This is a genomic window from Streptomyces sp. NPDC043861 (genome assembly GCF_056435905.1).
Genome location: NZ_JBWKDP010000002.1, coordinates 444,931 through 496,054 on the forward strand (window position 1 = coordinate 444,931; position 51,124 = coordinate 496,054).

Genomic DNA, 51,124 nt, shown 5'->3' on the forward strand with positions numbered 1-51,124 from the left:
TGAAGTGCGACGCTCGCGTCGTTCGGCCCCTCCGGCCGCAGCCCGGGCCCTGACGCCGGCCACAGCACCCTCCAGTCCAGCCGTCCAAGACGGCGCCGCTCCCCCGCCACCGCAGGGACCAGCGGCACCCCGGCCTCCGCCACCGTGCGACGCACGAACGCCGCCTGATCACGCGGCTCTTCGAGCGTCGTCGTCTGCACCGCCCCGACCGCCCTGCCGCGCAGCACACCGGACAGCCCGGCCACATGGTCGGCATGAAAGTGCGTCAGCAGCAGAAGCGGGATCCGGGTCACGCCCAGTTCTCGCAGACACCGGTCGGCGAGCACGGGGTCCGGTCCGGCGTCCACCACCACCGCCGTGCCGTCACCGGCCGCGAGCACCGTGGCATCGCCCTGGCCCACGTCGCACATCGCGAACGCCCAGCCGGGTGGTGGCCATCCGGTGAGGACCCAGGTCAGTGGCACGGGGCGCACCACCGCCACCAGGAACAACAGGGCGCAGACGGCAGCGGAACATGGATGTCGGGTCAGTGCACGGACGGCCAGGACCGCGAGGGCTCCGACCACGGCGAGCAGCAGCCCGCCGCGCCAGCCGTCGGGCCAGTCCGTCTGAGCACCCGGCAGCGCCGCTCCGGTCCGAGCGACACCGGCGATCCATTCGGCCGGCCAGCCCGCGCAGCGGGCCAGCAATTCGGCGACGGGCATCGCCACGGGAGCCGTGGCGAGCGCCGCGAAGCCCAGGACCGTGGCCGGTGCGACGGCGAGTTCGGCGAAGAGGTTGCAGGGGATCGCCACCAGGCTGACACGCGCAGCGAAGACCGCCACCACCGGGGCACACAGCATCTGCGCGGCTCCCGCAGCGGCCAGTGCCTCGGCAACTCGCCCCGGAACACCGCGCCGCCGCAGTGCTTCACTCCATCGCGGAGCGACGGTCAGCAGGGCCACCGTGGCCAGCACCGAGAGCAGAAAGCCATAGGTGCGCGACAGCCACGGGTCGTACAGCACCAGCAGCAGCACCGCACCGGCCAGCGCGGGAATCAGCGATCTGCGACGGCCGGTGCCGATGGCGAGCAGGGTGATCAGCCCGCAGGCCGCCGCCCTCATCACGCTGGGATCCGGCCGGCACACCAGGACGAAGGCGATCGTGAGGGCCCCGCCGAGCAGCGCCGTCGTTCGCAGTGTGATCCCCAACCGGGGTGCCAGTCCCCCGCGCTCCGCCTGCAGTGCTCTGGCTGGGGTCCCGATGAGCAGGAACAACACCAAGGTGAGGTTGCTGCCCGAGACGGCGAGCAAATGCGTGAGGTCGGTTGCCTGGAAGGCGTCATGGAGCTCGGTCCCGATCCTGGAGGTGTCACCGACGACCAGGCCCGGGAGCAGGGCGCGGGCATCGGATCCGAGACCGTCGGTCGCCCGGCGCAGTCCGGCACGCAGTTCTCCGGCGCTCCTCTGCATCGCGCTCGGCGGCCCAGTGATGCGGGGCGGCCCGGCGCCGTGCGCTCTCAGGACCGCGGCGAACCGACCGTCCCCCTCCGCCGGCGGCTCGGCTCCGGCGTGGAGCCGCAGCCGCGTCGAGGGCAGCAGCTGTAACCACTCGCCGGCCGAATCGCCTGTTCTGGCGATCACCAGGACCGGTGTGCGCGTGGCCACGGCCAACCCGTCGTCCCCGAGCACCCGGACGACCTCCGCGGTCAGCGTCACGGCCGTTCCCGTCGTGTAATGGCCACGGATGCGCGGCCTGAGCATGCGCGGATCGCCCGTGACCACGATCTCCGCAGTCATCCGGCCGTACTGCCGTGCCGCTTCCGGCACCGGTCCCCGGTACAGGTCCGCGCCGCGCAGCCCGCCTGCCCCCGCCCCCGCGGCGGCGCAGACCAGCATGGCGGCGGCGGCCGCCCGGCTTCCCGGGGGCCGTGAACGCCCTTGAGCGGCGGCCACGAGCAGGGGTGCGAGCACAAGGGCGGCCAGGGCGAGGCTCCCCACGGCCACTGCTGTCGGCCAGGGCGGCCTCGCGGTGAGAGCGAAGGCGGCCGCACCCCACGCGGCCAGTGCCGGGAGCGCCAGACGGAGGTCGAGCGGGCCCTCCCGCAGATGGTCGTGCATGCCGTGTGCGTGGCCGGCCGGGAGCTGAAATGGGCGCCCGGTCATGGCCGGACCAGGTCCTGGAGCTCCGCAAAGCGGCGGTCCCCGATCCCTCTGACCTCGCGGAGCTCGTCCACCGAACGGAAACCGCCGTGCTCTGTGCGGTAGTCGACGATGTGCTGGGCGAGGACAGGGCCGACGCCGGGGAGGGTGTCGAGCTGCTCCGCGTTTGCGGAGTTGAGGCTCAGTGGTCCGGCAGCCGGACCCGCCACGACTCCGCCCGGTGGCATCACCGCGGCCCCACCCGGCGGCGCGATGCCCACGACCACCTGCTCGCCGTCCATGAGCACCCTCGCCCTGTTGAGCCCGGTGAGGTCCGTCCCTGCCTTGACTCCGCCTGCCGCGCGCAGGGCATCGGCAACCCGTGACCCCACGGGCAACCGGAGCACGCCCGGCCGCATCACCTTGCCGCTCACATCGACCACGATGCGCGCGGCCGGGCCGGTTGCGGGCGAATGCCCCGGCGATGGCGCCGGCTCGGGGCCCGGCCCTTGTCCGGCGGGCGCGGCCGACGACGGGCGGCCCTCGCCGACCAGTTCCGGCGCACGCACAGGTTCCGGCCGGCCGGCCCAGAAGTGCTGGAGGGCGAAGCCCACCCCCACCACGAGGACGACGGCCAGCGCGGCCAGTGTCCTCGGCGCCAGCCCGCACCGGAGCTGGATCCACAGCGGCAGCCGCTCTCTCAGCAGAAGTCGCCCACGCACCCACACGGAGAGCCCGGATGAGGACGGCCCGCCGTCGACCGGCGCAACCGGCCCGCGTGCGCCGGCCACTGCCCCGTGCCGGACGACGTCCATGTGATCGGCCATGGCCGCGTCCTCCGCCATGGCACCGCGCCGTGGCACGGCGGTCATGTCCCCTCCCGCACCCGCAGGCAGGAACAACGCGTCCGCGCGCCGCCGCGGAGTCACTTCGGTCGTCGTCGCATCGACCGGCGAGGGTGGCGATGGCCTTGCCGTCGCGAGGGAAGGGGCGGTCACCCGGCGCCCTGCCCGCAATCGCCGTCTGCCTTCGCGGACCCGGCCGTCCGAGGCCGGGTTCCGGCCCGGGCCACTCGTCGCGGAGCGTGATCGGTACGTCATGTCACACGACGGTAGGCAGCTCCGGGCCTGCCCGCTGAGCAGCATCAATTCCGGTGGATGACCGACCCGTTGTGAATAACTCCGTCACCCGCAGGGGTGACTCACCACGGTGAGACCACAGCCCCGAGCAGCCCGGGCCCGGTGTGCGCGCCGATCACCGCGCCGACCTCGCTGACATGCAGTTCGGCAAGGCCGGGCACCCGCTCCCGCAGCCGCTCCGCCAGCGCCGACGCCCTGTCCTGTGCGGCGAGATGATGCACCGCGATGTCGACGCGTCCGGTGCCCGCCCGCTCGGTGACGATCTCCTCGAGCCGGGCGATCGCCCTCGATGCCGTGCGGACCTTCTCCAGCATTTCGATCCGGCCGCCGTCGAGTTGCAGCAGCGGCTTCACTGCGAGTGCGGACCCGAGCAGGGCCTGTGCCGCACCAATACGTCCACCGCGGCGCAGATAGTCGAGCGTGTCGACATAGAAGAACGCGGACGTCCCCGCGGCCCTCTTCTCCGCCGCGGCCACCGCCTCGTCCAGCGAGCCGCCCGCGTCGGCGGCCTTCGCCGCGGCGAGGGCACAGAAGCCCAGGGCCATGGCGACCATGCCGGTGTCCACGACGCGGACCGGGACGGGTGCTTCACGTGCCGCGAGCACGGCGGCGTCGTAGGTCCCGGAGAACTCGGAGGACAGATGGAGTGAAACGATTCCGGTCGCGCCGGTCTCCGCCGTCGCCCGGTAGGCAGCGGCAAAGGTTTCGGGGCTCGGCCGGGAGGTCGTGACCGATCGCCTTTTCTGCAGGGCAACGGCGAGCGAGCGGGCCGAGATCTCCGTGCCTTCTTCCAGCGCCTGGTCGCCGAGCACGACGGTCAGCGGCACCGCGGTGATGCCGTGCCGCTCCATCGTCTGCGGCGGCAAGTAGGCCGTTGAATCGGTGACGATCGCGACATGGCGGGACATGAGCGGGAGGTTACCCGCAGGGGACGCCGCACGGCAGCCCGACCCCGCCCTGCCGGTCGGTTCCGCTCAGCGCAGACCTGACCCTCCGGACGATCCGGAGCGTCCGCCGAGCCCGGCTCGAGCGGGGTACGCGCCCCGCATGTGCTCTCCGACCGCCACGAGAAACTGATTCCGGTTCCACCGTCCGGCGCCCGCGCGGCCGATCGTTCCACTGCATGTGGGAGCCGTGTTTCGCCTCGCCCCGCATCGGGTGCAGCCTCGTCGGCCTGCTGATCCGCTGTCGGCAGGCCCACCGCCTGCCCGGCCCACCGTTTCGGTGCGGTTGTCGCTCGTCCGGGCGGTCGGCCATCCGGTTCTTCGGGACTCTGATTCGCCGCCCGTCCGGTTGGTCGTCTCCAGTTCGTCGTCTCCGGGCGTCTAGTTCGTCGTCTCCGGGCGCGCCGTCTTCTGCCAGGAGTAGGTGGACGGCTCCCGCGGGTCGCGCGCCGTGATCGCCTGCGGCTGCTGCGCACCGGCCTCGGGGTCCGGCGCCCGCGCCGTGTCCGCCGTGCCGGCAGCGGATCCGTTTGCCGTCCCCGCTTCAGCAGCCCGGGCCCCGGAGAGCGGCCCGGAAGCCGCATCCGCCGCCCAGTCCGGCTCCGTCCGTGACCAGTCCCGCAGGGCCCCCGCCTCCACGTCGATCTGTGCGCTCAGCGCCGTCAAGTCGTCCTCCGCGAACGACCGGGCCCGGTCCCTGGCCGCCCATCGCAGCGACTCCGCCGAGTGCTTGATCCGCTCCACGCGCTCGCGCAGCTCCGGCAGCCTCTCCATGACCCGGCTCCTGTCAGGCTCCCGCTCGAGCCGCTTCAGCTCGTCGTCGAGGTCGCGCCCGTGCACGCTCAGCCGCTGGAACAGCCCGATCGATTCCTTCAGCGACGCGTCCTCGGCCACGCCCGCGTGGAGCGCTTCCTGCGTGGCCTTCATCGACGTACGCAGCTGCAGTCGCAACTGTGCCAGGTCCCCCGGCACCCCACCCTGCCCGAGACTCCTGGCCCGCAGCGTGGTGTCCTCGACGGTGCGCCTGGCCTGGGTGATCGTGCGGTCCACGCCGCGCTTGGCCGCACCGATCACCTTGACGCTCGCGTATGCCCCGAGCGCCACAAAGGCGACGAAGAGCAGCACCAGGATGAGGATTACGTCCATGGGGGGCGCCCTCCGGGGTCGCGGGCCTCGGCCCGAGCAATGTGGTCCTCCCACCGTAAACGCAACGGGCAGGCCGAGGGTTCCAGCGGAACCCCCAACCTGCCCGTAGGGGAAGAACCAGGGCTGCCCCCGAGAGGCCCTCTCGGGCCCCGGCGGCCCCGCCAGGTCCGGGTCCGAGGGCCGAACCCCGGGTCGGCCCCGGTGCCCGGCCCTCATCCGGTCGGCCGTCAGGCGGTGACGACGTTCACCAGCTTCGGCGCCCGCACGATCACCTTCCGAATCCCCGCACCGCCCAGCGCCGCGACGACTGCCGCGTCGCCCAGGGCCAGCGACTCCAGCTCCGCGTCGGTGATGGACGGCGAGACCTCCAGGCGGGCCTTGACCTTGCCCTTGATCTGCACGACACAGGTGACCGTCTCGTCCACCACGTAGGCCGGGTCGGCCACCGGGAAGTCCTGGTGCACCACGGAGTCCGTGTGCCCCAGCCGGCGCCACAGTTCCTCCGCGATGTGCGGCGCCAGGGGCGCGACCAGCAGGACCAGCCGCTCCGCGACCGACCGCGCCACCGGGCCGCCCGCCTTCGTCAGGTGGTTGTTCAGCTCGGTGATCTTGGCGATGGCGGTGTTGAAGCGCATCGCGGCCATGTCCTGTCCGACGCCGTCGATGGCTTTGTGCAGTGCACGCAGCGTCGCCTCGTCCGGCTCGCCGTCCACGACCGTGACCTCGCCGGTCGCCTCGTCGACGACGTTGCGCCACAGACGCTGCAGCAGGCGGTACTGACCGACGACCGCGCGCGTGTCCCACGGCCGGGAGACGTCCAGCGGACCCATGGCCATCTCGTACAGACGCAGCGTGTCGGCACCGTACTCGGCGGCGATCTCGTCAGGAGTGACTGCGTTCTTCAGGGACTTGCCCATCTTGCCCAGCTCGCGCTTGACCGGCTCGCCGGCGAAGAAGAAGCTGCCGTCCCGCTCCTCGACCTCGGTGGCCGGGACGGGGAAGCCCCGGCTGTCCCGGTACACGTACGCCTGGATCATGCCCTGGTTGTACAGCTTGTGGAACGGCTCGACGGACGAGACGTGTCCCAGGTCGAACAGCACCTTGGACCAGAAGCGGGCGTACAGCAGGTGCAGCACGGCGTGCTCGGCACCGCCCACGTACAGGTCGACGCCGCCGTGCGGCTGCCCCTCGCGCGGGCCCATCCAGTACTGCTCGATGTTGGGGTCGACCAGCTTGTCCGGGTTGTGCGGGTCCAGGTAGCGCAGTTCGTACCAGCAGGAACCTGCCCAGTTCGGCATGGTGTTGGTCTCGCGCCGGTAGCGCTTGACGCCGTCGCCGCGGCCCAGGTCCAGCTCGACGTTCACCCACTCCTCGTTCCGCGACAGCGGGGTCTCGGGCTGGGTGTCGGCGTCGTCCGGGTCGAAGGTGCGCGGCGAGTAGTCGTCGACCTCGGGCAGCTCCAGGGGCAGCATCGAGTCGGGCAGCGCGTGAGCGACGCCGTCCTCGTCGTAGACGATCGGGAACGGCTCGCCCCAGTAGCGCTGCCGGCTGAACAGCCAGTCGCGCAGACGGAAGTTGATGGTCCCTTCACCGATGCCGCGGCCGGTCAGCCACTCGATGATCCTCGACTTGGCCTCGGCGACGCCCAGACCGTCCAGCGAGATCTCGTCGTTGGACGAGTTGATCGCCGGGCCCTGTCCGGTGAAGGCCTCGCCCTCCCAGCCCTCGGGCGGCTGGACGGTCCGGACGATGGGCAGGCCGAAGGCCTCGGCGAACTCCCAGTCGCGCTCGTCCTGGCCGGGGACGGCCATGATGGCGCCGGTGCCGTACCCCATCAGCACATAGTCGGCGACGAAGACCGGGACCCGGGCGCCGGTGACGGGGTTGACCGCGTACGAGCCGGTGAAGACGCCGGTCTTGTCCTTGTGCTCGGTCTGCCGTTCGACGTCGCTCTTGGTCTGCGCCTGCTTGCGGTACGCGGCGACCGCGTCGGCGGGGGTCGCGGCGCCGCCCGTCCAGGCTTCCCTGACGTCCTGCGGAATGTCCTGGGGCCACTCGGCGGGCAGGATCGAGTCGATCAGGCCGTGCTCGGGTGCCAGGACCATGTAGGTCGCGCCGAACAGCGTGTCGGGGCGGGTGGTGAACACCGTGACCGGCTCACCTTCGTGGCCGTCGACCGTGAAGTTGACACGCGCGCCCTCGCTGCGGCCGATCCAGTTGCGCTGCTGCAGTTTGATCGCCTCGGGCCAGTCCAGCGCGTCCAGGTCGTCCAGCAGCCGGTCGGCGTAGGCGGTGATGCGCATGTTCCACTGGCGCAGATTGGCCTTGAAGACCGGGAAGTTGCCGCGCTCGGAACGGCCGTCGGCAGTGACTTCCTCGTTGGCCAGCACGGTGCCCAGCCCGGGGCACCAGTTGACGGGGGCGTCGGAGGCGTACGCCAGGCGGTACTCACCCAGCACTTCGGCGCGCTCGACGGCGCTCAGCTCGCTCCAGGGGCGCCCGGACGCAGTGGCGCGCTCCCCACTCTCGAACTGCGCCACCAGGTCCGCGATCGGACGGGCCTTCTTCGCCTCGTCGTCGTACCAGGAGTTGAAGATCCGCAGGAAGATCCACTGGGTCCACTTGTAGTAGTCCGGGTCGATCGTCGCGAACGACCGCCGCTTGTCGTGGCCCAGACCCAGCCTGCGCAGCTGGACCTTCATGTTCTCGATGTTGGCCTCGGTGGAGACCCGCGGGTGCGTGCCGGTCTGGACGGCGTACTGCTCCGCGGGCAGGCCGAAGGCGTCGAAGCCCAGGGTGTGCAGGACGTTGTGGCCGGTCATGCGCTGATGGCGGGCGTAGACATCCGTCGCGATGTAGCCCAGCGGATGTCCGACGTGCAGGCCCGCACCGGAGGGGTACGGGAACATGTCCATGATGAACTTCTTGGGGCGGGCGACGGTGGCCGCGTCGCCGGCCAGGTCGCCGCTCGGACCGGGCGCCTCGTAGGTGCCGTCGGCGTCCCAGAAGTCCTGCCAGCGTGCCTCGATGTCGGCGGCCATGGCAGCCGTGTAGCGGTGCGGTGCGGCCACCTCTGCGGCAGCAGAATTCGTCTCGCTCATGATCCCTAAAGCTCCATCGATCGTCTCTGCCGGCGTTCCCCCGGAACGGGCTTTGCCCACAAACAAAAGGACCCCTCGCACAGGAGGGGACGCCGCGCCGATTCCGACCGGACGATTCACCGGTCGGGACTGATCAGCGCGGCCCGCTAAGCAGAAGGCGTACGGCACGCATGGCGTCAGGGTACCGCAGGGCCGCTCCGGGCCGCATCGAGCGTCCATGCGACAGGCGTGATCACGATTCGGCCACTTGTTTACGCGCCGTGCAGGCAACACACCCCGGAAAGTTACTCGGCGTATCGGGCCTATCCGGGGCAACCCCAGGGTCAGTTGCCGGTCAGGCTGACCACTAAAGGCAGAAAACTCGTACTGCTTGGTATGGCTCGACCTAGCATGCGAACACGGGACCGCTTTCCCGCACCATTCGGAGTCGCCCCCATGAACCCTCGTCGCAAGATCCGTTCGTCCCCCGGTCCGAATCCGGGCCTGAGCCGTCGCCAAGTGCAAGGCGGGCTGAGCATCGCCGCTCTCGTGTTCCTCCCCCTGCTCGCCGTCGGCGGCAGTGACGACTTCCGAGCAGCGCTCGATTTCACCAGCGGTGTCCTCTCGCTGCTCTCGCTCACGGCCTCGGTCGCCTGGGGCCTGATAGCCACCGACCGGCTGCTGTTGTCGATCCGGCACCGCCTGCTCGCCCAGGGCATCCACCGGGCCACTGCGACCGCTTCGCTCGGCTTCCTGCTCCTGCACGCCACGGTCAAGGTCTCGCTGGGCCACGTCGAACTGATCGGCGCACTCATCCCGTTCAGCCTCGGTCTCACCGGTACCTCCGCGCTCATCGGCCTCGGTTCGCTCGCCGGGTTGCTGATGGTGGTGGCCGCATCGACCGGTGCCGCTCGAAGCGCGCTCGCGGGCAACGTCCGGATCGCCGGGCGCTGGCGGGCGATGCACATGCTGGCCTACCCCGCGTGGTGCTTCGCACTCATGCACGGGCTCTACACGGGTCGACCCGCCGCCACATGGGTGACCACGATGTACTGCCTCGCTCTGGCCGGTGTCGCAGCGGCCGTCTCGCTCCGGCTGCTGCCGCGCCAGACGCAGCGCAGGCTCGCCGAGAACCTCATGGCCCTGATCGGGTCCGGCGGTGGCGGCCAGGCGGCCGAGACTCCCGAGCAGTCCAGGCGTGACATGTCGGTGACCCCGCTGCCGGGGACCTCCGGCAGTTCCTCGGCGACCGCCGAGTTCGAGCGCGAGTTCCCGCGCCGCCGTGCAGGGAGCGGCCCGGACGAACCCCTGGGCAGGCCGCTCGGAGCCCCCCTGGGGCAGCCGCTCGCCCCGCCGCGCGGAGAGCCCAGGCGCATACCCGCTCCCGCCCCGCCGCTGTACGAAGCGACTCCGTCCGCATCCTCCGAGCCGCTCACGGCAGCGGGGCCCTTCCCCGGAGCCGAGACGCTGTCCGGCGGGACGCTCCCGGGCGATGGTCCCGGGACGGGCATCTCGGCCGCCTACCGCGCCGTCTCCCTGGCCGGCGACACCCCGCGCACGGCGGACACCGCGACATCCGGATCCCTCGGCGACATCCCCGTCGCCCAGCGCATTCCCATGACCGAGGAGATCCCGGTGGTCGACGAATCCGGCCCCCGCTCCGATCTGTGGCCGGCGCCCTCCCCGCCGCCGCCCGCACAGGCGTTTCCGCCGCCGCCCGCAACGTCGCGGTACGAGACGGGCGCCGCTTCCCCGTACGAGACCGGCGCCACGCCCATGTACGAGACGGGCGTCGCTTCCCCGTACGAGACCGGCGCCACACCCGTGTACGAGACCGGCGCCACCTCCCTTTACGAAACGGGATCCGCATCTGTCTACGAGACCGGTGCCATGCCGGCGTACACAGCCTCGTACGACCCCTCGTCCGCGTACGACCCGGCCTCGGCTTCCGCCTACGGCGGCACCGGCGGCTATGAGGCCCCGACCAACCGCTCGTCCCTGGACGACACGCAACTCTCCCCCGGCCCCCTCTATCCACCCCAGGCCGGGGAACCCTGGAACGCACCCGCAGGAGAACGACCGTGAACGCCCCTCTCCCCGATGTCCCCGAAGTCCGCGTCGTCGGCCTCCCCCAGCTGACCCAGGGCTTCGACCTGGTCGAGCGCCTCGATCTCTCGATGCATCTGAAGGTGCACGGGCCGCTCGAGCCCATGACCGGGGAGCGGCTGGCCCAGCTCGCCGAGAACATATCCCTGCGGGGCCGAGGCGGTGCGGGCTTCCCGTTCCACCAGAAGCTGCGAGCCGTGGCCAAGGCGGCGATTCGGCGCGGGGTGCGGCCCGTCGTCGTGATCAACGCCAGCGAGGACGAGCCGGCGTGCCGCAAGGACACCGTGATGGTCAACCGGGCGCCCCACCTCATCCTTGACGGCGCGCTGCTCGCCGCGGAGGCGCTCGGCGCACGCACCCTGGTCGTCGCGGTGACCCGCAACTCCACCGAGGTCTCGATGCGCGCCGCCCTCGCCGAGCGGGGGCTGTCCGACCGGCGCGGTCAGCAGATGCGGGCGCGGGTGCAGCGCAACCCCGAGCGCATGGTCTCCGGTGAGGCGTCGGCGATCATCCGGGCGATCAACGGTGGTCCCGCACTGCCTCCCGGCCGGCGTGAGCGCGCTGCCGAGTCCGGCGTGGCGGGAGCGCCGACACTGCTGTCCAACGCGGAGACGTTCGCGCAGCTGGCGGTCGCGGCCCGGATCGGAGCCCGCCGCTACTGCAACTCGGGCCTGGAGAAGGAGCCGGGCACGGTGATGCTGACGGTCTCCGGCGCGGTCGCGCGCCCCATGGTGCTCGAGGTGCCGACGGGTGTGCCGATGCGGTACGTGCTCCAGCTGGCGGGCGCTCCGCCGGTCCCCCAGGGAGTGCTGACCGGCGGCTACCACGGCAACTGGATCGACGCCGCCGCCACGCACGACGCCGTGATCTCGCGGGAGTCGCTGGCGAATGTGGGCGGATCGCTCGGCGCGGGAGCGATCCTCCCGATCGGTCCGGAGACCTGCCCCCTCGGTGAGGCCCAGCGGGTGGCCAACTGGCTCGCGGCCGAGACGGCCGGCCAGTGCGGTCCCTGCAAGCTGGGGCTGCCCGCCGCGGCCGGCGGACTGTCTGACGTGATCAACGGCGGCGGACCGGCCGCCCTGGAGGCCCTCCGGGAGGTCACACAGGCGGTCAAGGGGCGGGGTGCGTGCAAGCACCCGGACGGCTCCGCGAAATTCTTCGCATCGACCCTGTCGGCGTTCACCGACGACCTGGCGGCGCACGTCCTGCACGGCGGCTGCGGCCGCGAGACGACCGGTGTGCTGCCGCTGCCCCTCGCCGGCTACGAGGACACGCAGGAGTCGATCCCGAGCGGCGAGAAGCTCGCCATCGACTGGACGCTCTGCCAGGGCCACGGCATCTGCGCGGAGATCGTGCCCGAGCTGATCCGCATGGGCGCCGACGGCTTCCCGTCGGTGGCGGAGGCGGCGGTGCCGCAGCACCTGCGTGGGCGGGCCGAGCGAACCGTGCGCCGTTGCCCGGCGCTCGCGATCCGTCTCGAGCAGGCGCCCGCCGAGCGAAGCCGTCCGGCACTGCCCCCGGGCGGGGACCGCAAGGCCCTTGGCAGCGGCCGGGGTTGACGGAGACACGAAAGAGGGCCATCCGGATCGGATGGCCCTCTTTCGTGTGCTCTTACCGAGCTGCTGTGGAGCTAAGGAGAATTGAACTCCTGACCTCTTGCATGCCATGCAAGCGCTCTACCAACTGAGCTATAGCCCCTTGCTGTGTGTCGCCCCGTTCGGGTTCCCCCCGCGGCGACAGAAGGAACATTACACGGTCCCCCCGGTGGTTCACCAAATCGTTTTCGGTCTGCACCGACTCGCCCCGTAGAGCCCGTTTCAGGTCAGGAGAGCGAGCGGATGTGCGGGCGGATCGACGGGCGGACATACAGGTGCATACAGGGCGGCGCTCAGTCCGTGAACGGACAGATACGTGGCGGCTGCTCAGGCCGTCGCGAACGAGTAGAAGCGTTTGAGAGTGCAGTGCTCGTCGAGCAGCCGACCGTAGATCGGCTCCCCTTCGAGTTCGCGGTACGTCTCGATGGGGTCGCCCTTTATGATCAGCGCCCGAGCGCACTCCTCGCACCAGTACTGGTACTCAGGGTTGACGGGGTCCATGTCGCGGACGATCGGCGTACCGCTGCCGCACCAGTCGCACTTCCGCCTGTGTGCACCCATCATTCAGCTCCAGCTGTGGCCGCAGGCCGTGCACACGTACGAGATACCTCCGTTGTCGCCGAGCACTTGGGCAACATGCGCCGAACCGCAGGAGGGACAGTTGAGGCGAACGTTTGCCTCCGCAGCGGCGAGCAGGTCATCACCCTCCTCGATGCTGCTTCCGGGCATCGCCTCTCCCTCCCGTCCGGGCCGTCGTCCCCCTCCGGCCGTCCCGATTCTGCCATGACGCCGCAAGAGGGTCAGTGCCGTCGGCGCACCGGACCGGCGGAAACGCAGAAATCCCGCCCCTGGTGGGGGACGGGATCCTGGTGTGAAACCTGTGGAGCTAAGGAGAATTGAACTCCTGACCTCTTGCATGCCATGCAAGCGCTCTACCAACTGAGCTATAGCCCCTTGTGTCCTTCGCGCTCCGCGCTGCGAACAAGAAGAACCTTAGCCTGTGACCAGCCGGAAAGTGAAATCCGGCCGGTCCGCGGCCGCCGGGCGCGGTCGGGAAGGGATCACCTGCCGCTCCTGCGATGCTCCGGAGGTCCGCAGCACAGGCGGGGCCGCCGGACGGATGCCCGTCGGCCTCTCGCTGCAGCGGTCGTCAGTCGTCGTCGCCGAGGACCGGCTCGGGAAGGGTGCCCGCATTGTGCTCGAGCAGCCGCCAGCCGCGGGCGCCTTCGCCGAGCACGGACCAGCAGCAGTTGGAGAGCCCGCCCAGGCCCTCCCAGTGGTGCGCCTCGAGGCCGAGCAGCCGGCCGATCGTGGTCCGGATCGTGCCGCCGTGGCTCACCACGACGAGCGTGCCGCCGACGGGCAGCTTCTCGGCATGGTCCAGCACGACGGGAGCGGCCCGGTCTGCGACCTCGGTCTCGAGTTCGCCCCCGCCACGACGCACGGGCTCGCCCCGCTTCCACGCGGCGTACTCCTCGCCGTACCGCTCGACGATCTCGTCGTGCGTGAGGCCCTGCCAGACGCCGGCATAGGTCTCACGCAGCGCGGAGTCGAAGGCGACCTCATGGCCGGTGATCGACGAGAGCTGGTGTGCCGTGACGACCGCCCGCTTCAGATCGGAGGCGATGATCGCGTCCGGCTTCAGCGAGGCGAGGAGGCGGGCGGCCCTGCGGGCCTGACCGAGGCCGTCCTCGGTCAGTTCTATGTCCGTCGAGCCCTGGAAGCGGCGCTCCAGATTCCAGGCGGTCTGGCCGTGCCGCCACAGGACGATGCGACGGTCCCTGCCCTTGCGCGTGTCAGTGCCGCTCAGCTCAGCTCACCGTCCGTCCCGATGCCGTCGCCGACGAGCCTTGCGTGCTCCTCGGCCTTGCCGCGGGTCTTGACGGCGTCCTCGGGGAGCGGGAGCTCGGGGCAGTCCTTCCACAGCCGCTCGAGCGCGTAGAAGACCCGCTCCTCGCTGTGCTGGACGTGCACGACGATGTCGACGTAGTCGAGGAGGATCCAGCGCGCGTCGCGGTCGCCCTCGCGGCGCACGGGCTTGGCGCCGAGCTCCTTGAGAAGCCGCTCCTCGATCTCGTCGACGATCGACTTGACCTGGCGGTCATTGGGGGCGGAGGCGAGCAGAAAAGCGTCGGTGATCGAGAGCACATCGCTGACGTCGTAAGCGATGATGTCGTGCGCGAGTCGGTCGGCGGCCGCCTGGGCGGCGGCGTTGACGAGCTCGAGGGAGCGGTCCGTAGCGGTCACAAGCAGGCTTTCGTCGGCGGTCAAGACCCCTCCAGGGTCTCACGGACCGCCGACAGCACACGCAGGCATTGATTCCCGGCGCCTCGGCACCGGGAACGGCGTGCGGAGCGGACCCTGTGGATCCCGCCCGGCGCGGACCGCGTGGACCCGGCCGTGGCATGCCGTGCCCGTGCTCAAGGGTCCGCACCCGCAGCGCCGGATCGACTGCGCGACGCACCGCCCGGCGCCCGCCACCGGGCGCCGCGGAGCAGGCGATCACCGCACCGGACTTCCTGCGCCGGCACCACGGACACCGCGTCCGAGGCACCGGCCCGGCACCGGCAGTCGCCACCCGGTCCGCGCGGTCGCTGCCCGGTCCCGCGGCGGAGCGGGGCACTACCTCTTGATCTTGTAATCGCTGCCGAGCAGGACCGTGACGTCGGCATTCGCCGCGGCCTTGCCCTTCTTGACCGCGCTGTCCGGCAGCCCCAGGGTCTTGGCGACCTCCACGGCCTTTGCCTTCTGAGCCGCGTCACCATAGATGACCTGCGAGGACGAGGCCGTATCGGCCTTGCCCGCGTCGACGAACGCGTAGCCGCCGTTGACCAGGACGATCCGGGCCGCTTCCGTGGCGTCGGCGTTACCGGAGGCGTTGCGCACGCCCACCCGCACCGCCGCGCCCTGCTCGGGAGCGCTGATCTTGCCGCCGAGGATGTCCTTGACGACACTGTCGCTCGCCGCCTGGCTGAGCGTTCCGTCCTGCTGGACGGGCAGCAGGGCGGTCTTGTAGTCACCGCCCTTGGCATGCTCCGAGAGCTTGGCGAGCGAGGCTCCCAGGTCCTTCTCGGGCAGCGAGGGGTCCAGGATCTGAGCCAGCGTCTCCACGGTCACCGTGGCGCCCTTGGGATCACTCGAGATCTTCCGCAGCACCCCGTACATCACCTGGCCGAAACGCTGGAGCTGCTCCGCCTCGGCCTCACCGGTGCCCCGGTGGGTGGCGTAGCCGACGGCCATCCGGCCGTTGAGGGTCTGGTTCTCGCCCTTCTTCACCAGCGGCGCCTCGCCCTTCTTGGCACCGGGTACGTCGGCGTTGGTGTTGATGTCGACACCGCCGACGAGCTCGACGAGGTTCTCCAGATAGGGGGTGTCGAGCCGCCAGGTGCCGGTGATCCTGGCTCCGAGCAGTGTGCCGATCGACTCACGGGTCCCGGTGGAGCCGTCCTCGTCGACGGACTTTCCGAGTGTGGTGGCGACGCCTTCGTCATTGGCGACGGACAGCGAGTTCGGGAGGAGGACGGTGGTGCCCTGCCCGGTGGTCTCGTTGTCGACGAGGAGAGCGGTGGAGGTACCGCTCTTCTTGGTGTTGTGCAGGTGCAGCACGATGATGTCGCGCTTCTGCGGCCCCGAGGCGGTGTTCTGGGTGCTGCCGGAGCTCGAGGTGCCGGGGAGTTTGCCGGTGTACCAGAGGTAGCCGACACCGCCCACGGCTGCGAGGGCCAGGACGACGACGAACGCGACCAGCCTGTTGCGGCCCCGGCGCTTGGCCTCCTCACGACGCTCGGAGCGGCTCTCGGTGAACTTGAGCCAGTCGATGACGTCCTCTGAGTCCTCGTCCGGCTCTTCGATGAACGAGAACTGCTCGGTCCGGTACTCGCGGTCGGTGCCGGTCCGCGGTCCGCCCTCGCGACGGTCCGGGGCCTCCGGGGCGGCGCGCCGCTGCCCCGGCACGGCGGCCCGCTCGGACTCGGTGCGCGGGGCGCCCGGAGCCTGAGTCGCCTCCTCGGGCGCGGTCTGCTGTGCGGGGATGCTCCATTGCCCGGTGGTGTCGACGGCGGCTTGCCGGCCCGTGTCGTAGCCGTAGCCGTCGTAGCCCTCGTAGCCGTAGCCCTGCGGTGCCTGAGGGGGCTGCTGGGCCTGCGGAGGCTGCTGGGGCTGGGGGCTCTGCTGCGGGTAGGAGCCGTAGCCCTGGGGCTCCTGCGGCTGGGCGTACGGGTCGTATCCGTATCCCTGCTGATGGGCCTGTTGCTGGAACTGCTGCTGCTGGAACTGCTGCTGCTGAACGTACGGATCGTGGTCGTTCGGCTGCTGGGAGTGCTGAGGCTGCTGGTAGACCGGCTGCCCGTACTCGTCGTAGCCGATGATCTGCGGCTGCTGCGAGTAGTACGGGTCGTACGGGTTCTGCTGGTCGTTCACCGGTGCCCCTCTCCGTGGCTCATTCGCCGCGGTACAACTGGCGCTTGTCGATGTAGCGCACCACACCGTCCGGCACCAGGTACCAGACGGGGTCTCCCTGCGCGACCCTCGCCCGGCAGTCGGTGGACGAGATGGCCAGGGCCGGCACCTCCACCAGGGAGACGCCGCCCTTGGGCAGTCCGTCGTCGGTCAGGTCATGGCCGGGCCGGGTGACACCGATGAAGTGGGCGAGCGAGAAGAGCTCCTCTGCATCCCGCCAGGTGAGGATCTGCGCGAGCGCGTCGGCCCCGGTGATGAAGAAGAGATCCGAGTCGCTGTTGAGAGCCCGGAGGTCCCGCAGCGTGTCGATCGTGTAGGTGGGACCACCGCGGTCGATGTCGATGCGGCTGACGGAGAACTGCGGGTTGGACGCCGTGGCGATGACCGTCATCAGATAGCGGTCCTCGGCCGGGGAGACCACCTTGTGGCTCTTCTGCCACGGCTGCCCGGTCGGCACGAACACCACCTCGTCGAGGTGGAACAGGGCGGCCACCTCACTGGCCGCCACCAGGTGTCCATGGTGGATCGGGTCGAATGTCCCGCCCATGACGCCGAGTCGGCGCTTGCCGCCCCTGGTAGGCAGTTCCTGCTGTCCCATACCCATGCGTGCAGAGCCTACTGGCACGGCCGTCCGGCCCGGTATCAGCGGTCGCGGTTGAAGCGGGTGGTGATCCACAGCAGCAGAAGCAGCGCACCGAATGCGCCGAAACCGGTGAGGTAGGGGCTGAGGCTTTCGTGGTTGCCACCGTGCTCGGCGCCCTCGGCGAGAGTGACCAGGTTGGCGGCGGTGCTGGCGAGACTCATCTTCTGCAGGACCTTCTCGATCGGAGTCGGAGGGAGACTTCGCGCACATCGTATGCGGGAGGTGCGGGCACGCTCACGCCGACTCAGTCGTTGTCGCTTTCGTCGCCGCTGTCCGCGGCGGTCGCGGTGCGCGCCACGCCGGGCGCGGCGGCAGCACCGGCACAGTTGTCCACAGGCCCCACGACGCCGCAACCCCAGCGCCTAGTCTGGGGTCTGTCAGGGGGACGGGTCAGAACTCGTAGAAACAGGGGGCTTCCGATGGCCGACAGCAGTTCCGAGAAGGTACCGAGCAGGGAGCGAACGCGCTTCCCGGGCATCTCCTCGCGGGCGTACGAACACCCCGCGGACCGCTCCGCGCTGGTCGCCCTGCGCAAGCTCACCGGCTTCGACACCGTCTTCAAGGCGCTGAGCGGGCTGCTGCCCGAGCGAAGTCTGCGGCTGCTCTTCCTCTCCGATTCCGTGCGGGTGAGCGATGCCCAGTTCGCCCACCTCAACGCCATGCTGCGAGACGCCTGTTACATCCTGGACCTGGAGAAGGTCCCGCCGATGTACGTCACGCAGGACCCGAAGCCCAATGCCATGTGCATCGGCCTCGACGAGCCGATCATCGTCGTGACCACCGGACTGGTGGAGCTGCTCGACGAGGAGGAGATGCGGGCGGTCGTCGGACACGAGGTGGGGCACGCCCTCTCGGGCCACTCGGTCTACCGCACGATTCTTCTCTTCCTCACCAATCTGGCGCTCAAGGTCGCCTGGATCCCCCTCGGCAACGTCGCGATCATGGCGATCGTGACCGCACTGCGCGAGTGGTTCCGGAAGTCGGAACTCTCGGCCGACAGGGCGGGGCTGCTGGTGGGCCAGGATCTGCAGGCGTCGATGCGCGGACTGATGAAGATTGCCGGTGGCAACCATCTGCACGAGATGAACGTGGACGCGTTCCTGGAGCAGGCCGAGGAGTACGAGGCCGGGGGCGACCTCCGTGACTCCGTGCTGAAGATCCTGAATGTACTTCCGCGCACGCACCCCTTCACCACGGTGCGGGCGGCCGAGCTGAAGAAGTGGGCCGAGAGCCGCGACTACCAGCGGATCATGGACGGTCACTACCCCCGCCGCACGGAGGACAAGGACACCTCGGTCACGGACTCCTTCCGCGAGTCGGCCTCGCACTACGCCGAGTCCGTGCGGACCAGCAAGGATCCGTTGATGAAGCTGGTCGGCGACATAGCCGGAGGCGCGGGCGACCTGGGCGGCCGGCTGCGCGACAAGTTCACGGGCGCCACCGGTACGGGTGGCTCCGGAGGCAACGGCAGCCGACCGTCCGAAGGCGGCGGGAAGGACGCCGGAGCTCAGGGCCCGGGCTGAGCCGGGGACGGCTGAGCGCTGGGCGCGAGAACACCGCAGAGAGCGGCGGCGGCCCGCCCCGTCTCGTACGGGTCGGTGCCGGCCGGGCCGTCGTCGGCCGCCCGCCGGCCGGCCAGCAGCGGCTGGAGGGCGCCGGATGCATCGGCCGAGCAGGCCATGGGCCCGGCCTGCAGTGAGCTGACGACCAGCTCGGCGCGGTGGGTGCGCAGATCGTCGCGGTCGAAGCGGAAGTGCAGCTCACGACGGACGGTGAACAGGGAGGCGTCGTCGGCGCTCTGCCCGTCGGCCGAGGCGGCGGCCCCCGCACCGGTCTGCTGTCCCGATCCGGCTGCTGTCGCTGGTCGCAGCGCATAGGCGAAGGTGTGGTCCGAGATCACTTCGAGGGCGTCGGGGCCGGCGTCAATGACGCGGAGTGTGCCCTGGACCCGCACCTCCGGGTCGGCGAGGGCCACTCGCGCCGGGTCGAAGCGCACCAGCCAGCCCGTCGCCGCGTGCTGCCCGTCGTCCGCGGAGTCGCTCATGGACCGGTTGAACTGTTCCAGCTGGTCCGGATCGAGCAGCACCCGCACCGGCCGTACCGTGGCGCCGCTGAGTACGTCGGGATCGAGCGAGGACTCCACGAGGTAGTCCTTGGCGATGGTCAGCGCGGTCATGACCTGGCCCTCGGAGAAATTTCTGGTCCGGTGGGCGGCCGGGAGAGTGATTCCGGCGGCCCCGATCCGGAATTCGGCGGCTGGGCTGCGTGCGTACAGCCCGGCTGGATCCCCACCGGGCACGGGGTCCTTGGGGGCGAGGGGGATCAGGGTGGTCCGCAGCGGCTCGGCCGGCCGGGCCGAGGGCTGATACGGGTGGCGGACGCCCATGTAGATCGCGGTGCCGAAGGCGAGGGCGATCAGCAGGACCAGCAGGAACGGCTTGGACCCGGCCCTGGCCCGCCAGCCCGGACGGCTCCGGACGGCCGGGGCGTGGTCGCCCATCCGCTCCTGGGCGGAGAACTCCTGGAGGCGGGCAGCACGGATGAACGATTCGTCAAAGACGACGGACCGGTATTCGTCCTCACCTCCGCCGGGGAGCCCCTCGGGTGTCCCCTCAGGTGGGTCTCCACGCCCTGCCATATCTTCAGAGTAGGTCTGTGGCAGCAGACGTAAACGCGGGGCCGGGCGACAAGTTCTGACAAGCGCTCACGCTTTCCCTCAAGGGGTGCGGGGCGCCGCGGAGGCAGGGGGTGCGGAGTACTCCGCGGAGGCGGAAGGACTGGCCACCCGGTCCGGGGCGGCGGTCTCGGCGGGGCCGTCGACGCCGGTGGTGGCCGGTGGAGGGACACGGTCCTGGCGGTTGGCCGCGGCGCCCCGGTAGACGGCTGTGAAGGCGAGAGCGACCATCCCGATGCCCATCAGGAGGGCAAGTATCCAGGCGACGGGACGGTGCCAGCGGGCAGCTCCGCGGTAGGGGCGCAAAGTGCCGCCGTGCGGGCCGTAGGGGTCCAGGTCCCGTGCGGCGCGGTCGACCGGGTCGTACGCGTCGTGGTGCCCGTGCCCGAAAGCGCTGCCCGGGCCGTAGCCGTCGTCGTAGAGCTCGTCGTCCGCGGGGCCCGCTCCTGCCCGGGCGCGGGCCGCCTCGGCCTCGGCGCGCGCCTGCGCGGCGGCCAGCAGGCGTTCCACGGCGCTCGGCTCATGGATCTCGGCGGCCCGTACGAAGTCCTCGTCGAACACCACGGAGGCGAAGTCCTGGTCCGCGCCTCCGCGGTCGTCGTCAGGCTCCCAGCCGTCCGGGAACGGCCTGCCCCCCACGTCGTCCGGCACGTCTTCAGGGTAGACCTGGGCGGGGGTTTTGGGCAGGGAGTACGGGCAACTGCCCGCACTCCTCGGTCACCGGGTGTGACCGTCGCCGGTGACGATGTACTTCGTCGAGGTCAGCTCGGGCAGGCCCATCGGGCCACGGGCGTGCAGCTTCTGCGTGGAGATGCCGATCTCCGCGCCGAAACCGAACTGACCACCGTCGGTGAAACGGGTGGACGCGTTCACGGCGACGGTCGTGGAGTCGACCAACTGGGTGAATCTCCGGGCCGCCGCCTGGGAGGTGGTGACGATGGCCTCGGTGTGGCCGGAGGACCAGAGGCGGATGTGTTCGACGGCCTTGTCGAGGGAGTCGACGACGGCGGCGGCAATGTCGTAGGAGAGGTACTCGGTCTCCCAGTCCTCGGCCGTCGCCTCGACCACCACGGCCTGGGTGCCCTCGGCGAGGGCCAGGATCCTGTCGTCGGCATGGACGGTCACACCGGCCTCGGCGAGGGCGTCCAGGGCCCTGGGCAGGAAGGCGGCGGCGATGTCCTGGTGGACGAGGAGGGTCTCGGCGGCGTTGCAGACGCTGGGTCGCTGGGCCTTCGAGTTGATCAGAATGTCGATGGCCATGTCGAGGTCAGCCTGGGCATCGACGTAGACATGGCAGTTGCCGGTGCCGGTCTCGATGACCGGGACGGTGGACTCCTCGACGACGGTCCGGATGAGTGAGGCACCACCGCGCGGGATGAGGACGTCGACCAGGCCGCGGGCGCGCATCAGCTCGCGGACCGAGTCGCGGCTCTCGCCGGGGACGAGCTGCACGGCGTCCGCGGGGAGCCCCGCGCCTCCCACGGCGTCGCGCAGGACGGTCACCAGGGCGGTGTTGGACGAGTACGCCGAGGAGGATCCACGGAGCAGAACGGCGTTCCCGGACTTCAGGCAGAGCGCGGCGGCGTCCACGGTGACGTTCGGGCGGGCCTCGTAGATGATGCCGACGACGCCCAGGGGCACGCGGACCTGACGCAGGTCGATGCCGTTGGGCAGGGTCGAGCCACGGACGACCTCGCCGACGGGGTCGGGCAGCGCGGCGACGTCGCGGACATCGGCGGCGATGGCGCGGACCCGCTCCGGCGTGAGGGTGAGCCGGTCGATGACGGACTCGCTGGTGCCGGCCTCGCGGGCCCGGGCCACGTCCTCGGCGTTTGCCTTGACGATCTCCGCCGTGCGGACCTCCAGGGCGTCCGCGATCGCCAGCAGGGCGTCGTCCTTCACCGAGCGCGGAAGTGGCGCGATCTCGGCGGCGGCGGCGCGGGACCGGTAGGCGGCGCGGGTGACCGGGGTGAGGTTGTCGTACGGCGAGAGCGAGGTCATGCCCGCAGGGTAATGCCCGGTCTGCGCGCATCCCGCACGTATTCCGCACTGCGAGACGGGCCGGGCCCCGGCGCGAGACCCGGAACGGCTCGCCCGGAGGGTCCGTTGCGCTCTCCGAGCGCAGGCGCAGGCCTCAGAACGGGTGAACGCCGACGGGCGCGGCCGGCGGCGGACCGTAGCCCTCCGCGATGCGCTGGTGGTAGGTCTCGCGGTCGATGACCTCGAGACCGACGATCTCCCACGGCGGCAGCTTGGCGCTGGAGCGGTGCTCACCCCACAGGCGCAGGGCGACCGCGGCGGCGTCGTGCAGGTCCCTGGCCTCTTCCCAGTAGCGGATCTCGGCGTGGTCGTTCGCATACCGGCTGGTCAGCAGGAACGGGTGGTCGTGGGCGAGCTGTTCCAGCCCGCGCCTGACCTCCTTCAGCGGGGCCTCCGCGCCGGAGACGCACAGGGTGATGTGCCAGAGTCTGGAGACCACGCGGTCCCTGCCGTAGGAGTCGGCGTCCACGTCCGGCCTGTGCGCGTCCGACGTTCCGGACACACCGGTCCGGCCGTCGCCGCCTTCCTCGTCGAAGTCGTCCTCGACGTGGGCGCCCGCGTCCACGCTGGTGAGGGCGCGTTGGTCCCCCACGGCCCTGCGGGTGCGGGTAGTGCCCCCTGTCCCTCGGGGCGCCGCCCCTGGGCGCGCTCGTCTCACCGGCGGCCTCCTGTTGATGCGTTGTGGTGCCGAACCCCGCCTTGTCCCCGTGACAAAGTCCCCCCCACAAAGTTGACCAGTCCCGGACGGGACGTGGGGCGGTTTTGGTGAAGGTCCTTGCCGGAGGGCGGGAGTTTCAGCCGTTTCAGGGGTGGGGTCAGGGATGCAGGACGACGAGGTCGTCCCTGTGTACGACCTCTCGCTCATAGGCGGGGCCGAGCTCCTTGGCCAGCTCCCGGGTGGAGCGGCCGAGCAGCAGGGGGATCTCCTTTGCGTCGAAGTTGACGAGTCCGCGCGCGACGGGCCGGCCCTCGGAGTCGCGCAGTTCGACCGGGTCACCTGCGCTGAACTCGCCCTCCACGGCGGCGATTCCGGCGGGCAGCAGCGACTTCCGCCCCTCGACGACGGCGTGCACGGCGCCGTCGTCGAGCGTGAGCGATCCCTGCGGTGTCGAGGCGTGTGCCAGCCACAGCAGCCGGTCGGCGGAGCGTCGGCCCGTGCGTCGGAAATAGGTGCCGGTGTCCCGTCCGGCGAGGGCGTCGGCGGCCCTGCTGGCGGAGGTGAGGACGACGGGAACTCCCGCGGCCGCGGCGATCCGGGCCGCTTCCACCTTGGTGACCATCCCGCCCGTGCCGACACCGGCCTTGCCCGCCGAGCCGATCGAAACGCCCTCCAGGTCGGCGGGACCGCTGACCTCCGCGATCCGGGAGGTGCCGGGCCTGCTCGGGTCCCCGTCGTAGAGGCCGTCCACGTCGGAGAGGAGGACCAGCAGATCGGCCCGCACCAGATGGGCGACGAGGGCGGCGAGCCGGTCGTTGTCGCCGAAGCGGATCTCGTCCGTGGCGACGGTGTCGTTCTCGTTGACGACGGGAACCGCGCCCATGGCGAGAAGCTGGTCGAGGGTGCGGTACGCATTGCGGTAGTGGGCGCGGCGGCTGGTGTCGTCGGAGGTGAGAAGCACCTGGCCGACCCTGATGCCGTAGCGGGCGAAGGAGGCGGTGTAGCGGGCGACGAGAAGCCCCTGGCCGACGCTGGCGGCGGCCTGCTGACGGGCCAGGTCCTTGGGTCTGCGGGCAAGTCCGAGCGGTGCGAGCCCGGCGGCGATGGCGCCGCTGGAGACCAGCACTATCTCCTTCTCGCCACCGCTGCGGACCTTGGCGAGTACGTCGACGAGGGCGTCCACGCGGTCCGCGTCGAGACCTCCGGCGGCCGTGGTGAGCGAGGACGAGCCCACCTTGACGACGATCCTGCGGGCCTGCGTCACGTACGACCTTGCCACTGTCTGCCTTGCACCTGTCACATGGGCGAATCTATGTCAGGCCATGTCCTCCGTGCTCGGTCATTTCAACCGCTGGACATGGTTCCGGCCGCCCGGAGCACCCTGCGCGCGACCCGCCTCGGGAACGGCACACGCGGCTCGATCCACCGCCCGCCGATCCGCTCCGTCACGGTCACCTCGTACGCCGAGACGGGAACGCCGGCCTCCGGGTCGTCGAAGTGCGGATACGCGAGGTAGGTCCGCCCGCGGCGGCGCACGAGCTCCGGCTCGCCCCCGGCGCTGGCGAAGTCGAGCACGCTGCGCAGCAGATCGGGGCGGCCGAGCCAGGCGCAGATGAGCCGCAGCCGCTCCTCCGCCTTGAGCCTGCGCGCCACTCCGGGAGTCCAGTACGCGGCCATCAGCGGGGCCACCAGGTCCATCTTGTGCTTCAGACACTTCTCCGGCTGGCGCAGGACGATCGGGCCGAACTGCGGCAGCAGGGTGACTCTGAACGGCCTGACCATCAGCAGGTCGCGGCGTCTGCCCGGCCGCACATGCGCGGCGATCAGCCGCATCAGGGCGCCCGCCGACTCGAAGCGGGGTTCGTAGCCGACGGTTTTCGTCAGGTGTTTGCCGTCCTCCCGGCCCACGAGGTAGTAGCAGGTGCGGTCGGCGACGACCGACACCCCCGCTCCCCGCAGATACGCCTCCATGGTGAACAGCGCGTCCTCGCCGGTGCGCAGGGACTCGTCGAACCTCATGCCGTGCCGTACGAGCAGTGCGCGCCGGAAGAGTTTCTGCGCGCTCAGCGTGAATCTGACGTTGGAGGTGTAGATGTCGGCCCGTTCCACGGTGCGCGCGAACATCGACTGGGCGACGTTGCGGTTGACGCCGGCGACCTTGCCGAGGACGACGTCCGTGCCGGCCCGGTCGCCCATGGCGACCATCAGCTCCAGCGCTTCCTCGCCCAGGAAGTCGTCGGCATCGAGGAAGAAGACATAGCGGCCGCGGGCCATGGCGAGACCGGTGTTGCGGGGGCCGCCGGCTCCGCCGGAGTTGGGCTGGTGCACCACGCGCATGGGGATCCGGGTCCGGGCCGCGAAGTCCTCCAGGTGTTTCGCCGTCCCGTCCGTCGAGCCGTCGTCGACGGCGATGATCTCGATCCGCCCGGGCACCAGTGTCTGGGCCGCGACCGAATCGAGGCACTTCACGAGATAGGGCATCGCCTCGTAGGCGCCGATGATCACGCTGACGTCGGGGCAGGGCGGTGTCCCGGCGAGGCTGTCCGACATTCGCATATCGTGCGCATCGGATCTGTCGGCGGAGGGGGCGGCACGCGCAACGGCCCGTAAGCGAGCCCCGGTCGGAGGCACTTACGGGCCGTGCTGCGCAGGTGGTCAGCGGGAGGCCGTGGTCGTCGCCTCCGCGCCGTTCGTCTCCCTGCCCTTGTCCTCGGCGCCATTGGCCTCGAGGCCACCGTTGTCGGCGTCCGACTCCCGGTCGAGCTCCCCGATCGCCTGCTCCCCGATGCGCTGCTGCACACCGGCGTTGCGGAACTCGGCCTTGGCCGCCAGCGTCTGTACGGCCGCGTCGAACTGCTCGATGGACGTGGGCTCGTCGGGCCCGAGCAGATACTTCTTCAGCTCGGCACGCGCGTTCGACAGGGTGTCGGCGGCCGGGTCGGCGACGGCGGCGAGGAGCCGGTCGAGCTCCTCGGCGCTGTTGGAGAGGATGACCGCGGCCCGTACGGCCGTGTTCTGGCGCTTGAACTCCTCCACGCCCAGCTCCGCGGAGTCCGTCACGGCGTACGGCTTACCGCTCGCGATGAAGTCCGAGACGACGCTGGAGATGTCGGAGACCATGGCGTCGGACTCGTTGAAGCAGTCGTAGAGCTTGGGCTCGGAGCCCGTGACGATCTTGTGCTGCCACCAGCCCGAGGAACGCCAGTACGCGTCGTTCCACGACGCCCGCAGCGCCTTGATCTCGGCGAGCCGCTGGGGGTCGGCGAGCGAGACCCGCGACTCCTCCGACTCGTCGCCGCCGGCGCGACCGGGCTTGGTCAGCTCGGCGAGCCGTGCCTCGATACGGACCAGCTCGGCACGTGCGGCGGCGTGCCCGGCCTCCTCGGCACCGGCATCCGCGGCCCAGCGGGGATCTGCGGCCCGCTCGGCGGCGGCCTTCCGCACCATCGCGGTGATCCGCTCGTGGACGGCCAGGGCCTTCTTGTTGCGGATGCCGGTGAAGGGGTGCGGTTTGTAGATGACCCGCACCGGCCGCTCGGCCTCGAGGAGAAGCCGGACGATGTTCTCGCCGGCGAGCAGCAGAGAGGTGTTGCCGGGGTTGTTGTCCCAGCCCTCCCAGGTCGGGGCGTACAGAATGGTCGGGATGGGGTTCTTGGGCGCCCCGGTCCAGGTCTCGATGGGTGCGAGCTGGGGACGGCCCACCTCGACGATGTCCTCGTCACGGACACCGACATCGGCGAGCGCATACCGGTCGCGGCCGGCCCGGCCCGCGGTCCACACCTCGTCGTACACCTTGGAGTAGGGGTTGACGCTGGCGAGCTTGTCGCTGTCGCCGTGGCCGATGAAGACGTGCTTCATGGTCGGCACGCGCAGCATGTGGATGTTCTTGCCGACGTTGGCCGGATAGAGCGTGACCCGGATCGTGTCGAGTTTCATCGCCATCAGGTGCTGGCCGCCCGGGACACAGAGCACGGGCACGGAGGTCTCGTTGAGCTTCGCGACGAGACCGCGCTCACGCATGATGACGACCGGCCGGCCCTCGAGCTGCTCCATCGTCTCCAGCCACATGTTGACCTGGTACGCCGAGTCCTCGGAGCCGGAGAAGTACAGGGCGACGGTGGGCTGGTACTCGCCCAGCCACTTCTGCACCGCCTTGAGCACGGCGGGGGCGGACGGCACGCGTCGCGTGCGGCGCAGATACGGCACCAGAGCGGCCGTGTAGAGCAGGCCGAGTCCGATGCTGACGGCGGTGCCGATGTACCCGACGAGGTACTGACCGGTGGCGGCGGCGATCAGGACGCCCGCCGTCGCCGGGATGTCGAGGTGCAGCATCTTCTCGCCGGAGCGGCGCAGCAGCGCGCGCGGCGGGGCGTCCGGGATGCGTACGGCATGGAGGTCGACGTTGCGCGTGACGACCGGCATGACCCGGCGCAGACGGATCAGGGTGGTCAGTGCGCCGTGCGGGGCCTGGAGGCCGTAGAAGAGCAGGAAGCAGGCGACCGCTGCATAGAACAGTGGCTGCTCGGCGAGGCCTTCGCGGGCCAGCAGAAGGATGAGGAGAAGCTGGCGGAGCAGGAAGCGGATCGGCAGACCGGCCCGGACCTTGTTGAGCCGGTTGACCAGATAGCTGCCACGCTGATGCAGGTACCAGTCGGCGGCATAGGTCACGGCTGCGGCCGCCGCGAACATCCAGATGCTCGGGATCAGCGCGGCGATCATCACACACGGGTAGCCCAGTCCCATCAGGACTGCTGCGGCCAGTTCTGACCGGCTGCCCACGCGTGCCAGGCGAATGGCGGTCGAAATCACGAAGAACCTGCTCCAAAGGTGCCGGTTGGTTCACGTTTGCAAGAAATTGTGAAGGCTGGCCTTCACGAACTCGGGCCTCTGTATCGCGACGCGATTCCAGAGGCCCGAATTGTCGATTGATCGAGAATTATTACACATCCTCCTGGCGGTCAAGAACGGACGCCAGCGCCTGCTCGAACCCGGAGGCCTCGCTGGCCTCGCGGGTCGGGTCCTGCTGCCGCACGTCGATGACATGGCCGGTCAGCTCGGAGAGCAGCACGTCCAGCGAGGTCCGGGCCACGGCCTCGGAGGACAGCAGCGAGCCCGCCGGCTCCTGGCCGAACGCCTTGGTACGCATGGGGGTCGCGGTGCGCTCCGGGTTGACGCAATTCACACGGATTCCCTCGGCCGCCCATTCGTCGGCGAGAGCCTGGGTGAGATTCACCATGGCCGCCTTGGTGGACGAGTAAAGGCTGTACTCGGCGCGCCCACGGGTGTAGCTGGAAGAGGTGTAGAGGAGCAGCTGCCCCTTTGTCTCGGCCAGATACTTGTACGATGCACGCGCAATCTGGACGGGTGCCAGGTAATTGACGTTCAGCGCTTCCTGAATGGTCGCATTGTCGGTCTCGGCGAGCTTGCCGATGCGCAGCACGCCCGCCGTGTTGATGACGTAGTCGATACGGCCGCTCTCGGCGTACGCCTTCGACAGCGCGTCGTCCACGTGCTCCGGGTTCTCGACGTGGGTGCCGGTCGTGGAGCGCCCCAGGGCGTAGACCTTGGCCCCGTACTGCTCGGCCAGGGCGGCGATGTCCGCGCCGATGCCGTACGAGCCGCCGAAGACGACCAGGGTCTTGCCGGCCAGCAGCTCGCGATAGGCGGCCTCGTCGGCCTGGCGCGGGGCGGCCGTGGAGGCCAGCTGGAAGAGCTTGTCGGCGATGAAGACGTCGACCGGTTGGGTGACCTTCATGTTGTACTCGTCACCCGCGACGACGTAGATCGGCACGTCGGGCAGGTATTTGAGCACGACGCTGCAGTCGTCCGTGGCCTGGAAGTTGGGGTCGCCGGCGGCGATCTCGTACGCCCGGCGGATCGTGGAGAGCTTGAAGGCCTGCGGGGTCTGGCCGCGCCGGAGCCGGGAGCGGTCCGGGACGTCGGTGATGAACTCGCCGTCCTCGCCGTGGGTGCGGGTCACGATGATCGTGTCGGCGGAGGGGATGGCTACATCGACGGCCTGGTAGCGCTCGAGGGCCTCCACACAGTCGGCGATCACTCGCTGTGACAGAAGCGGACGCACCGCGTCATGGAAGAGAACGTTGGCGTCCTCCCCGTCCGCGAGGCCCTCGCCAAGGGCGGCGATGGCACGCTCGGTCGTCTCGTTCCGGGTCGCGCCGCCCTCGATGACCTTGGTCACCTTGGTCAGCCCGGCCTTGGCGACGATCTTCTCCACGTCGGGTACAAAACCCGGCGCCATCAGCACGATCACATCGTCGATGGCTTCGGCCTGCTCGAAGATCGTCAGGGTGTGCTCGATGACAGCCTTGCCGGCGATCTTCAGCAGCTGCTTCGGGATCGCAAGTCCCACGCGCTGGCCGGTACCACCGGCGAGCACGACTGCTGTGGTGCGGGGCTTGGCTTGGTGCGGCACGGACACAGACGACCTCTACCTTGCGTTGACTGGGGGACGGTGTGATGGTCGCACTCTGCGTGACCGTCCCGCAAGGCGGTCACGGCAGCGTCCGCACCGTCCCGAAACCGTCCGTTCACCCAGTGGCCAGGGGTGTTGGCTACCGTTCGCCGGTCCTTCGGAGTGATCGATGCCACACATCCGTACCGCCTGCTCCGGCCGGAATCCTGCTCCCGCGGCCCGCCCGGTCCTGCGGCCGCAAAACCCACCCCTCCGGCGGTCGACGGAATGGCGCGGTTCCACGCGGTCAGCGGCGCAGCGGATCAGCGGTCCGCCACGTCGAGCACCAGGGCGTTCTGCTGGTCGTACCCGAGCTTCGCGGAGATCAGCAGCTGTTGGCGGCCGCGGAGCCTGCGCAGGGCCCGGCGCAGGAACAGCAGCGACCGGGGGCGTTGGAGCAGCACGGGCGGATACGTGAAGACCGAGGTCTTCACCACCACATCGTCGATGACACGGGCGATCCTGACGGGCTCCCGCCCCGGTGCGTACCGCAGCCAGAGCTCCCAGCGTTCCTTCCCGTCGTGCCGCTGCTCGACCACGGTGGGGCAGCTGAGGGTGCAGCGGAATCCGTGCGTCCCCTCACGGTCACCGGTGAACTCCAGCTCCGCCGGCTCCGCGCCCCGGCGGCGGAGCAGCAGGACGGGCCGCCCGGCCGGGCCCCCGGCCTCCGCCGGCCCGTAGTACCGCCCGGAGACGGTGATGTCGCCCTCGGCGATGCCGATGTCCCCGGCCTCGGCGTGGACGGGCCTCACCCATGAGCGCAGCGCAAGCAGATTCGTGGGCGTACGGATATAGGGGACCAGATGACGGACACCGCTGCCGGGCAGGATCCGGCCGGAGGCGGTCATCGAACCCCGCTGGTCGACCGCACGGGCGAGGATGCCGGTGCGGAGCCCCGACGAGGGCTGCTCCGTGTGGCAGATCCAGCCGCCGTCGGCGAAGTCCGCGTCCGCAGGGATGGTGGCCGTACCGTCGGCGCGAAAGGGGAAGACCCGGTCGTCGGCGGTTCCTCCGGCGTGCTCGCACACCAGCCGCAGTCCCGACCGGTCGAGGGCCGCCGCGCCAGGGGTGACCAGGGTGACGGTCACACTGCCGTCGGGCTCGGCGACGCAGTCCGCGAGCGGGGCGGCCTCCTCGGGCTCCGGTGTCCGGCCGGACCGCGGCGCGCCGTGTGCCGTGGCGCCCGGCCGGGACCCCGCGCCCAGCTCGGCGAAGAGCTCCTCGTACTGCTTGGCCACCGGCCCCGGGTCGAAGCGCCGGGCGTTCGTGCGTGCGGCGGCTCCCATCCGGCGGCGCAGTCCCTCGTCATCGATCAGACGCAGCAGCGCCTCCGCGATGGCGTCGGTGTCGCCCACCGGTACCAGCAGTCCGTCGACACCGTCCGCCAGGATCTCGCGTGGCCCGTAGTCGCAGTCGGTGCTGATGACGGGCAGCCCGCAGCGCATCGCTTCGACGAGGGTCATGCCGAACGACTCATGACGGGAAGTGGACACGGCGATCGCGCCCTTCACCCATTCCGGCTCGATCGGCGAGCGCGGGCCCATGAGCTGGATGCGGTTGTGGAGACCGAGTTCCTCGATGCGTCTGCGGAGGCGTTCCTTCTGCTTTCCCCAGCCGCAGATGCGCAGGGTCCACTCGGGCCGTTCGCGGGCGATCCTGCCGAACGCCTCGATCAGTACCTCGTACTGCTTCTCCGAAGCCAGCCGCCCCGCCGCGACGATCGTCGTCCCACCGAGGTCGGACGGGGCAACAGTGGGCTCCGGCACGCTGTTGGGAATGGCCAGCACCCGGGTGTCCGGCAGCGGCATCCGCTCCCGCCACACCGCCGCATCGCCCTCCGAGACGGTCACGAACGCGTCCATGGCGGCGAGGTGTTCCCGCATCTCGGCGCGCAGCGCGGGCCTGTGGTGATTGTGCGTCATGTGCTCCTGACCGATGAGCACGGCGCGATCCGGCGCAAACCGGGCAGCATAGGCGACCAGCCCTGGCCGGGTTCCGATGACCACGTCGGCGTCGGAGGCGGCGTAGTGGTCGCGCACCCGCTCGTCGGTGAGCTCGCTGTACTCCTTGAAACGAGCCTCGTGGGCCGGGAATTGCCCGGCCGGCCTGAGCGCGAGCGGGTGCTCCTTCTCGTTCGTCAGCGAGGACGGACGGGTGTCGACGAGCGGTACGACGGTGATGCGGGGGTCGATCGCGAAAAGCGGCTCGTCGCGGTGCCGGAAGACGGAGACGATCTCCACCTCGTGCCGGGCGGCGAGTTCCTCCGCAAGGTTGAGCGTGGTGCGGATGGTGCCGCCGATGCCGTAGATGGTGTGGATGAGGAAGGAGACCTTCATCAACGCTCCGTTCAGTTCTGCTGGGGCACCTTGCAGCCCCACCCCCGCGTGGAAGACGGGAAATGCGGGTAACAGGTTGTGCCCCACACGGATCTGAACGGATCGTTTTGTCCAGGCTCTTCGGTTGTCTCCGGCTCGTGCGCCGCCCGGCCTAGAACGGGTCGAAGTCGTCGAACTCGCGCTGCGCCTCGTCCCGCTCGGCCTCACGGTCCTTGCGGCGCTGGGCCGCGGGGCGCGGAGCCTCCAGGCGGTGGTCCTCACCGCGGCGTCCGAGCATCTCGGCACCGGCCATCATCGTGGGCTCCCAGTCGAAGACGACCGCATTGTCCTCCGGGCCGATGGCCACGCCGTCGCCCGCCCGGGCGCCCGCCTTCATCAGCTGCTCCTCGACACCGAGGCGGTTCAGACGGTCCGCCAGATAGCCGACGGCCTCGTCGTTGTTGAAGTCCGTCTGGCGCACCCAGCGCTCCGGCTTCTCGCCGCGCACGCGGAAGAGGCCGTCCTCCTCCTGGGTGACGGTGAAGCCCGCGTCGTCGACCGCCTTCGGACGGATGACGATCCGGGTCGCCTCCTCCTTCGGCTTGGCCGCACGCGCCTTGGCGACGATGTCGGCCAGGGCGAAGGAGAGCTCCTTCAGACCCGTGCGCGCGACCGCCGAGACCTCGAAGACGCGATAGCCGCGCTCCTCCAGGTCCGGGCGGATCATGTCCGCGAGATCCTTGCCGTCAGGAATGTCGATCTTGTTGAGGACGACGACGCGAGGACGGTCGTCCAGGCCGCCGTACTGCTTCAGCTCCTCCTCGATGATGTCGAGGTCGGAGGCCGGGTCGCGGTCGGACTCCAGCGTCGCCGTGTCCAGCACATGCACCAGCACCGAGCAGCGCTCGACATGCCGCAGGAACTCGAGGCCGAGCCCCCGCCCCTGACTGGCGCCCGGGATCAGACCCGGTACGTCGGCGATCGTGTAGACCGTGGAACCCGCGGTGACGACGCCCAGGTTCGGCACGAGTGTGGTGAAGGGGTAGTCGGCGATCTTGGGCTTGGCTGCCGACAGGACGGAGATGAGGGAGGACTTGCCCGCACTCGGGTAGCCGACCAGGGCCACGTCCGCGACGGTCTTGAGCTCCAGCACGATGTCGCCCGTACGGCCGGGCTCACCGAGCAGCGCGAAGCCGGGCGCCTTACGGCGGGCCGAGGCGAGCGCCGCATTGCCGAGGCCACCGCGGCCCCCGTCCGCGGCGACGTACGTCGTGCCCTGGCCGACCAGGTCGGCAAGCACATTGCCCTGCTTGTCCAGCACGACCGTGCCGTCCGGCACCGCCAGCACCAGATCCTGACCGTCCTTGCCGGACCGGTTCCCGCCCTCGCCCGGCTTGCCGTTGGTGGCCTTGCGGTGCGGCGAGTGGTGGTACTCGAGCAGGGTCGTCACCGACTGGTCGACGGTGAGGATGACGTCACCGCCACGGCCGCCGTTGCCCCCGTCGGGACCGCCGAGGGGCTTGAACTTCTCACGGTGTACGGAGGCGCAGCCGTGGCCTCCGTTACCCGCGGCGACATGCAGCTCGACGCGGTCCACGAAGGTGGTCATGGTTGTGCCTCCAGTACGTACGGAATGTCTACTGCGTAACACGCGAAGGGCGGACCCGCTTCCCGTAAGGGGAAGAGAGGTCCGCCCTCGCGAAAGAACCGTTCTTCGGGACCTGGATCAGGCGACCGGAACGACGTTCACGACCTTGCGGCCACGGTGGGTGCCGAACTGCACCGCACCGGCCTGCAGCGCGAACAGCGTGTCGTCGCCGCCACGGCCGACGCCCGCGCCCGGGTGGAAGTGGGTGCCGCGCTGACGGACCAGGATCTCACCGGCGTTGACGACCTGACCGCCGAAGCGCTTCACGCCGAGCCGCTGAGCGTTGGAGTCGCGACCGTTCCGAGTGGACGATGCGCCCTTCTTGTGTGCCATCTCTCCTCAGTCCCTTACTTCGCAGCCGTGGGGATCGCCGTGACCTTGATCGCCGTGTACTGCTGGCGGTGGCCCTGACGACGGCGGTAGCCGGTCTTGTTCTTGTAGCGCAGGATGTCGATCTTGGCACCCTTGTGGTGGTCCACGATCTCGGCCTGGACCTTGATCCCGGCCAGCACCCACGGGTCGCTGGTCACAGCGTCGCCGTCGACAACGAGCAGGGTCGAGAGCTCGACCGTGTCGCCAACCTTGGCAGTGGAAATCTTGTCAACCTCAACGATGTCACCAACAGCAACCTTGTGCTGGCGACCACCGCTGCGCACGATGGCGTACACGCGGATCTCTCTCTCGCTCGGAACGGGAACCCCTGATGCCAGCCGTCCGCACGGGCCGGGGCCCGAACTGTCCGAATGGATGGACGGCCTCTCCGGGTCGAGGACCCGGAGGGAGGTGCTCAGAAGCTGGCGCGCATGGAAACACGCCGACGGTCAAGGGTACGGGGCGGACCTCAGGGGGTCAAACCGGGCCCCGCCCCTCCCCCGGGGCGGCATCGGGCCGCGGCTTCCTCCCCATGGCGGCCCGATCGCTCTGGTGGAAGCCCGCCACCGCCTGTTGAATGTGCGCTCGTGTCTCTGCGCTCCCTGATCACCATGCCCCGCCTGCTGCGCCACGGTTCCGTCGTGGGCCGCGACCTGCCCCCTGACGAGGCCGTGCTCCTCGACGACCGGCCCGCACCGCTGCGTGCGGCAGTGGCCGCGGCGGCCACCGGTGACCACGGGCCCGCCCGTGAACTCCTCGCCGGAACCCGGCTCGGCGCCGAGTGGGAGCGCCGCAGCTCCTGGGTGGGCGTGCTCGCGGAGTCCGCTCTGCACAGTCCGGGCTGGCTGGACGCGTGGCTCGCCGAGTCCCCCGACGATCCGGACGCCATGCTGGTCAAGGCCGACCTCTGCATCGACCGGGCGTGGGCGATACGCACAGGGGCACGCGCCAAGCATGTGTCCCGCGACCAGTTCCAGGCGTTCTTCACACTGCTCGAGGACGCCGTGCCGGTGATCTCGGCCGCGGCCGAACTGAACCCCGCCGACCCGGTGCCCTGGCAGATCGCCCTGACCCACGCCCGCGGCATCCAGGCACCGCGCGAGGTCTTCGACGCGTACTGGGCCGAGGCCACGGCCCGCTCCCCGCACCACTACGGATGCCACGCGACGGCGCTGCAGTACCTCTGCGACAAGTGGTACGGCTCGCACGAGGAGATGTTCGCGTTCGCCGAGCTCGCGGCCGATGCGGCGCTGCCCGGCTCCCGGCTGCGCGCACTGCCGCTCGAGGCCGCCGTCGAGTACGACATCGTCGCCGACGGCACCGAGGACGGGCCGATCGACAGGTCGCGGATCGCCGCCGCCGTGGACCGCGCCCTGGGACTGTCCTCGTTCTACGAGCACGGGGACCCGGAGGCCGCCGGCTTCCGCAACAAGCTGGCCCTGATGCTGGTTCTCGGCGGCCGCCACGAGGAGGCCCTGGACGTCTTCCGGGCGATCGGCGTGCATGCCACCTCGTCCCCCTGGGGCTACTTCGGGGACGCACGCGCGGAGTTCCTCGAGTTCCGCACGGGTGTACGGATGCAGATAGCGAGCCGTGTCCCGTTCTTCTCCACGCCACCGGAGTCGGTGACCGGTACCTCGTCCGCCCTGCCCGCCGGGCCCTCGGTCCACCTTCTGGCGATTGCGACGGCCCCGCCCCCGAAGGTCGCGGAGGCCGCCTTGATGTGCGGCGTCCCTCTATGGATCGCCCCGGCGGGAGGCTCGGCCAGCTATGTGGCGCTCGCGCCCGACGAGTCCCCCGGAAAGCGGGCCACGCTGATCGGCGGGGACCGGCTCACGGGAGCCGCGGACACCTTCACCACCGGCGAGAAATGGTCCGCACTGGTGCTGCGCCGCACCGGCGAGCGCGCCGGATTCACCCTGCTCCACAAGGGCAGACAGGTCGTCGCGCACGAGTGGGACCCGGCGGCCCCGGTCGGCGACCACGACGCCGCTGCCGCGACCGCCGCCGGGCTCGCCCGGGTCTTCGCGATCGAGGATCCGCGCCCGCTCACCGGTCTGCTGCGCTCCGGCGAAGCGGCGGCCCGCCGTCAGGCGGAGCTCGTCGCCGCGCTCGGCCTCCCCCCGCTCCCGGACGGCTTCGGTCAACGCCCGGACGTGCTCGCCGGAGTCCCGGGCGTGCGGCTGCTGGAGCGCCGCGGCTTCCTCGCGGGCATGCGCGACACCATGGCCGACGACCCGGACCGGCTGCTCACGTCCGAGTCCGGCCCCGGCCCGGACCCGCGTCCCGGGCGTTGGTGGGCACTGCGCATCGTGGCGTTCGTCTTCTTCGCCTCGGCTGCGTTCTTCGCCTGGCGGTCCCCCCAGCAGGGCATACTCCGGTCCGTCCTGGTGTCGTTCGTGGCCCTGTACTTCGGCGCCCAGCTCGCGTCGGCCCGCCGGGAGCGGCGCCTGCGCAGGCAGCGCATCCGCCGTCGGCGCGGCTGACCCCGGAGCGGCGACCGGCAGTATGCTCGCGAGGCGTAGCCACACACCGGAAGGCAGAGAAGTGAACTACAGGGTCCAGCCCACCGCCCAGGTCGACGAGACCGCCGAGATCGGTGACGGCAGCAGCGTGTGGGAGCTCGCCCAGATCCGCGAGGGTGCCCGTCTCGGCGAGGGCTGTGTCATCGGCCGCGGCGCCTACGTCGGTACCGGTGTGCGTATGGGAGACAACTGCAAGCTGCAGAACTACGCCCTGGTCTACGAGCCGGCCGAGCTCGGCGACGGCGTCTTCATCGGCCCCGCCGTGGTCCTCACCAACGACCACAACCCGCGCTCCGTCGACCCCGAGGGCAAGCAGAAGCGCGGCGGCGACTGGGAGGCGGTCGGGGTGAGGATCGCCGACGGTGCCTCCGTCGGAGCGCGCTCGGTGTGCGTCGCCCCGGTGCGTATCGGGCGCTGGGCGATGGTCGCCGCGGGTGCCGTCGTCACCAAGGACGTACCGGACTTCGCGCTGGTCGTCGGTGTTCCGGCCCGGCAGATCGGCTGGGTCGGCCGGTCGGGCGTCCGTCTGACCGAGCGCGAGGGCGAGCCCGGTGTGTGGGAGTGCCCGAAGACCGGCACCCTCCACGACGAGAAGGACGGCATCCTCGTCGAGCGCACCGCGTAGTTCCGCCCGGTGGCACGACGTCGCCACCCGGACACGGACCACGACACGGCCCCGCACCACCGACGGGTGGAGCGGGGCCGAATGTTTTCCTCAGGCGGAACGCTCAGGCGTCGCCGAGCAGCAGCTTGTCGAACCCAGCGCTCACGACCGACCAGTCCCATGTCGAGAGCGACAGCTTGGCCGCACCTGCGGCGGCCTCGCGCCAGCGCTCCTCCGAACCGGTCCACTCGAGGATCCGCTCCGCCGCCTCCGTGGGCGTCGTGACGATCCAGTCCGCCGGGTACAGCGTCCGGGCGCCGTTCTCCTTGCCCGCGAAGAAGGGCCAGTCCCGGACGACCGGAAGCGCACCGCTGACCGTGCCCTCGACCAGGGCGCAGTGGAAGCTCTCGCGAACCGAGCTGCTGAGGATGACGCCGATCCCGGTGAGCGCGCCCGGCACGTCCTCCGTCCGGCCGTACAGCTCGACCGCGCCCTCGGCCTCCAGCTCCTCGAGGTCCTCGCGGAGCAGGCTGTCGTAGCGGCGGGCGGCGGCACTGGCCTTGCGGTCGAGTCCGTCGCCCACGATCACCATGCGGTAGCGGCTGTCGTGCCGACGCAGCTCCCGCAGCACATCCAGGGCCCAGCGCGGGTCCTTCGCCACGGCGCTCACGCCGACGAGACCGAGCGTGAAGCGGGCGTCCTGGCTCGTCTTGGGGCGCTGGTAGCGCTCCAGGTCCATCGCATTGGCGATCACGTGCAGCCGGGGGGCGCCGGGCTCGCGCAGGTCCGGGAGTATGTCCGTCGCCAGGTCGCGCAGATGGTCGCCGACGAAGACCAGGTCGTCGATGCGGGTACGGTCGACGAGGTGCGGCCAGAAGGTCCAGGCCTCGTAGCTGTGCAGCCGGACGATGATCCGGGTCGTACCCGGGTCGATCATGGTGAACAGCGCGGCCGCGTTGGTGGCCCAGTCGACGAAGACGGTGTCCGCCCAGTCCAGGTGGGGCCTGAGCGCCTCCTCGACCTTGTTGCCGAAGCCACGCTGGCCGCCGAGCAGGTACTCCATCATCCGCTGGCCGCCCTTGGCGAGCGGGCGCAGCTCCTCGTCCTCCTTGAGGTCGAGGAAACGGACCTCGACGCCGGGATGGTCGGCGTACCGGTCCATGATCGGCTGGAGGAAGTTCGCGTTGGAGTACGTGGTGACCAGCAGTCGCAGCGGCCGGTCGGCCGGCACCGCGGTCGCGGCCGGCAGTTCCCGGCCGCGGGGCTCCGAGAGCGCGGCGAAGGCCTTGCTCGCGCGGAACGGCGCCATGAAGCCGGCGGTGTCCGTGCTCAGCGGTGACGACAGGTCGTCGAAGTGCAGCGCCCGGTGGAAGGCCAGCGTCAGCGCCGACGACAGGGCGTGCGCCGCGTTCTTGGCGTCGTGGCTCGCGTAACGCTGGTCGGCGAGGGCGAGCAGTGCCCTGATGGCCTGGGTCCGGGCCTTCGGGTCCTCATGGCCGCGGGCGATGTCCTTGCGGGCTGCCTCGGCGAGGAGATCCGCCTTGAGCGCCTTGTCGGCGACCCGGGCGGCGGCGGAGTTCAGCACGATCGAGGCACCGGACTTGCGGCCGCCCTTGGACATGCTGTGGCTGACGCGGTGTGCCAGCACGGCACGGGCGCCGTCGGGCACGCGGGGGGCCGACACGACGGCCCGCCATGCCTTGGCGCCGACCGCAGTGCGCAGGATGCGCGGCGACGTCGCCTTCTGGTAGACGCCGTTCGCTCCGCGGCGTGCCGTGCGCGAGACGCTCCGGGCGGCCACGGTGGGCGACGGAAGGGTGCGGTAGACGTTGCGCAGCGCGTAGTGCCCGGGGCGCTCGTGCCGGTCCGCGACCGCCTTGAGCGCGGGGGCGATGCCGAAGACGGCGTCGGCGCGCCGGTTGCGCTGGGCAAGCCGCCACACGGAGTAGACCGCGGGCTGGTCCAGGGCGACGAGTACGTCCGCCTTGCGCGCCTGGGAGCGCACCCACCGGTCCCGCTGGACGAACTTCCAGGTCCGGCTGAGCGCGGAGCCCTTCTGGGCGCCCTTCACGAACCTCTCGCCATGCGCCTCGCCCGCCTCGGGCAGGGAGTGCAGGCCGGCGATGTCGAGACCGTCGGTGTCGATGTCCGCGGTCTCGAACAAACCGGCCAGCCGGACGGTGGCGCCGGCCTCACGGAACTTGTCCAGCGATGCCTTCAGGATCGCGGGCTGCGGCACACCGCCCGCGATCAGGAGAACGTCGGTCATGCGGGGAGCCCCTCCACATCATTGGTCCGCGAGGAAGGGGACGTGTGTCCGGACGTCACCAGTTCCGTCAGTTTGCGGACTGCGGGGCCCATCTGGGCCGCTCGTGCGTACTGAGCGGCGTGCGCCTTCGCCGCGGCCCGCTCGTCATCCGTCGCCTCGAACGCGATACGCGCGGCGGTGGAGTAGAGATCGGCGAGCTTCTCGGGCTCGAAGCCGCAGGCGCCGGTCCACAGGGGGTGTCCGTTCATCACGGTCGTGGCGTCGTGCTCGACCTTGTGCGCGGACATCACCGGAAGGCCGGTGGCCATGTACTCGTAGACCTTGCCCGATGTCATGTACTTGCCGCCCATGATCATCAGGAGGAGCACGTCCCAGGAGGCGAAGATCTCGGGCACCTCGGCCTTGGGCGCGGGGCCTCCGAAGAACACCGCGTCCTCGGCGGACTGCCGGATCAGCTCCATGTGGGCGTTCGCCTCGCGGTGCGCGCCGGAGCCGATCTGGCCGCGGATCTCCAGACTGGAGCGGGCCACGATGGGGTCCCGCTCGCGGGCGATGCGCCAGCCGTCGAGCACGGCCCTGAGGATCCTGGGGGGCGAGGTCACCACTCCGAGGTGACCGAAGACCAGGCCCTTCTCGGGGTCCGGGACACGGGTCCCGGCGGGCACGCTGGCCTCGTCGTACCCGTTGCGGACGACATGGATCTTGTGGGCGAGGTCGGGGTAGCGCTCGCGGTACCAGTCGGCAATGGGGTCGTTGACCAGCCAGTGCGACACGGCGTGGGTGAGGACCTTGCGCTCCCACTTCCCGGACACCGAGTCGGCGGCGAAGGCCTCACCGCCGTCGATGACGTCGACCGACCAGCCGTCACGGAAGTCGATGGCGTACGGCACGCGCTCGGTCTCCCAGAGCTTGAGCGCGGCGGCCATGTTCACGTACGGGACACAGGTGGCGAGCACCAGGTCGGCCCGCTTCTCCCTGTGCAGTCGCTGGACGGCCTTCTCCAGGTCGTGGCGCCAGCCGCCGTAGATCGGCTCGGGGAACGCCCTCATGCCCGCCTGGCGGTAGTCCGCGATCCACTTCCCGGGGTTCAGCGCACGGCTCTCGGAGAACTTCCTGAGGTCCGTCTCGAGGTCCTCGCGCACGAGCGGCAGTTCGACCACACGAACACGCGGGTCGACCCGCTCGGAGAGGGTGTGGTCGAGACCGAAGTCACGCTCCCAGGACTCCTGCTGGATGGTCACCACAGTGACGTCCCAGCCCTGGGCGATGAACTGGTTGGCCGTCTCGGTCATCCGATAGGCACAGCTCTTCGCGGCCGGCGGAAAGCCGATTGCCAGGTAGATCACATGCCTGCGTGCGCCGTCGTTACGGCGGACCTCTGTGTGCTGGGTAGCAGGGGTGGGAGACACCCCAGAACGCTAGCATGACGCGGCGCCAGTCCCGGCTCCGGCCGGTCCCGCCGGACGAGGGTTCCGGCACGGCTGTGGGCGCCCCCGGAACCCCGGGGACGCCCACGCGTGAGCTGCGTTACGTCAGCCGCCGATGACGACGCGGCGGACGCCCTCCCAGCGGGCCGGGTCCGTGGTGCGGCGGCCGTCGACCAGCACGGTCACGTCCGGCAGATCGGAGGCCGCGAGCTCGCGGTACTCGGCGTGATCGGCCTGGAGGATCGCCGCGGTGACCTTCTCGCCCTGGTGGGGGGTGAGGCCGTGGGCGGCCAGCTCCTCGGCCGTGTACATCGGGTCCGAGACGAAGGGCACAGCGCCGCGCGCCTTCAGCGCCTCGACGGTCGGGAACACGCCGGAGAAGGCGGTCTCCTTGACACCACCGCGGTAGGCCGCGCCCAGCACCAGCACGTTCACGTCCTTGAGGTCACCGTAGGCGGCGGCCAGCAGGTCGACGGCGTACTCCGGCATGGCGGCGTTGGCCTCGCGGGCGGACCTCACGACGGTCGCCTCCGGGTCGTTCCACAGGTACATCCGCGGGTAGATCGGGATGCAGTGGCCGCCGACGGCGATGCCGGGCTGGTGGATGTGGCTGTAGGGCTGCGAGTTGCAGGCCTCGATGACCTTCTTGACGTCGATGTCGTTCTTGTCGGCGAACCGCGCGAACTGGTTCGCCAGGCCGATGTTGACATCGCGGTAGGTCGTCTCGGCGAGCTTGGCGAGCTCGGACGCCTCGGCGGTGCCCAGGTCCCAGACGCCGTTGGGGCGGGGCAGGTCGGTGCGCTCGTCGAAGTCGAGGACCTGCTCGTAGAACTCCACACCGTGCTTCGCCGAGGCCTCGTCGATGCCGCCGACGAGCTTCGGGTAGCGGCGCAGGTCCGCGAAGACACGGCCGGTGAGGACGCGCTCCGGGGAGAACACCAGGTGGAAGTCCTCACCGGCGGTGAGGCCGGAGCCCTCCTCCAGCATCGGCGCCCAGCGGGTACGGGTGGTGCCGACCGGCAGGGTGGTCTCGTACGAGACGAGGGTGCCCGGCTTGAGGCCCTTGGCGATCGCCTTGGTGGCGGAGTCCATCCAGCCGAAGTCCGGGGTGCCCTCGGCGTCCACGAACAGCGGGACGACGACCACGACGGCCTCGGACCGGGCGACGGCCGCGGCGGTGTCGGTGGTGGCGGACAGCAGCCCGGCGTCGACGGCCTGCTTCAGCTTGACGTCCAGGTCGTGCTCGCCGGGGAAGGGCTCGGTGCCGGCATTGACCAGCTCCACGACCTTCTCGTTCACATCGGCGCCGATGACCTTGTGGCCCTTGGCGGCGAACTGCACGGCGAGCGGAAGCCCGATCTTGCCGAGCGCGACTACACAGATATTCATCGGGTCAGTTTCCTCTTCACACGGGACATCAAGTGGCGCAGCCGGCTGCCCTCGCCGGACGAGGACTCCCAGAGCGGAGCCGTGGTGATCACCAGCCGTCCCTTGGCGTTCGCGTTGGCGGAGACACGGTACGGGACCTTCTCGCGCCAGCGCCGCGCCAGGGGAAGCGGCAGGCCCAGGGTTTGCACCGGGACCTCGTACGTCGAGCCTGCCACGTCCAGATAGGCGCGGACGCCGAGCTTGGCACGGACGGGCTTGAGGGGGATCCGCGCGGCGAGCACCGTCCCCGTACCGTCGTCGGTCGTGGTGCGGCTCAGTTCCCCTGCCGGGGCGGGGAGTTCGGTGCCGACGGGCAACCGGCGGGCCCCCGGCTTGTCGGCGCTCTTCGGCATGGCCTTGGGCGCGAGCCGGATGACAGCGTGGTCCGTCTCGCCGGTGACGGGGACGCGGACCTCGAGGGCCAGCGTCAGGTCCTGGCCGAGCTGCTCCCACTGGGCCGAGACCAGTCCGGTGCCGTCGGCGAGCTGCTTGGGCACGGCCTCGCCGATGACCTCGTAGAGCCGGTCGGGCAGGCCGAGGACGGGATCCCGGAAGCCGGGGTAGCGGACGAACGCGCGGCCGTCCTCCAGCAGCAGCGGGGGCGCTCCGTGGGCGGCCTCGTCCTCGATGGCCCGGACGAGCTCGGTGACGGCGCCGCGCTGCGCGAGCGCGATCCGGACCCGCCGCTTGACGTCCATCGAGTCGCGCAGCGGCTCGGTGAAGTAGTCGTCGGCGAGAGCGGCGATCCCGGCGCAGACCTCGGTCTGCGTCCGGCGGTCGAGGGCCGGGAAGTCGTCCTGGACCAGCTTGGCGAGCTCCCAGGTGAAGTGGCGTTTGAAGACCGCGTCGCGCTGGGGGCCCGCCTCGATGAGCCCGGCCGTGAACTTCATGATCTCGGCGGTGCAGTGCAGCCGGGAGAGATGGTTGGCGCGGTAGGTGATGTTGCTCGCGTCGCCGCGCTTCACCGCGTAGTAGTACGTGTAGTCCGCGAGGACCGAGATCTTCTCCGCCCGTACGCACGCCTCGATGGTGAACGGCTGGTCGCTGCCGACCGGCACGTCCTCGGGGAAGCGCAGTTTGTATCGCTCGACCAGCTCGCGGCGGAACAGCTTGGTGTTGGCCAGCGTGAACGGCAGGGCCGAGTCGTACAGGCTGACGTCCGGGTCGCTCTTCTTGTAGAGCGCCTGGTGGACGTAGCGGCCGTTCGTGCCGACCATCTTGCCGACGACGACGTCCGAGCCGTGCTTGTCGGCACAGGCCACCAGCCGCTCCAGCGCCTCCGTGCCGAGGTAGTCGTCGGAGCCGATGAAGTAGACGTAACGGCCCGTGGCCACCTCGAGGGCCCGGTTGCTGGGCGCGGCCGGGCCGCCGGAGTTGGCCTGGTGGATCACCTTCACGGTGCCGGGGTAGCGCTCGGCGAAGCGGTCGAGCTCCCGGCCGCTGTCGTCGGTCGAGCCGTCGTCGACGGCCACGACCTCGAGCCGGTCCAGTCCGATGGTCTGTCCCACCAGGGAGTTCAGGCACTCGGTGAGGTACGGCATCGTGTTGTAGACGGCGACGACGACGGTGACATCAGGGGTTCTGGTCATCCCCTGCTCCCTGAAGAAGTCTCGTGTAGACGCCGTCGAGAACCTTGGCCTGGGCCTCCCAGGTCCAGCCTTCGAGCAGGCCTTCCTTCTCGTACGCCTTGGTGTACTTCTTCGGGTCCGCGAGCACGGCCTTGACCGCGCGTACGTAGTCGTCGGTGTCCTGTGCGGTGAACACCTCGCCCTGGCCGGTCTCGCGGGTGACCTCCGCCATCGTCTTCACATCGCTCACCACGAGCGGCAGGCCCGCGTGCGAGTACTCGAAGAACTTGGTGATCAGCGCAATCTCGTGGTTCGGCCAGTGGTGGATCGGGATGACACCGACATCGGCACCCGACAGGAACGGCACGACCTGCCAGTGCGGCACGTACGGCACCGCGTGGACGCGGTCGCCCACGCCGAGCTCGTCCGCACGCTTGAGCAGCCCGCGGACATAGGCGGCCTGCGGGTCCCCGCACACGAACACCGCGTGGGCGTCCGGAAGCCGAGGAAGGCCCTCGACCATGATGCCGAGGCCCCGCTGGGCGGCGGCCAGACCGCTGTAGACCAGCAGCGGGACATCCGGGCCGATGCCGCACAGCTCGCGGATGTCCGGCACCGGCTCGTCGATGACCTTCTGGGTCGCCTCGGCGTCCGGTGCGTTGAGGACGACGGCCGGACGCTCGGCCAGACCGTGCGTCCTCTGGAGCAGATCGGCGAGTCCGCCGGAGACCGTCATCACCGCGTCCGCGTACCTGGAGTGCTCGCGCTCGTACCCCACCATCGCGGGCAGCTTGCGCTGGTTCGCCCAGGAGCGGACGCCGGGCAGGAACTCATGGGCGTCCCACACCAGCTTGGTCTTCCGCCCGGCGGCCCGGGCACGCAGCATGGCGCGGGCGCCGACGCCGAGCATCCGGAAGTCGTTGGCGTGAATCAGATCGGGCTTGAGGGCGTCGATCACCGGCCCGAAGTTCAGCTCGAAGTCCCACACGCCCGGGTCCAGCCGCCGCCAGGCCCGGTCACCCATGGTGGTGAGCCAGAACCGCGTGGTGAGCTTGTCCAGCGGCGCGGAGCGGGTCCGCCTGATCTTCGCCAGCTTCCTGGTCTCCCGGCCGCGCAGGGACACCCACTTGGACGTCGCCCTGGACGCGGCCTTGGGGACGGTCAGCCAGCCCTTGGTGACCTGGGCGCCGATCCCGGAGCTGCCGGCAGCCCGCAGCTCGTCGGTACGGACCCGCAGATCCGCGCGCCACGCCTTGACCTGCTGCACCCGGAAGGCGTGGGTACGGTCCGAGTTGTACGCGAGCGGACGGCGCAGCGGCGCACCCCGCAGATCCCTCGGCTTGACGGACAGCTTGGCATTCATACGGATCAGCCGGACCTCGGCATCACCGAGCGTCCAGGTGTCCTCGCCCTTGCCCGAGTACTTGCCGAGCAGGATCACGTCCCAGCCGGCCGCGGCGGCGGACGCCGCGGCCTTCTGGACGCGCGAGTCACCGTGGACGCTGTTGTCGACGAGCATCACGATCCGGCCGCGCGTACCGCGGCCGGGCCAGGCGGTGTTGACGGCGGTCATGAGCTCGTGCGTTCCCCGCTCTCGAGCTTCACCGTGGTGCCGGTGTTCGCGGATTCGATGACGGCCGCGGCGACCTCTACGGTCCGCAGCCCCTGGCGCAGCGTGCAGATGTCCTGCGACTTGCCGAGGACGGCGTCCCGGAACAGCTCGTGCTCGACGAGGAGCGGCTCCCGCTTCGGGATGGCGTAGCGGATCATGTCGCCCTCGGAGACACCGCGGAACGCCTGGAGGGCCTCCCACTCGGTGGCCACGGCGGCGTTCGAGTAGAAGGTGAGGTCGGCGGTGAGCGTGTCGGCGATGAAGCAGCCGCGCTCGCCGGTCACCGAGGTGAAGCGCTCCTTGAGCGGGCTCAGCCAGTTCACGAGGTGGCTGACCATCGTGCCGTCGGAGAGCTGGCCGATGGCGGAGACCATGTCCTCGTGCGGGCGGCCGGACTTGGAGACCGTGTGCGCCGCGATCGACGTGTACTCACGGCCGGTGACCCAGGCCGTGAGGTCGATGTCGTGGGTGGCGAGGTCCTTGACCACGCCGACGTCCGCGATGCGGTGCGGGAAGGGACCCTGGCGGCGGGTGACGACCTGGAAGACGTCGCCCAGCTCGCCCGACTCCAGGCGTGCACGCAGGGACCGCAGCGCCGGGTTGCAGCGCTCGATGTGGCCGACGCCGGCCACCAGGCCGCGCGACTCGAAGGCATCGACGAGGCGGCGGGCGCCCGCGACCGTGTCCGCGACCGGCTTCTCGATGAGCGCGCCGATCCCGGCCTCGGCCAGCTGCAGACCGACCTCCTCGTGCAGAGCGGTCGGGCAGGCGACGACTGCGTAGTCGATGCCGAGCGCGATCAGCTCCTCGACGGTGGACAGCACGGGGGCACCCTGCGCCCAGCCGTTCTTGTCCCCCATCGGGTCGACGACGCCGACGAGCTCGATGCCGTCGAGCCCGGCCAGCACGCGGGCGTGGTGGCGTCCCATGGAGCCCAGGCCGATCAGCCCGGCCCGCAGTCCAGCAGCAGTCACAGGTTCTCTCCCAGCGCGTTCACAGCGGTGACGATGCGCTCAAGGTCATTCTCGGTCAGCGAGGGGTGGACGGGGAGCGAGACGACCTCGGCCGCCGCACGCTCGGTCTCCGGCAGGTCCCAGTCACGGCCGGCCTTCTGGTCCGGCTCCCAGTACGGCTTGAGCCGGTGGATGGGGGTCGGGTAGTAGACGGCGTTGCCGATGCCCGCCTCGGTGAGCTTCGCCATGGCGGCGTCACGGTCACCGCGGACGCGGATCGTGTACTGGTGGTAGATGTGGCGCGCGCCCTCGGCGACGACCGGGGTGACCACGCTGTCCGTGGTGATGTTCTGCGTCAGGTACGCGGCGTTCGCGATGCGCTGCTCGGTCCAGCCGCCCAGCTTGGCCAGCTGCACCCGGCCGACGGCCGCGGCGACGTCCGTCATGCGCATGTTGGCGCCGACGATCTCGTTCGCGTAGCGCTGCTCCATGCCCTGGTTGCGCAGCAGGCGCAGGGTGCGGGCGACCTCGGCGTCGGCCGCGGAGATCATGCCGCCCTCGAGGCTGTGCATGTTCTTGGTCGGGTAGAAGCTGAACGTGCCACCGGCGCCGAAGGCGCCGACCGGGGTGCCGTTCAGCGCGGCCGCGTGCGCCTGGCAGGCGTCCTCCACGACGGCGAGCTTGTGCTTGTCGGCGATGGCCATGATCTTGTCCATCGCGGCCGGGTGGCCGTACAGATGCACCGGCATGATCGCGGCGGTCCGCGGAGTGATCGCTGCCTCGACGGCGGCCGGGTCGAGGCAGAAGGTGTCCGCCTCGATGTCGGCGAAGACGACGTCGGCACCGACCAGGCGGACCGCGTTGGCGGAGGCTGCGAAGGAGAACGAGGGGACGATCACCTCGTCACCCGGGCCGATGTTCAAAGCCATCAGAAGGAGGTGCAGCGCGGAGGTACCGGAGTTGACGGCCACGCAGTGGCGCCCCTCCACGAGCTCCGAGAAGCCCTCCTCGAAAGCGGCCACCTCGGGGCCCTGCACGACCCGGCCGCTGCGCAGTACGCGTACGGCTGCTTCGATCTCTTCTTCACCGATGACCGGGCGGGCAGCGGGGATGGGCTGCTCGTTGCTGCTCGGCATGGACGTCCTCCTTGAACACCGCAAGAGCTCTATGTGGCAGAGGTCCGGGGCTGCGGGCGTCCTGTGGGCCGCGCGTACCCCTCCGGCGCGATGGCCGACGCCCTACCGAGGAATTGCTGGGACCGGTCTGTCCCTTAACCGGGCCGGTCACCGACCGTAGTCTCTGGGCGGGGCCCCGACACGGCAACGACCGCCGTCACATTATCAGGGATTTCCTAGTCAATTTCTGGGCCGTTAACGGCGCCAGGCATCAATTGCGCTACAAACGCCGCGTCCCGTCACTCGATCATGAGCGACGGGACGCGAACGTTTAGCCATCAGTCATCAGCTGTTCAGCTTTCCACCGAAGCGTCCGCCGACGCCGTCACGGAGGGCAGCGTCTGCTGTTCCGCGGCGACGGTCTTCTTGGCGGCCGCCTTGGTGGCCTTCTTGGCGGTCGTCTTCTTCGCCACGGTCTTCTTGGCCGCCGTCTTCTTGGTGGCGGCCTTCTTCGCCGTGGCCTTCTTGGCGGTCTTGCGGGCCGCCTTCTTGGCCGGGGCCTCGGCCGTCTCGGGCTCGGCCTGCGCCTCGTCCGTGACGGAAGCCGGGGCACTGACCACGACGACCGCGGCGTCCTCCGCGCCCGACGGCGAGCCCGCGGGGGCGGTGACCTTGCGGGTCACCCGCCGGCGGGGCCGTGCCGGAGCGGCGACGGACTCCTCCGGCGCGGCGGCCGGGGCCTCGACGGCGGGAGCCTCGGGCTCCGGAGCCGCAGCAGCGGGGGCCACGATCTCGGCGGCCGCTTCCGCGGCCTCCGTCCCCTTCGGCGAGCCGGCCGGGGCCGTCGCCTTACGGGTGGCCCGGCGGCGGGTGCGGCCCTTCGGGGCGGCCTCGGCCTCGGCCGGCTCGGTGTCGGCCACGGCGGCCGGGGCCTCGACGGCTGCCCTCACCGGCTCCGGCTCGGCCTGTACGGGCTCGGCCTGCACCGGCTCGGCGGCCTGCTTCGGCGCACCCGCCGGGGCGGTCGCCTTACGGGTGGCCCGGCGGCGGCCACGACCCCGCGTCGCGGCGGCCTCGGCCTCCGCGGCGCTGCCGTACAGCTCCTCGTCCGGGGCGAAGGCGGGCTCGGGCAGGGCGGTGGGCGCCGCGGCCTCCGCCGCGACCTCGGCCTCGGTCTCCTCGGTCACCGCCTCATGCTCGTGGATGTGCTCGGCGCCGCCGCGGCCACGCTTCTTGCCGCGCTTGCCGCCACCGCCGCCGCCGACGGTCGCGGGCTGTTCCATGTGCACGATCACGCCACGGCCGTTGCAGTGGACACAGGTCTCCGAGAACGACTCCAGCAGACCCTGGCCGACCCGCTTGCGGGTCATCTGCACCAGTCCCAGCGAGGTGACCTCGGCGACCTGGTGCTTCGTGCGGTCTCGGCCCAGGCACTCCAGCAGCCGCCGCAGCACCAGGTCCCGGTTGGACTCGAGCACCATGTCGATGAAGTCGATGACGACGATGCCGCCCAGGTCACGCAGTCGCAGCTGACGGACGATCTCCTCGGCCGCCTCCAGGTTGTTCCTGGTGACGGTCTCCTCGAGGTTGCCGCCCTGGCCGGTGAACTTGCCGGTGTTGACGTCGACGACGATCATCGCCTCGGTCTTGTCGATCACCAGCGAACCGCCGGACGGCAGCCAGACCTTGCGGTCCAGCGCCTTCATCAGCTGCTCGTCGATCCGGTACGTCGCGAAGACATCGGTCTCGGAGGTCCAGCGGTTCAGCCGGTCCGCCAGATCGGGTGCGACGTGCGAGACGTAGCCGTGGATGGTCTCCCATGCCTCGTCACCGCTGACGATGACCTTCGAGAAGTCCTCGTTGAAGATGTCGCGCACCACTCGGACGGTCATGTCCGGCTCGCCGTAGAGAAGGGTCGGGGCGTTCCCGTTCTTCGCCTTCTTCTGGATCTCCTCCCACTGCGCCTGGAGCCTCTCGACATCACGGCGCAGCTCGTCCTCGCTCGCGCCCTCCGCCGCGGTGCGCACGATGACGCCCGCGTCCTCGGGGACGATCTTCTTGAGGATGGTCTTCAGCCGGGCACGCTCGGTGTCGGGCAGCTTGCGGCTGATTCCGGTCATCGAGCCCTCGGGCACGTACACCAGGTAACGGCCGGGGAGGGAGACCTGGCTGGTCAGCCGGGCACCCTTGTGGCCGATCGGGTCCTTGGTGACCTGGACGAGAACGGACTGGCCGGACTTCAGGGCGGACTCGATGCGGCGCGGGCCGTTGGCCAGGCCGAGCGCCTCGAAGTTGACCTCACCGGCGTACAGGACGGCGTTGCGGCCCTTGCCGATGTCGACGAAGGCGGCCTCCATGGACGGCAGGACGTTCTGCACCTTGCCCAGGTAGACGTTGCCGACGTACGAACTCGACTGCTCCTTGTTGACGTAGTGCTCGACGAGCACGTTGTCCTCGAGGACGCCGATCTGGGTGCGGTCGCCGTTCTGCCGGACGACCATCACACGCTCGACGGCCTCGCGGCGCGCCAGGAACTCCGCCTCGGTGATGATCGGCACCCGGCGGCGGCCCTGCTCACGGCCCTCACGGCGCCGCTGCTTCTTCGCCTCGAGACGGGTCGAGCCCTTGATGGACTGCACCTCGTCGGACGGCTCCGCCTCCTTCGCACGCCGTTCCCTGGGCTCGCGGATCTTGACGACCGTGCGCTCCGGCTCGTCGGCGTCGGGCTCGACATCGGCGCCCTCACCGCTGCGGCGGCGCCGCCGACGACGACGGCGGCTGCTGCTGGTGCCGGCGGCGGACGGCGTACCGCCCTCGGACTCCTCCTCGTCCTCGGGCTCCTCCTCCGCCTCGTCCGCGGCCTGCTCGGCCTCGTCGGCAGCCTCGGCCTCCTCCGCCTCGGCGGCCTCACCACGACGACGACGGCGGCCACCACGGCGACGGCGGCGCGAAGGCCGGTCCTCGCCGTACTCGTCGGCCTCCTCGGCCTCGGTCTCGGCCTCCTCCGCCGGCTCCTCGACCGCGGCCTCGGGAGCCTCGGCGACCTCAGCGACTTCGGGGGCCGCCTCCGGGGCCTCGCCGCGGCGACGGCGACGGCGGCGCGAGCCGGTCTCCTCGGCGGGCGCGGGGCGCTCGGCCTCTTCCTCCTCGGCAAGCCCCGCAGCCTCGGCTGCGGCCGCGGCCGCAGCGGTCTCCGGCGTCTGGAACATCGGCTCGGTGAACACCGGTGCCTGGAACACGGCCACGGCCGGCCTGGCGGCCCGGCGGCCGCGCTCGGGCTGCTCGGGCTCGGCGGTGAACTTCGGCGCGGCGGTCCGGCGGGGTGCACGGCCGCGGGAGGCCGCGCGCTCGGCGGCCTCGACCCCGGCCTCCTCCGCGGCGATCTGCGCGACAGTGTCCGCGGGCAGGCCCTCGCCCGCCGTGGTCTCGTCCTCCGGGGCACCCTTCGGTGCACCGGCGGGCGCGCTGGCCCGTCGGGTGGCGCGCCGGCGGGTACGCCCGCCGGTGGGGGCCTCCTCGGGCACGGGCGCGGATTCGGCCTCGGCCTCGGCCTCGGCGGCCGGTTCAGCGGCCTCCGGCGCACCGGCCGGAGCGGTGGCCCGTCGGGTGGCACGACGCCGGGTACGCCCGCGCGGTGCCTCCTCGGTGTCCCCGGTGGGGGCGGTCTCCTCATCGGCCACTGCCGGGGTCTCGGCAACGGCGCCCTCGGCGGTCTGCGGTGCACCGGCAGGGGCGGTGGCCCGTCGGGTGGCACGACGCCGGGTACGCGGTGCGCGCTCCTCGGCGGCGTTCTCGGTCTCCGCGGCGGTCTCGCTCACGGCACCTTCCTCAATGTCTTCGTCGGCACCGACGGTCACCGGCTCGGCGGTGGTCACGGCCTCGGCCGCCTCCACAGGGGCCGGCGAACCCGCGGGCGCGGTCGCCTTACGAGCAGCCCGACGACGCGTACGCGGCGCGGGCGCCTCTTCCTCAGCGGCCGGAGCCTGCCCAGCCACGACAGCCTCACCGGCCGGCACAGCAGCGGACTCGGCCACAACCTCGACAGGGGCCGGCGAACCCGCAGGCGCGGTCGCCTTACGAGCAGCCCGACGACGCGTACGCGGCGCGGGCGCCTCCTCCTCAGCGGCCGGAGCCTGCCCAGCCACGACAGCCTCACCGGCCGGCACAGCAGCGGACTCGGCCACAACCTCGACAGGGGCCGGCGAACCCGCAG

General features: G+C 70.6%; 37 protein-coding genes and 2 tRNA genes (1 of these 39 cut by a window edge). 5 read left to right on the forward strand and 34 right to left on the reverse strand.

Features of this window, described 5'->3' with window-relative positions:
• The 5 genes from AC068D_RS06560 to leuS all read right to left on the reverse strand — a co-directional run.
• On the reverse strand, nucleotides 1-2,099 hold the 5' portion of the coding sequence (locus AC068D_RS06560) for a ComEC/Rec2 family competence protein (RefSeq protein ID WP_478821834.1). 355 nt of this gene lie to the left of the window's left edge; only the first 2,099 of its 2,454 coding nucleotides appear in the window; the start codon lies at nucleotides 2,097-2,099; its stop codon lies off the left edge, out of view.
• Between the two features lie 41 nt (nucleotides 2,100-2,140).
• Nucleotides 2,141-2,992 carry a ComEA family DNA-binding protein gene (locus AC068D_RS06565; RefSeq protein WP_478821835.1) on the reverse strand — a complete coding sequence of 284 codons (852 nt, stop codon included), beginning with the start codon at nucleotides 2,990-2,992 and terminating at the stop codon, nucleotides 2,141-2,143.
• Nucleotides 2,993-3,321: 329 nt separating this feature from the next.
• Nucleotides 3,322-4,167 carry a DegV family protein gene (locus AC068D_RS06570; RefSeq protein WP_478821836.1) on the reverse strand — a complete coding sequence of 282 codons (846 nt, stop codon included), beginning with the start codon at nucleotides 4,165-4,167 and terminating at the stop codon, nucleotides 3,322-3,324.
• A gap of 417 nt (nucleotides 4,168-4,584) precedes the next feature.
• Entirely contained in the window at nucleotides 4,585-5,349 is a 765-nt protein-coding gene (locus AC068D_RS06575) for a hypothetical protein (protein WP_478821837.1), read from the reverse strand.
• 227 nt (nucleotides 5,350-5,576) lie between these two features.
• A complete protein-coding gene (leuS, locus tag AC068D_RS06580) occupies nucleotides 5,577-8,450 on the reverse strand; it encodes a leucine--tRNA ligase (protein ID WP_478821838.1) in 2,874 nt (957 codons plus the stop codon).
• Between the two features lie 435 nt (nucleotides 8,451-8,885).
• On the opposite strand from leuS, the gene AC068D_RS06585 reads away from it, so the two are divergent.
• Nucleotides 8,886-10,514, forward strand: a complete 1,629-nt coding sequence (locus AC068D_RS06585; RefSeq protein ID WP_478821839.1) for a hypothetical protein — start codon at nucleotides 8,886-8,888, stop codon at nucleotides 10,512-10,514.
• Nucleotides 10,511-12,094: an NADH-ubiquinone oxidoreductase-F iron-sulfur binding region domain-containing protein gene (locus AC068D_RS06590; protein WP_478821840.1), complete on the forward strand. Its 1,584-nt coding sequence runs from the start codon at nucleotides 10,511-10,513 to the stop codon at nucleotides 12,092-12,094. Before AC068D_RS06585 ends, AC068D_RS06590 begins: the two co-directional genes overlap by 4 nt.
• Before the next feature lie 66 nt (nucleotides 12,095-12,160).
• Here AC068D_RS06590 and AC068D_RS06595 read toward each other — a convergent pair.
• The 9 genes from AC068D_RS06595 to AC068D_RS06635 all read right to left on the reverse strand — a co-directional run bounded on the left by AC068D_RS06595 (nucleotide 12,161) and on the right by AC068D_RS06635 (nucleotide 17,392).
• Nucleotides 12,161-12,233, reverse strand: a tRNA-Ala gene (locus AC068D_RS06595).
• Between the two features lie 224 nt (nucleotides 12,234-12,457).
• Complete coding sequence (locus AC068D_RS06600; RefSeq protein ID WP_026277450.1) at nucleotides 12,458-12,691, reverse strand: hypothetical protein; 234 nt, start codon at nucleotides 12,689-12,691, stop codon at nucleotides 12,458-12,460.
• Between the two features lie 3 nt (nucleotides 12,692-12,694).
• Nucleotides 12,695-12,859, reverse strand: a complete 165-nt coding sequence (locus tag AC068D_RS06605; RefSeq protein WP_478821841.1) for a hypothetical protein — start codon at nucleotides 12,857-12,859, stop codon at nucleotides 12,695-12,697.
• Between the two features lie 152 nt (nucleotides 12,860-13,011).
• A tRNA-Ala gene (locus AC068D_RS06610) sits at nucleotides 13,012-13,084 on the reverse strand.
• Between the two features lie 196 nt (nucleotides 13,085-13,280).
• On the reverse strand, nucleotides 13,281-13,940 hold the full coding sequence (locus AC068D_RS06615) for a histidine phosphatase family protein (RefSeq protein WP_478822030.1): 660 nt from the start codon (nucleotides 13,938-13,940) through the stop codon (nucleotides 13,281-13,283).
• A complete protein-coding gene (gene rsfS, locus AC068D_RS06620; RefSeq protein WP_478822031.1) occupies nucleotides 13,937-14,377 on the reverse strand; it encodes a ribosome silencing factor in 441 nt (146 codons plus the stop codon). Before rsfS ends, AC068D_RS06615 begins: the two co-directional genes overlap by 4 nt.
• 375 nt (nucleotides 14,378-14,752) lie before the next feature.
• Complete coding sequence (locus AC068D_RS06625) at nucleotides 14,753-16,549, reverse strand: LCP family protein (protein WP_478821842.1); 1,797 nt, start codon at nucleotides 16,547-16,549, stop codon at nucleotides 14,753-14,755.
• A 19-nt stretch (nucleotides 16,550-16,568) separates the two neighbouring features.
• Complete coding sequence (gene nadD, locus AC068D_RS06630) at nucleotides 16,569-17,186, reverse strand: nicotinate-nucleotide adenylyltransferase (RefSeq protein WP_478822032.1); 618 nt, start codon at nucleotides 17,184-17,186, stop codon at nucleotides 16,569-16,571.
• Between the two features lie 44 nt (nucleotides 17,187-17,230).
• Nucleotides 17,231-17,392, reverse strand: a complete 162-nt coding sequence (locus AC068D_RS06635) for a hypothetical protein (protein WP_385570934.1) — start codon at nucleotides 17,390-17,392, stop codon at nucleotides 17,231-17,233.
• 258 nt (nucleotides 17,393-17,650) lie between these two features.
• Here AC068D_RS06635 and AC068D_RS06640 point away from each other — a divergent pair, with 258 nt between their 5' ends.
• Nucleotides 17,651-18,754 (forward strand): M48 family metallopeptidase, encoded by a 1,104-nt coding sequence (locus tag AC068D_RS06640; RefSeq protein ID WP_478821843.1) that lies wholly within the window; start codon nucleotides 17,651-17,653, stop codon nucleotides 18,752-18,754.
• Here AC068D_RS06640 and AC068D_RS06645 read toward each other — a convergent pair.
• The 12 genes from AC068D_RS06645 to rplU form a co-directional block, all read right to left on the reverse strand.
• Complete coding sequence (locus AC068D_RS06645) at nucleotides 18,739-19,869, reverse strand: SCO2583 family membrane protein (RefSeq protein ID WP_478821844.1); 1,131 nt, start codon at nucleotides 19,867-19,869, stop codon at nucleotides 18,739-18,741. The genes AC068D_RS06640 and AC068D_RS06645 overlap by 16 nt on opposite strands.
• Nucleotides 19,870-19,947: 78 nt before the next feature.
• Entirely contained in the window at nucleotides 19,948-20,556 is a 609-nt protein-coding gene (locus AC068D_RS06650) for an SCO2584 family spore wall biosynthesis protein (RefSeq protein WP_478821845.1), read from the reverse strand.
• 66 nt (nucleotides 20,557-20,622) lie between these two features.
• Nucleotides 20,623-21,906 (reverse strand): glutamate-5-semialdehyde dehydrogenase, encoded by a 1,284-nt coding sequence (locus AC068D_RS06655; protein ID WP_478821846.1) that lies wholly within the window; start codon nucleotides 21,904-21,906, stop codon nucleotides 20,623-20,625.
• A 133-nt stretch (nucleotides 21,907-22,039) separates the two neighbouring features.
• Entirely contained in the window at nucleotides 22,040-22,603 is a 564-nt protein-coding gene (locus AC068D_RS06660) for a hypothetical protein (protein WP_478821847.1), read from the reverse strand.
• Between the two features lie 157 nt (nucleotides 22,604-22,760).
• A complete protein-coding gene (gene proB, locus AC068D_RS06665) occupies nucleotides 22,761-23,867 on the reverse strand; it encodes a glutamate 5-kinase (protein ID WP_478822033.1) in 1,107 nt (368 codons plus the stop codon).
• An 80-nt stretch (nucleotides 23,868-23,947) separates the two neighbouring features.
• Nucleotides 23,948-25,159: a glycosyltransferase family 2 protein gene (locus AC068D_RS06670; RefSeq protein WP_478821848.1), complete on the reverse strand. Its 1,212-nt coding sequence runs from the start codon at nucleotides 25,157-25,159 to the stop codon at nucleotides 23,948-23,950.
• Nucleotides 25,160-25,258: 99 nt separating this feature from the next.
• Nucleotides 25,259-27,412 carry a hypothetical protein gene (locus tag AC068D_RS06675; RefSeq protein WP_478821849.1) on the reverse strand — a complete coding sequence of 718 codons (2,154 nt, stop codon included), beginning with the start codon at nucleotides 27,410-27,412 and terminating at the stop codon, nucleotides 25,259-25,261.
• A gap of 130 nt (nucleotides 27,413-27,542) precedes the next feature.
• Nucleotides 27,543-29,042, reverse strand: a complete 1,500-nt coding sequence (locus AC068D_RS06680) for an SDR family NAD(P)-dependent oxidoreductase (protein WP_478821850.1) — start codon at nucleotides 29,040-29,042, stop codon at nucleotides 27,543-27,545.
• Between the two features lie 296 nt (nucleotides 29,043-29,338).
• Nucleotides 29,339-31,411, reverse strand: a complete 2,073-nt coding sequence (locus tag AC068D_RS06685; RefSeq protein ID WP_478821851.1) for a glycosyltransferase family 4 protein — start codon at nucleotides 31,409-31,411, stop codon at nucleotides 29,339-29,341.
• Between the two features lie 151 nt (nucleotides 31,412-31,562).
• Nucleotides 31,563-32,999, reverse strand: coding sequence for a GTPase ObgE (gene obgE, locus AC068D_RS06690; RefSeq protein ID WP_478821852.1), 1,437 nt, complete (start codon nucleotides 32,997-32,999; stop codon nucleotides 31,563-31,565).
• A 117-nt stretch (nucleotides 33,000-33,116) separates the two neighbouring features.
• On the reverse strand, nucleotides 33,117-33,371 hold the full coding sequence (gene rpmA, locus AC068D_RS06695) for a 50S ribosomal protein L27 (RefSeq protein ID WP_478821853.1): 255 nt from the start codon (nucleotides 33,369-33,371) through the stop codon (nucleotides 33,117-33,119).
• A 14-nt stretch (nucleotides 33,372-33,385) separates the two neighbouring features.
• The gene (gene rplU / locus AC068D_RS06700) at nucleotides 33,386-33,706 is read right to left on the reverse strand and encodes a 50S ribosomal protein L21 (RefSeq protein WP_317432731.1); all 321 of its coding nucleotides are present in this window, start codon (nucleotides 33,704-33,706) and stop codon (nucleotides 33,386-33,388) included.
• A 291-nt stretch (nucleotides 33,707-33,997) separates the two neighbouring features.
• Here rplU and AC068D_RS06705 point away from each other — a divergent pair, with 291 nt between their 5' ends.
• Together AC068D_RS06705 and AC068D_RS06710 are read left to right on the forward strand one after the other, a co-directional pair.
• A complete protein-coding gene (locus tag AC068D_RS06705; RefSeq protein WP_478821854.1) occupies nucleotides 33,998-35,896 on the forward strand; it encodes a hypothetical protein in 1,899 nt (632 codons plus the stop codon).
• Nucleotides 35,897-35,957: 61 nt separating this feature from the next.
• On the forward strand, nucleotides 35,958-36,560 hold the full coding sequence (locus AC068D_RS06710) for an acyltransferase (RefSeq protein ID WP_478821855.1): 603 nt from the start codon (nucleotides 35,958-35,960) through the stop codon (nucleotides 36,558-36,560).
• 103 nt (nucleotides 36,561-36,663) lie between these two features.
• Here the strand turns inward: AC068D_RS06710 and AC068D_RS06715 are convergent, their stop codons facing one another.
• From AC068D_RS06715 to AC068D_RS06750, 8 genes are all read right to left on the reverse strand, one after another.
• The gene (locus tag AC068D_RS06715) at nucleotides 36,664-38,808 is read right to left on the reverse strand and encodes a glycosyltransferase family protein (RefSeq protein ID WP_478821856.1); all 2,145 of its coding nucleotides are present in this window, start codon (nucleotides 38,806-38,808) and stop codon (nucleotides 36,664-36,666) included.
• A complete protein-coding gene (locus AC068D_RS06720) occupies nucleotides 38,805-40,217 on the reverse strand; it encodes a glycosyltransferase (RefSeq protein ID WP_478821857.1) in 1,413 nt (470 codons plus the stop codon). Before AC068D_RS06720 ends, AC068D_RS06715 begins: the two co-directional genes overlap by 4 nt.
• Before the next feature lie 123 nt (nucleotides 40,218-40,340).
• Nucleotides 40,341-41,624, reverse strand: a complete 1,284-nt coding sequence (locus AC068D_RS06725) for a nucleotide sugar dehydrogenase (RefSeq protein WP_478821858.1) — start codon at nucleotides 41,622-41,624, stop codon at nucleotides 40,341-40,343.
• On the reverse strand, nucleotides 41,621-43,252 hold the full coding sequence (locus AC068D_RS06730; protein WP_478821859.1) for a glycosyltransferase family 2 protein: 1,632 nt from the start codon (nucleotides 43,250-43,252) through the stop codon (nucleotides 41,621-41,623). Before AC068D_RS06730 ends, AC068D_RS06725 begins: the two co-directional genes overlap by 4 nt.
• A complete protein-coding gene (locus AC068D_RS06735) occupies nucleotides 43,236-44,804 on the reverse strand; it encodes a glycosyltransferase family 4 protein (RefSeq protein ID WP_478821860.1) in 1,569 nt (522 codons plus the stop codon). Before AC068D_RS06735 ends, AC068D_RS06730 begins: the two co-directional genes overlap by 17 nt.
• A complete protein-coding gene (locus AC068D_RS06740) occupies nucleotides 44,801-45,817 on the reverse strand; it encodes a Gfo/Idh/MocA family protein (RefSeq protein WP_478821861.1) in 1,017 nt (338 codons plus the stop codon). Before AC068D_RS06740 ends, AC068D_RS06735 begins: the two co-directional genes overlap by 4 nt.
• Nucleotides 45,814-46,932, reverse strand: a complete 1,119-nt coding sequence (locus AC068D_RS06745; RefSeq protein WP_478821862.1) for a DegT/DnrJ/EryC1/StrS family aminotransferase — start codon at nucleotides 46,930-46,932, stop codon at nucleotides 45,814-45,816. Before AC068D_RS06745 ends, AC068D_RS06740 begins: the two co-directional genes overlap by 4 nt.
• 332 nt (nucleotides 46,933-47,264) lie before the next feature.
• Nucleotides 47,265-51,124 (reverse strand): Rne/Rng family ribonuclease (locus tag AC068D_RS06750; protein WP_478821863.1); only part of this gene is annotated, 3,860 nt, incomplete at its 5' end.

What these genes read in the sequence shown, in the direction of transcription:
- AC068D_RS06735 (WP_478821860.1), bottom strand. Translation starts at nt 44,804, where the DNA reads ATGACCGCCGTCAACACCGCCTGGCCCGGCCGCGGTACGCGCGGCCGG.
- leuS (WP_478821838.1), bottom strand. Translation starts at nt 8,450, where the DNA reads ATGAGCGAGACGAATTCTGCTGCCGCAGAGGTGGCCGCACCGCACCGC.
- AC068D_RS06670 (WP_478821848.1), bottom strand. Translation starts at nt 25,159, where the DNA reads ATGCGAATGTCGGACAGCCTCGCCGGGACACCGCCCTGCCCCGACGTC.
- AC068D_RS06605 (WP_478821841.1), bottom strand. Translation starts at nt 12,859, where the DNA reads ATGCCCGGAAGCAGCATCGAGGAGGGTGATGACCTGCTCGCCGCTGCG.
- rpmA (WP_478821853.1), bottom strand. Translation starts at nt 33,371, where the DNA reads ATGGCACACAAGAAGGGCGCATCGTCCACTCGGAACGGTCGCGACTCC.
- obgE (WP_478821852.1), bottom strand. Translation starts at nt 32,999, where the DNA reads ATGACCACCTTCGTGGACCGCGTCGAGCTGCATGTCGCCGCGGGTAAC.
- AC068D_RS06570 (WP_478821836.1), bottom strand. Translation starts at nt 4,167, where the DNA reads ATGTCCCGCCATGTCGCGATCGTCACCGATTCAACGGCCTACTTGCCG.
- AC068D_RS06585 (WP_478821839.1), top strand. Translation starts at nt 8,886, where the DNA reads ATGAACCCTCGTCGCAAGATCCGTTCGTCCCCCGGTCCGAATCCGGGC.
- AC068D_RS06655 (WP_478821846.1), bottom strand. Translation starts at nt 21,906, where the DNA reads ATGACCTCGCTCTCGCCGTACGACAACCTCACCCCGGTCACCCGCGCC.
- AC068D_RS06635 (WP_385570934.1), bottom strand. Translation starts at nt 17,392, where the DNA reads ATGAGTCTCGCCAGCACCGCCGCCAACCTGGTCACTCTCGCCGAGGGC.
- AC068D_RS06645 (WP_478821844.1), bottom strand. Translation starts at nt 19,869, where the DNA reads ATGGCAGGGCGTGGAGACCCACCTGAGGGGACACCCGAGGGGCTCCCC.
- AC068D_RS06725 (WP_478821858.1), bottom strand. Translation starts at nt 41,624, where the DNA reads ATGAATATCTGTGTAGTCGCGCTCGGCAAGATCGGGCTTCCGCTCGCC.
- AC068D_RS06730 (WP_478821859.1), bottom strand. Translation starts at nt 43,252, where the DNA reads ATGACCAGAACCCCTGATGTCACCGTCGTCGTCGCCGTCTACAACACG.
- AC068D_RS06685 (WP_478821851.1), bottom strand. Translation starts at nt 31,411, where the DNA reads ATGAAGGTCTCCTTCCTCATCCACACCATCTACGGCATCGGCGGCACC.
- AC068D_RS06640 (WP_478821843.1), top strand. Translation starts at nt 17,651, where the DNA reads ATGGCCGACAGCAGTTCCGAGAAGGTACCGAGCAGGGAGCGAACGCGC.
- AC068D_RS06565 (WP_478821835.1), bottom strand. Translation starts at nt 2,992, where the DNA reads ATGACCGCCGTGCCACGGCGCGGTGCCATGGCGGAGGACGCGGCCATG.
- nadD (WP_478822032.1), bottom strand. Translation starts at nt 17,186, where the DNA reads ATGGGACAGCAGGAACTGCCTACCAGGGGCGGCAAGCGCCGACTCGGC.
- AC068D_RS06575 (WP_478821837.1), bottom strand. Translation starts at nt 5,349, where the DNA reads ATGGACGTAATCCTCATCCTGGTGCTGCTCTTCGTCGCCTTTGTGGCG.
- AC068D_RS06745 (WP_478821862.1), bottom strand. Translation starts at nt 46,932, where the DNA reads ATGCCGAGCAGCAACGAGCAGCCCATCCCCGCTGCCCGCCCGGTCATC.
- AC068D_RS06715 (WP_478821856.1), bottom strand. Translation starts at nt 38,808, where the DNA reads ATGACCGACGTTCTCCTGATCGCGGGCGGTGTGCCGCAGCCCGCGATC.
- AC068D_RS06600 (WP_026277450.1), bottom strand. Translation starts at nt 12,691, where the DNA reads ATGGGTGCACACAGGCGGAAGTGCGACTGGTGCGGCAGCGGTACGCCG.